Source organism: Oceanobacter antarcticus, assembly GCF_044962685.1.
In the GTDB taxonomy this organism is placed as follows: Bacteria; Pseudomonadota; Gammaproteobacteria; order Pseudomonadales; family Oceanobacteraceae; genus Oceanobacter; species Oceanobacter antarcticus.
In genome coordinates this window covers 57,672-115,342 of record NZ_JBBKTX010000016.1, presented here as the reverse complement: position 1 = coordinate 115,342, position 57,671 = coordinate 57,672, and the positions used below count along the sequence as shown (strand labels likewise).

The window sequence follows — 57,671 nt, the reverse complement described above, 5'->3', positions numbered from 1 at the left end:
GGTTCCCTTGAAATGCATCCCCCATCAGCGACTGATCATCCGGTTGCTGTGACGGCTGCTGTAGTGACGGTTGCTGTGGTTGCTGACCCCGGCTACGCACAACCAGCTGTTGAACCGCAGCCAGCATGCCACGCACCATATTGATTTCCATCTTGTCTGGCTCCGCCCGCTGATACAGGCGACGCAGTCGGGTCATCAGTTGCTTGGGTGTATTGGGGTCGAGGAAGCCAATATCAACCAGCGTTTGTTCCAGATGCAGAATCATACCGTTCAGTTCCTGATGGGTTGCCGGTGGATGATCCCATTCCACGCCCCAGCGCTGGCCCATAACAGCCTCAGTCCCGACACCCGCGACCGCAGCATCCATCGCAGCCAGACGCATTTCGTAACACAACACCTGAATCGCCTGAGCGACATTCAGCGAAGAAAACGATTCAACCGTTGGTATATGGACGTGTGCATGACAAAGATGAAGCTCTTCATTGGTCAGCCCTCGAGACTCGCGCCCAAATACCAGGGCAGCACGAGCACCTGTAGCGGCGACGTTGCACACACTGCTGGCAGCCTGGCGCGGCGTCATTAACGGCCAGGGGATATGTCGACTGCGAGCACTGGTGCCCACCACCAGACTGGCGTTGGCAACCGCTTCTTCCAGCGTCGGTACAATGCGCACCCGCTGTAAAATGTCATCGGCTCGCGACGACCGGGCCAGCGCTTCGTCATTAACGGTGGCAATCGGGTCAACCAATATCAGCTGGCCAAGCCCCATATTTTTCATCGCTCTGGCTGCTGCGCCGATATTGCCGGAGTGCGTGGTATTCACCATCACGATGTCAATGGCATCGAGCAGAGGATAATGGTCGCCTGCGTCTGAAATCACTTCACCCACCTTTACCTTTATTTATTACGTTCATCTATTTATTACGTTCATCTGTGACGCCGTCTGGAGCTGTGGCCATTGAGACATGACTCGCTGCCTGCATCCCCTTCAAGCCAACAAATGGCGCAGGAACGGCTAAAAACCGCGAAGTGTAGCGAAAACGTGCTTCGCCAACCATAGCAGTGCTGATATAATCGCCGGTTCCCTCGTTCTTTAAGAGATAGTTATCGCAATGCAGCCCATGGTGAACTTGGCGTTGCGCGCTGCGCGCAATGCGGGTCAGGATCTGGTCCGCCGACTGGACCGCTTCGATTCGTACCAAAGTACGGATCAGGAAAAAGCGAAGTTTATTGCAGACTGCACTATTGGTCTGGAAAAAAGCATCATCTTTGAACTGAAAAAATCCTACCCGGAGCACAGCTTTAACGGCCGTGAAACCGGTCTGAACTCTGGTTCCGAAAAACAACCGGTATGGCATATCTGCGTCATTGACGATATTGCCAACTTCCGGGTCGGTATTCCTGCGTTTGCCATCATTGTTGGCTGCCAGATCAATGGCAAGACGGAACACGCGGTGATTACCAATCCAATCAACGGCGATGAGTTTACGGCTTCTCGTGGACGCGGAGCCCAGTTAAACGGCCGCCGTATCCGTTGCGGCAACATCAACAGCCTGACTGACGCCATCGTGGGTTATACCCAGCCGGTGGGGGTAGGTGAAGAAGCCTACGCCCAGCGAGAGCGGATTATGAAGCTGATGAGCAAAACCTACGAGTTGCGCAACATCGGTTCCAACGCCCTGTCTATTGCCTATGTCGCTGCTGACCGCTTCCAGGCCGTAGTACTGAGTAACGTAGATGAATTCAGTCTCCTCGCCGGAGGGCTGATCGCTTCCGAAGCGGGCTGCCTGATGTCTGACATGAACGGCGAACCGCGCATACGTCAGGGAGCCAACCTGATTGTGAGTAACCCGCGACTGTTAAAAAGCCTGTTATTAAAAGACTAGCAGGCTGTCGGACTCCGGGCTGTCCTGCTGCGGAAAAGGCCGCAGGTTACGAAAAGTGCTTTCGAGACAGTGGGCGCACACCGGACTTCCCTATCTGGTCTATGCTTGAAGTGTACTCACCCAAGCAGGTCTGGAGGCGGAAAGCATGTTGCACTATTTGACCTTGTTGCTGGCATGGCTGGGGGAAGCACAATTATGCGACCAGCCCAGCCTGCATCTCTCTGAGGATCCGTCCTCGGCATAATAACCGGGACAGAATCGCCATAAAAAAAAGCGGCAAACGCCGCTTTTTTTTATGCTGCATCAGGACGGCTTATTGCACCGCTGACACGTCTTCTGCTTGCGGGCCCTTGTCGCCCCGTACCACAGTAAACTTGACCCTTTGCCCTTCAGCCAGAGAGCGATGCCCCTGACCACGGATTGAACGAAAATGCACAAAGACATCTTCGCCACTATCCCAGGTAATAAAGCCAAAACCTTTTTTGACATTAAACCATTTCACGACACCACGCTCACGACCATCCTCAACGTCTTCCTCAACAATAGTGCCCGTACTGCGACCACGAGGAGGCTGCTCAGCACCAGCCAGAGAGACAACCAGCAAACCCGCGACAAAACCGGCAACAAAGACAATCAGCGGTAGCGCCAGCGGCAACTGTACATCACCCATCAACCCCTGAAACGACAACCAAAAAGCAACTGACACAATAACAGCTGTCAGCAAAGCGAGACTTAATTTACGAACCATTGCGATACCTGTAATTAACGTTTAAAACTGTTTTATATTCTGGATCATAGCGGCAATCAGCCTCCCTGCATGAAATCCTAAATCTCTTAAAAAATCAATATGATAGCAATTGCCCCTCAACACAGTGAGCAAACCCGAATGAGTAACACCCCAAACGCCCCTGAACTGATCCACGCACTGGATCGTATCACCGAACTGGAAACCCGGCTGAGCTATATGGACGAAACGGTCGAAACACTGAATGATCAGATAACCCGCTTGTCTGCAGACTTCACTCTGGCCCATCAGGCCATGCAGCTCATGAACCGCCGTCTGGAACAATTGGCCGCCAACACAGGCGATATAAAATCCGCCCAGGATGATGCACCACCCCCCCATTATTAACCTCATCGGGCTGGCAGTATATGATCAACCCCGCATCGCTCCGATGACAGCAAACAAGGATATTACGGATGAACCGGCTTTCCCGCTGGCAGCTACGACTACTCGGCTGGCTCCAGGCACTGCTATACAGCCTGCTTAAAACCCGCCTGATAGGCCCGGCCCAGCAGCAGTCAGCGACCGGTGGAACTCTGCGGGTTTATGCCTTGCTCTACCCCTCATTGGCAGAAACCCTGGTAATTGACCGTGAGGTACAAACACTCGACTGGACCGGTCCGTTGGATGATAACAGCCCACTCAACCAGGCAGGACTGCAGCCTTTTTTTCACGTCTATCGCCGCTCTGGCAGCCCCTTCCGCAAAGCAGGCAAGCCGGTGATCTGCAAAGCGCTGAAGACACTGGCCGAGTGGCAGCTGGCTCACCCCGATCGCGATCTTGAAGTGATACCGGTACGGGTATTCTGGGGACGGGGGCCAGAAAAAGAAGGTTCTTTTCTGCGCATCTGGCTGCAAAACAGTGGCACCCTTGGCGGACGTATTTTCACCCTGATGGCCATCCTGTTTAATGGCCGCAATACCTTTGTGCACATCAGCCGCCCGGTGTCGATGCAACGACTGGCACAAGATACTCGCACACCCACACGACTGGCGCGTAAAACAGCCTTGCTGCTGCGTATCCACTTTCGACTGGTCTCCGCGACCGTCATCGGGCCAGACCTGTCCCATCGGCGCACCCTGATCAGCCAGATCCCTAACCGCCCGCTGGTACAGGCGGCGATTGAACAGGCCATGCAGGAGCGCAGCCTGACGCTGCCCCAGGCGCGTCAGAAAGCACTGAAATATGCCGACGAAATTGCCTCCAATATTTCCTATACCACCGTGCGATTTATGGATGTATTACTGAGCTGGGTGTGGAATACCCTCTACGATGGGGTTCAGGTCAGCCATATTGATCCTTTGAAAACGGCCGCCAGAGACAACGAGATTATTTATGTCCCTTGTCACCGCAGTCATATTGATTATTTGCTGCTGTCTTATGTGCTTTATCACAATGGTCTGCAAATCCCGCAAATTGCCGCCGGCATTAATCTTAACCTGCCAGTTGCCGGATCAATATTACGTCGCAGCGGCGCATTTTTTATGCGCCGATCGTTTCGCGACAACCCGCTGTATGCCGCCGTTTTTGACGAGTATTTACACAGTATTTTTACTCGTGGCTATGCCGCTGAATATTTTGTTGAAGGTGGCCGCAGCCGCACCGGCAGGACACTGCAACCCAAAGCCGGGATGCTGGCCATGACATTACGCAGCTATCTGCGCGATGCCCGCAAGCCCATCCTGTTTATGCCGGTTTACCTGGGTTACGAAAAAGTCTTTGAAGCGGGCAGTTATCAGCAGGAACTGAAGGGTAAGAAAAAGCGCAAGGAAAGCCTGCTCGGCGTGATTACCACACTGAAGTCGTTCCGGCGCAACTTTGGCAAGGTACAGGTCAACTTTGGCGAACCGATTTATCTGACCGAATTTCTCAATCAACAACAGCCGGACTGGCGTGAACAGGATTATCAGGCCAACCACTATCGCCCCGACTGGGCACGCCCGGTGGTCGACAAGCTGGCCCGCCGTATCGTCACTGGCATCAATCAGGCAACCTCGGTCAATCCGATCAACCTGGTCGCCATGGCATTACTGACAAGCCCACGAGAGGCCATGGAAGAAGCAGCACTGATTCAGCGGCTGGAAAACTGGGCAGCATTAATTGTCCAGCAGCCCTTGAGTAGCCGCACGCAAGTCACCCAGGGTAATGCCGCCGAGTGGCTTCAGCATGCCGAAACCCTCGGCAGTATTCAGCGCCAGAGCCACAGCATGGGTGACCTGATATACGCTGATGATCGCCAGGCGATCGCATTGACCTACTACCGCAACAACGTCCTGCATCTGCTGGCGATCCCCTCGGTGCTGAGCTGCTTGCTGATGCACCGCCAACCACTGCCACCAGAGCAATTACGATCACTTATCCAGACCCTCTACCCCTACCTGCAGGCAGAGCTATTTTTGCCCTGGTCAACAACCCAACTGGACACCGTTATTGACGGCTGGCTGGCAACCCTTTGCGACGCCAATTATCTGGAATGCAGCGACAATCACTACTGCGCCGTGGATGACAGAGAGGCCAGCTATACCGAACTCACGGCACTGGCCAAGCTGATGATGCCGACACTGGAACGCGACTATCTGGCGCTGGCGCTGCTCCGACAACGACGTTCCGGCACCTTGACAGCAGAGCAGCTGGAGCAACAGTGCTCACTGATTGCACAGCGGGTCAGCTTGCTGCATGGCTTGAATGCACCGGAATTTTTTGACGCCACCCTGTTTCGCACGCTGGTCTCACAGCTGTTAGATCAGGGTATATTGAGTCAGCAAGCGCATAACGTCCTGGCGTTTGATGATGCCCTGGTCGCACTGACCGAACAGCTGGAGCAAGCACTGGACGGCAGTGTGCGGCACAGTATTTTGCGTTGTATCTGAGTCCTGACCCTGCAACCCTGAACACGACAGGGCTGCAGCCACTGTCAGAGTGGTGCCACCTTGGCCAGCACATAGACATCGAAACGATTGGACTTGCCCGTCAGGGCATAAGAAGGGGGCCGATTGGCCAGAGGCTTGGCCTTGCGCCCCCGCTTCACCACTACCCGGCAGCGAGCGGTTTGCAGCGCCGCATCCAGCAGCGCGTCAGCGTCGGCGTCAGCACCCACCAGTGAACGAAACGCCTGCATATCCTTTTTAACCTGGGCCGAACCTTTGGCATCCTCACCAAACATCGGATCAAGATAAACCACATCCGGCTGACGCGATGCCTCTGTTTCAGCAACCAGCAGCTCATGACTGGAGCCAAACGACAATCGAATACGGGCAACAATCTCTCCGGCCTCGATGTCTTGCCGCCCACGTATCAGGCCATCATCCAACAGCGCCGCCACAACCGGCTGACGCTCATGGGCAACCACCTGACAGCCAAGAGTTGCCAGCACAAAGCTGTCTCGACCCAATCCTGCTGTCGCATCAATCACACTGGGTTGATAAGCACCCGAGACGCCAACAGCCCTGGCAATATCCTGTCCCATGCCACCGCCAAAACGGCGCCGATGAGCTGCAGTACCGCCGGTAAAGTCAACCCGTACAACCGCCTTGCCAGCGGCCCCTTCACGCAACGACAAACCACTGTCATCAAGACAAAGGTGAAAACCGGGATTCAGCAGTTGTTCCACTGGTGCGGGGGTCAAGCCATACCGGCAGGCCCACACAGCGGCTTCAGCCGCGCGCTGCGGGGCCAGACAAATCAACTCAGACATAGCCGATCAACATCAGACAAAAAACAGCAACAGCAGCACACCCAGCAGCAAGCGATAGATCACAAACGGCAACATGCCCAGCTTATCGACCAACTGCAGGAAGTAGTGAATTCCGGCCCAGGCACTGATGCCAGACACCGCCATCCCCAACAACAAATGGAACCAGTCAACACCCTCTGCCACCTGCAGCAATTCCACGACCTTGAGGCCAGCGGCGGCCAGAATCAGAGGAACCGATAACAGAAAGGAAAAACGCGCCGCATCCAGACGATGAAAGCCCAGAAATAGCGCCGCCGTCATGGTAATGCCTGAGCGGGATGTCCCTGGTATCAACGCCAACGCCTGAGCCATACCAATCGCCAGCGCCAGTGCCACCGTCATTTCGGTCAGGCTGCCACGATGCGGCTTGCAGCGATCAGACACACCCAGCACGATACCGAAAACAATCGTCGTGATCGCAATCACCAGGGTCGAACGCAAATTGGCTTCGATATAATCCTGACCCAGTAACCCCACGATCACAGCAGGCACCGTAGCAATGGCCACCAGCCAGGACAAACGCCCATCTTCATTAGGCGCGCTGGTAAATCCGGTCGTCACCCAACCCACGATCATGCGTTGCAGCTCATTACGGAAATACCAGACAACCGCAAGCAAGGTGCCAAAATGCACTGCGACATCAAAAGCCAACCCCTGATCTGGCCAGCCGAACACCTGTGAGGGCAAAATCAGGTGAGCGGAGCTGGAGATCGGTAAAAACTCGGTAATCCCTTGCAGAATCGCCAAGACGACTGTTTCAAAAATTCCCACGATTGGTTCCTCAGCGTTTGAGCAGGCTTGGTTGCTCGTCCAGTTTTTTCCAGGCGACAGAATCGCGCAAATATACGGGGGGGAAATCCTCGAAGCCAGCAAATTCCCCCCGCTGCCAGGCATTGGCGACCTGATCGACCGCGTAGTGACTCAAGGGTTCAATACCGTCAACGACAGACAGTGCAGGTAACCGATCTGTCGGTGTCAGCAGCGCCACACCATTACCGGCCAACACGCAGTTATAAGGATCGATTTGATGCGCCTGCAGCATGTACTGCAGACCATCTACACAACGCTGTGGGTCACTGACCTGCTCAGCGCCAACCAGCCGACAAAGCAGTCCGTCCTGCTCGTCATTCCGTTCGTAGACAGCCCAGAAGACCTCGCCCATATACGCATCCAGCACAGTCACGACCTGACCCACCGTCGTTTCGGCCAGTGCCTGTTGTGCCAGCAACTGCAAGGTCGAAAAGCCATAGACCGGCAGGTTCAACCCCAACGCAATACCCTGAATAACACTCACGGCGATACGGATACCGGTGAATGAGCCGGGGCCACGGGCAAAAGCCAGACCATCCAGAGCTGTTTTGTCCACCCCGGCCACCTGCAGCACCTCGTCGATCATCGGCAACAGCCGCTGGGCATGGCGGCGGGGTTGTCTTTCGGTAAGATCCTGGACACCGGCGGCCGAGATCAGACTGACAGAACACAACGCCGAAGAGGCATCAACAATCAGCAAATTGGCCATTCCAAACCCTGCCCTCTGTTAAAAAACGCGCAGTATAGCAGAGCAAACCCGACTCGCTGACAGAATCAGCAGACCTAAAAAAAGCTCCCGAAGGAGCTTCTTTCCAGCGATCTGGGGATTAACCCAGCGCTGCCATCACGGTATTGGTAATGTCTTGCAGCGAGCCAACACCGGGAATATGACTGTATTTCGGTGAATTGGCATCTTGTTTGGCTTCCAGCTGCTTGTAAAAAGCAACCAGTGGTTCGGTCTGTTCGTGGTAGATCGACAGGCGCTTGCGGATGGTCGCTTCCTGGTCATCATCACGCTGCACCAGATCTTCGCCTGTCTCGTCGTCTTTGCCAGCCACTTTAGGAGCATTAAAGACCACGTGGTAAACACGGCCTGAGCCAGGGTGTACACGACGACCACTCAGACGTTTGACGATTTCTTCATCGTCCACATCAATTTCAACCACATGATCGATCGTCACACCGGCTTCCAGCATGGCTTCTGCCTGCGGAATCGTACGAGGAAACCCATCAAACAGGAAACCGTTAACACAGTCGTCCTGGACAATGCGTTCCTTGACCAGGTCGATGATAATTTCATCCGATACCAGACCACCCGTTTCCATGATTTCCTTGACCTTGAGACCAAGCTCGGAACCGGCTTTGACTGCTGCACGCAGCATGTCGCCGGTCGATATTTGTGGAATTTCAAATTTTTCACAAATGAACTGAGCCTGAGTGCCTTTGCCTGCACCAGGTGCGCCCAAAAGAATTACGCGCATGCGCTTCCCCTCGTTGTTAGATTGGTTTGGATCCATCTGGTCAAAATTATGATTATTTTTTAACCAGCCAAAAAATAGCTGTAACCTTACTCTGGCACAGGTCTGATCTCAACTTATTGTGACCAAATTCCCGCCAGAGTAACGCACGACTTTGGTATACCGCTTTGATTGTTATCATTTTAACGCGGCGTACTACGACCTGAGGCATTATCCCCAGGTCGTACAAAACCCACTAACCTGGTCAAATCAGTGCTGAGTCAAAACAAGATATTACCCGTTTCACAAAGCATCTGTGTAGTACTGGTTTGACACCGGTAATTGCTTACCCGGAAGACAACAGCGACCAACGGCAAGAGAACCCGGTTAACCGGTATTCCTCATGCCTGCTGCAATCCCGGCCATTGTGACCATCAAGGCTTGTTCAACCAGCTGGCTGACAATTTCCGGATGTTGCCGTTCACGATACAACAACTCCGCTTGCAAATAGTGCAACGGATCGGTGTACGGATCACGTACAGCCATGGAATCCCGCAAGATTGGATGACTGTCAAGCAAGGCCTGTTGGCGATTAATCGCCAGCACCAAAGTCTTAACCTTATCAAGACGTTGGCGCAACTGGCTACCCAATAACTGCAGCTCTGGTTCGACCAGACGAGCTTCATAATACTGAGCAATCGCAGCATCGGCTTTGGATACCACCATTTCCAGCATGTCGATATAAGTACGGAAAAACGGCCAGTCCTGATACATCTGCTGCAAAACCGGCAAATCGCCCTGTTGTTGGCAGTCATCCAGCGCTTCGTCCGAGCCAAGCCAGGCGGGCAACATCAGCCGCATCTGGGTCCAGGCAAAAATCCAGGGAATCGCCCTCAGAGTTTCGATACCACCACCCGCCTTGCGCCTTGCCGGTCGACTGCCCAGCGCCAGTTTGCCCAGCTCCGGTTCCGGCGTCGCGCTGCGAAAATAGCGCACGAACTCAGGAGTATCTCTGACCATGGCACGGTAGGATGCAACCCCCCGTTCCGCCAGACGAGTCATTTGCTCACGCCACTCGATGCGGGCTGGCTCAGGTGGCAGTAAATTGGCTTCCAGTACCGCAGACACATAGATTTTCAGATTACGGCGGGCCACATCTGGCTGGCCAAATTTGAAGCGGATCATTTCCCCTTGCTCTGTCACCCGCAAACCACCGGCCACGGAACCCGGCGGCTGAGCCAGAATCGCCCGATGGGCCGGGCCACCGCCACGGCCGACGGTACCGCCACGGCCATGGAACAGGGTTAGGGAAATACCGGCGTCACTGGCCGTCCGGGTCAACGCTTCCTGGGCCTGATATTGCGCCCAGACAGCGGCTAACTGGCCGGCATCCTTGGAGGAGTCAGAATAACCAATCATGACCTGCTGCCGCTGCTCGCAGTAACTCCGATACCAGTCGACAGCCCACAGCTTACTCATCCGCAATGACGCCTGTTGCAGATCGCCCAATGTTTCGAACAGTGGCACCACCGGGAAATGCTCACGCACACCGGCATCCTGCAGCAACAAGGCAACGGCGAGAATATCCGAGGGTTCGCTGGCCATGGAGATAATGTAACAAGACACCCCGTCTCCGGCTTCCGTCGCCAGTACCGCAACCGTCTCCAGAACCTCACGAACTTCCGCCGACGGCTGCCAGTGCTTGGGTACCAGAGGTCGCCGGGACGCCAACTCACGGAGCAAAAACGTCTGCTTTTCGTCTTCCGTCCAACTGAGGTAATCACCCCAACCATAGTACAAACAGATTTCCTGCATCACACCAGCATGGCGCGAGGATTCCTGGCGGACATCCAGGCGCACCAGCGATACACCAAAACAGGCCACCCGGCGAATGGTATCGAGTAACTGGCCATCGGCAATGGTCTCCATGCCTTGCTCCAGTAAACTGCGATAACACAGGGTTAACGGCTCCAGCAGCTCATCATCCCGAGTCAGAGGATTACCGCTGGTCTCTTGCTGTTTGATGCAACCATTGGCCCACTGCTTGGTATCCACCAACCGTGACCTTAACGCATGCAGGCAGGCCCGATAGGGTTCGTCCGGGTCATTAGGGTAGGCCCGCCGGAGTTCTGCTGAAGCCGCCGCCATCGACAACTGATTACCCAGCGTATCAATGTCACGCAGATACAGGTCGGCTGCCATCCAGCGAGCCAGGTAAAGCACTTCTCGCGTCACCTGCGCCGTGACATTCGGATTGCCGTCACGGTCACCGCCCATCCAGGAAGCAAACCGTACCGGTGCGGCATCCAGAGGCAATACGGAACCACCACGCGCCAGTAATTGCTGATCCAGATCCCGCATCATTTGCGGCACCGCCGCCCAAAGCGAATTTTCCACCACCGCAAACCCCCAGCGGGCTTCATCTACTGCCGTCGGCCGGGTTTTGCGAATTTCGTTGGTGTGCCAGATTTCTTCAATCAGCCGCGCCAGGCGTTGATCCAGTTCACCCAGCAGGGGGTGCTCATCATGCAGATCATCCCGTTGCTGCAACAAGCGAGTGATAGCGTCGTATTTCTGAATCAGGGTTCGGCGCGTAATTTCGGTAGGATGGGCCGTCAATACCAGTTCAATATTAAGGCTGGCGATGCGCTCACTCAAACCGTCAACCGCCACACCTGCGGTATCAAGCCGTTCCAGTAAATCCGGAAACATGGTATCCAGACCCGATTGCAGTGCTTCGGCACGGCGCCAGCTGCTGCCGTGTTGCTGATCAGCAATATTGGCCAGATTGAGAAACTGGTTAAAGCCGCGTACGACAGGCAGCAAGGTTTCTTCTGGCAGGTTTTTCAGCGTTGTCAGCAGCTGCTCCCGCTCATCCGAGTCGCCGCCGCGAGCACGTTTGGCCTGTTTGCGAATGGACTCGATTGAGTCCAGTACCTCACGGCCCTGACTGGCCTGGATGGTGTTGCCCAGCATCTTGCCCAGCATTTTCACCTTGTCGCGTAATAGTGGATCCAGCTCGCTCATCGATTCGCCCTCCTGAATGATCGGTTTACGTCAAATAGTTACGTGACAGAGCTGGCAGTTGTCTTTTTTTGCCCAGGTTGTCCCGTTGTTTCCGTAAGTTTTCTGAACCTTCACTGCAATTCATACCAAAATAAAAGGACATTGTGAAAGGAGATTAATATGAAAGCGTCTGCTCTGATGGCCCATTGGGAACAGGAATATGGCGATCCGGTTTGTGACCGCAGCTATCCGATTTCACTCAACGTCAAGGATGCGGCTCGTGTAGAGGCCTTACTGGAAATGTTCCCTGGTCTGTCGCAGGAACGACTGTTGCGCGATCTGGTGCATGCGGCGTTAAACGACCTCGCCAGTGGTTTCCCCTATGTTGCAGGGGATACGGTGATCGCGCGCGACGAAGAAGGGTTTCCGGTGTACGAGGATATAGGTCCAACCCCGGAATTTCTGGAGTTGACCCGCAAACACTTGGAACAGGTGACGGCCGACAAGCATTAACAGGCCGCCAGAGAGCGCTTAACGGTCTCACGGGCACTGTTCCTGTCCCTGGCGATCTGTGATCACCAGAGCCAGGGATCGTTCAGATCAGTCCGCTTGCTAATTTTGGCGTCCTTTGTCCTGTTGCTGCTTTTCCACTTGTTTGGCGATTTGCCAGGAAATTTCCATCTCGCTGAGGCTTACCTGCTGCCAGCCACCCGCCGCCTGGGCACGGTCTTCGACTACAGCGAAGCGCTGACTAAAACGCTGGTTGGTGCCACGTACCGCCACCTCGGGATCAATATGGTAATGACGTGCAAGGTTGGCCACTGCAAACAGCAGATCACCAATTTCAGACTCCAGCCGCTGATGGTCATTCGCATCCATCTCGACAAGCACTTCATCCAACTCTTCACGGATCTTGTCGACCACCGCGTGGGGATTATTCCAGTCAAATCCGACCGTTGAGGCTTTTTTCTGCAATTTTACGGCGCGAGTCAAACCTGGCATGGTGGCTGGAACAGAATCCAGCAACCGTGACTGATGAGGCGTCGGCTTGGCGGCATTCTCTGCTTCCTTGATGGCTTCCCAATTGGCGTTGATCTCGGCTGCTTGTGGTGTTATCGATGGATCACGTTCGCTCTCCAGCGTGCCAGCCGGAAACACATGAGGGTGACGACGAATCAGCTTGGTCACCAAACGGTCGATAATACTGGCCACCGTAAAATGCTGCTGTTCGACACCCAATTGACCATAAAAAATCACCTGGAACAGCAAGTCGCCCAGCTCCTCTTCAAGATGAGGCCAGTCTTGGCGTTCGATGGCATCAGCGACTTCGTAGGCTTCCTCCAGCGTATGGGGCACGATGCTGGCGAAATCTTGCTGCAGATCCCAGGGGCAACCCGTTTTCGGGTTGCGCAACCGGGCCATCAGCGTCAGTAAATCGTCCAGTTGATACATCAGGACTGGCCCCCGCGAATACGACGAGCCGACATGATGTTGGGCAGCTGTTCGATTTTTTTCATCAACCGGCCGAGGTTTTCCAGGCTTTCGACTTCTACCGTCAACTGCATACTGGCAGTATGGTCGCCTTGGTTCGACTGGGTATTCACGCCGATTACATTAACTCGCTCATTCGCCAGTACCGCACTGACGTCACGTAACAGGCCGGTACGGTCATACGCCAGAATCGACATTTCGACCGGGTAGGTACGGGTCGGCTTGACGCCCCAGGTGACTTGCAGAACACGACTTGGCTCAATCGTCTCCAGGTGCAGCAGATTCTCACAATCGCTGCGATGCACGGTTACACCACGACCGATGGTGACATAGCCGCGAATATCGTCGCCGGGTAACGGCTGACAACATTGCGCCATTTGCGTCAACAGATTGCCCACACCTTCAATGTAAATATCGTCCTTGCCCGGCTTGACGGTTGTCTCCGCCACCTTGCGAGCCAAGGGTAATTCTTGCTGGGGCTGTCCGACATCGGCCTGACGCAGTACGGCATGGACAATTTGGCCGACACGCATATCGCCAGCGCCGACCGCAGCAAACATGTCATCGATCGACTTCATGTTCATATTCTGGGCAATATCGTGCAGGGGTTCCTGCGCCAGGTCCAGACGATCCAATTCACGCAGTACCAGCGCGCGTCCTTCATCGATGTTCTGATCCCGCGCCTGCAACTTGAACCAGTGCGCGACTTTGGCCCTGGCCCGGCTGGTATGAATATACCCGGACTCTGGATACAACCAGTCACGACTGGGGTTGGCATTGGGATGGGTCAGAATTTCAATCTGTTCACCGGTTTTGAGAATGTAGGTCAAAGGCACAATGCGGCCATTAACCTTGGCACCACGACACTTGTTGCCCACTTCGGTATGTACCCGGTAGGCAAAATCCACCGGTGTCGCACTCGGCGGCAAGTCCACCACATGACCATCCGGGGTAAAAACGTAGATACGATCCGGATTGATATCGCTGCGTAATTCCCGTGCCAGTTCCGGCAGGTCATCCAGTTCTTCGTGCCATTCCAGCACTTGTCGCAGCCAGGCAATTTTTTGTTCGTAGCCGTGATCCTTGCCGTTGGTATCGGTACCCTTGTACAGCCAGTGAGCACAAACACCCAACTCAGCGTCTTCGTGCATGGCATGGGTACGAATCTGCACTTCAAGCACCTTGCCTTCCGGGCCGATCACGGCGGTATGCAGGGAGCGGTAACCATTTTCCTTGGGATTGGCGATGTAGTCGTCGAACTCGTTGGGAATATGGCGCCAGAGCGTGTGCACGGTTCCCAGCGCGGCGTAACAATCACGCAGCTCGGGCACCAGAATGCGGACCGCACGGATGTCGTATATCTGGGAGAAGTCGAGGTTTTTGCGACTCATTTTGCGCCAGATACTGTAAATGTGCTTGGCGCGTCCATACACATCACAACGAATCCCATAACTCAGCAGTTCTTCCCGCAATGCCTGCACCACACCATTCACATAGTCCTGGCGGGCAATCCGTTTTTCATCCAGCAAGCGCGCAATCTGTTTATAGGAGTCGGGCTGCAAATAACGAAACGCCAGATCTTCCAATTCCCATTTGAGATGACCAATCCCCAAACGGTGCGCCAACGGCGCATAGATGTTAAACACCTCTTCAGCCACTTTTTTGCGGCGATCTGGCGGAGCGTCCTTCACAGCACGAATGGCCGATGTACGTTCGGCCAGCTTGATCAGCGCCACTCGGACGTCATCAATCATAGCAACCAGCATTTTACGCAGGTTGTCGACCTGGGCTTCGCGCTGCCCCAGCACGACATCATCCGACGAGTTCTGAATCGCGCTGATGGCCGCCATGCGTAGCACACCCTCGATCAATTTGGCAACGGCACCACCAAAATCACGCTCTACCCGTGCCAGCGACAGCCGCCCTTCCCGTACGGCACGGTAAAGCACGGCGGCCACCAGCGACTCGGTATCCAGCCTCAGATCCATCAGCAGCTGTGCCATTTCAATGCCCATCTGCACACTGTCAACCGACCAGTAGGTCTGATTGGCAATGGCTTCATCGGACAGCTGTTTGGCCAGCTGTAATGCTTTTAATAAAACCTCAGGATCCCGAATCTCGTAACCCTGGGTAACACTTTCTAACCAGCGTTCAGCATCCAGTGACCCGTCGTGCCAGAGGGGGAGATCATCTCTTACCTTAACCACGGCACTTGTCCCGGTAGCTGAGCAGCACCATGGTTTCAACATGATGCGTCTGGGGAAACATATCCATAATTCCTGCCTTTTCTATCTGGTAGCCAGCCGCAGCCAGCGTACTCAAGTCCCGCGCCAGTGTCGCTGCGTCACAAGACACATAAAGCACCTGCGATACCTTACGGGCGTTCAGTTCCTGCATAAGGGCTGCCGCACCTGCTCGTGGCGGATCCAGCAACACCTTGTCGGGTGCCGGCAGGTGAGCCAGCACGCCTGAATTGGATAAATCTGCTTCAATCGCATGCAAGGACAACGCCAGAGATTCAGCCTGACGCTGCAAACTGCTGACCATGTCGGCCTGAACCTCCACCGCACTGACATGCTGGCAACGTCGGGCCAGTGGCATACTGAAATTTCCATGTCCGGCAAACAGGTCCCAGATCACGTCCTCTTTTTGCGGCTGCAACCACGCCAGTGCCTGTTGCACCATGGCGCGATTGACCGGGCCATTGACCTGGAAAAAGTCACTCAGTTGCATTTTTAATGGCTGCTCATCCACAAAATGAACCAGCTCGACCGGTTGTTGCGGGAAAATGCACACCGACGGTTCGTCACGCCCCGGATTGAGCCACAGCTGCAGTGACGCGTCAGCACTCAGAGATTCAGCCAGCGAGCACAATGATTGCTGATCCGCCAGCGAGAGCGGTTTGAGAATACGGAACACCAGCGCCAGCGCATTGTCGGCCGCGACTACTTCAATCTGGGTAATACGATCACGTCCCTGCAGGGTCGAAATACCGTCGCGCCAGCGCATCCAGTCCAGTGCCGGGAACGCAGGCAAAACTGGGCAGCGATCAATATTGGTCAGATGCTCGGAAGCGGCTTCACGAAAACCGAGAAAATTACGCTGTTTGTCTTTGCTGAAGCGCACTCCCAAACGCGCCTTACGCCGATAGCCCCAAGGTTCTGCGGTTATCGGCGGTGCCCATTCCAGCACCACCAGCCCCTGACGACTGAACTCCCGTTCGACACGCTGTTGTTTAAAGTTAACCTGGGCGGGATACGCTAAATGCTGTAAATCACAACCGCCACAACGCTGATAGTGAGGGCAATCCGGTATCACCCGGTCTGCTGCCGGCTGCTCAATCGATACCAGCCGAGTCATCCAGACTTTTTTGCGGCGGCCGTCCAGGCGGACAGTGACCTGCTCACCGGGCAAAGCGCCGGGCACAAAATAGACATCACGGCCAAGGCGAGCGACTCCCTGTCCATCCGACGTCATATTATCAATATTCAGTTGCAAGGTTTTTGCCGTGACCACCCATATCTCCTGAGCAAATGCCAGCTAGATACATCTCCGCTGGCGAGTAACGGCGCACAGTATTGGTACTCTCGGCGGGATTGCAACCCTGAAGCCCGGTCACAATCAGATTAACGGGTGAGTTCGGCGATTATTCCTGCTCCGGAGCAAAAATACCTGAGGATAAATAGCGGTCGCCACGATCACACACAATAGCCACAATCGTGGCGTTCTGCAGCTGCAACGCCAGCTGCAACGCCGCATACACCGCACCACCGGATGAAACACCACAAAAGATGCCTTCTTCACGGGCCAGCTGGCGCATGGTGCTTTCCGCTTCGTGTTGGCCGATGTCGAGTATCTGATCGACGCGCTGACGCTCAAAGATAGTGGGCAGGTATTCTTCCGGCCAACGACGAATGCCCGGAATCGATGCGCCGTCCGAGGGTTGTAATCCGACAACGCAGACCGCCGGATTCTGCTCTTTAAGATAACGGGAGATGCCCATAATCGTTCCGGTGGTTCCCATGGAACTGACGAAATGGGTAATCCGCCCAGCGGTTTGTTGCCAAATTTCCGGGCCGGTGCTGACATAATGAGCCTCTGGGTTGGCCATATTGCCGAACTGGTTCAGTACCTTGCCTTGACCTTGGGATTGCATCGACAACGCCAGATCACGGGCACCTTCCATGCCGTTGCTGACCAGAATCAACTCCGCGCCATAGGCTTGCATTGCCCAGCGTCGCTCCATCGTGCTGCTGTCCGGCATAATCAGCATCATGCGGTAGCCCATCATCGCAGCGGCCATGGCCAACGCAATCCCGGTGTTGCCGCTGGTCGCTTCAATCAGCGTATCTCCAGGCTGAATTTCACCTTGCTGCTCGGCCAGGCGGATCATTGACAGTGCCGGTCGGTCTTTCACCGATCCTGCCGGGTTATTGCCTTCCAACTTCAGTAATATCTGGTTGCCGTCCGTATTGGCACCCATACGCTGCAATCGCACCAGCGGCGTGTGGCCGACGCAGTCAGCAATGGTTGGATAATCAATGTCAGGGGTCGCCAAGGTCGTCACAATAGTCACCTTACCTATTCTTTATATAACCAAATACGACACATAGTACGTGTTAATCCGACCATTCGTTAATAACAATTACTGATTTCTATATAGCTTCATAGAGCTTTTTACCACTCCTGAAGCCGCCTTTTTTATCCCTTCCCTGACCCTGGCTGAGCCCTTGCTTGCGCCACCAGCACAGGGAAATTGCTATTCCCGAACGCTTTCCGGACACTTTCCGTGCGTCTACCGGAGAACCGGCGAGTGATTGCGTGTACTGCTATTACTCAGTACTCTTCGTTTTCTATTTTCGACCTGCAAGCAGGTTGCCTGGCGAGCACCATGAAAACCTGGAATCTTCAACATCGCGTATTGTTAATGGGGCTGCTGCCAGGTCTTATTGTATCGTTGGTACTTGGCAGTTATTTTATCAGCCAGCGTTTTCGCGACCTCAACGATCTGCTCGACCAGCGCGCCCTGGCCATGGCAAAACAGCTGGCACCGGTCTGCGAATACGGCGTTACCATTGGCAACGTGGCCATTCTGCAGAACATCGCCAACAACATGTTGGAAGAACCGGACGTTCGCTCAGTCAGTATCTACAATCAGGATATGGAACTGATGGCCCATGCCGGGCCACGCATGATCAGCAACCAACTATCCGATTCAACGTTAAGGCGCGGCCAGTTACACCTGATGCATACCAGTGAATCGGTGCGGGTGCGCACACCGGTTCTGGCGCAAAACCTGGTCATTTCTGACCAGCTATCCACCCAGTTTTTTGCGGAACAAGCCGCTGAACCCAAGTTACTGGGATGGGCCGAACTGGAATTGTCGGTCAGTAATACCCGCCTGGCTCGCTATCAGCATGCCGCTTCGTCGCTGACCATGATCTTGGTAACGCTGATCAGCTGCTTTTTCCTCGCGGTACGTATCAGCCGCCAGATCTCCCGGCCAACCATCAGTATTCTGCAAGCCATTCATGCACTGGAAGATGGCAAATACGAAGCCCGGGTTCGTGTCGAAGGCGGTGGCGAATTGAGCGAAATGGCCAGCGGAATCAACAGCCTGGCAGCCGGACTGCAACAAACCAGTGTTGAACAGCAGCGCAGCATCGAGGAAGCCACCCGCGACATGCAGGAAACCATGGATGATCTGGAAATCCGTAACCGCCAGTTGCTGCTCGACCAACGCGAAGCCCAGGAAGCCAGTCGCCTCAAATCCGAGTTCCTTGCCAACGTCAGTCACGAACTGCGGACGCCGCTAACCGGTATCAAAGGCTATGTGCAGTTAATGGAACGTACTCGCCTCAGTGAACGGCAAAGCGATTATATCGACACCATGCGCAAGTCGTCCGATGACCTGATGCGCATCATTAACGACATTCTCGATCTGTCCAAACTGGAAGCCGGCAAACTGATTATTGACCACAGTGCCGTCAACCTCCGGGACGTTGCGGAAGATGTGTTAATTGCGTTAACACCGGATGCCATTAACAAGCAACTGGCACTGTCTCTAAAAATCGATACCGACGTTCCCTGTCAGTTGCAGGGTGATGAACTGCGCCTTAAACAGGTGCTGACCAATCTGGTTGGTAACGCGATCAAATTCACTGAATCAGGCTCAGTGGCTGTTTATATCAGTCTGATCAATGTCCGTAGCAACCAGGCCAGCATCAATGTTGACGTTCGGGATACCGGGATCGGGCTGTCTCTGGAACAGCAAAAGCGGCTGTTTAATGCCTTTAGTCAGGCCGATGCCAGCACTGCCCGGCAGTTTGGTGGCACCGGCCTTGGTCTGATTATCTCACGGGCCCTGGTGCAAGCAATGCACGGTGATATTCGCGTCGAGAGCCACCCGGGTGAAGGTTCGGTGTTCAGTTTTCACTTCAGCACCGATCTGGATAACAACCCTCCGGCCGCACTGGCAAGCCTGCAACCAGGCCACATTGCGATACTCGACGGACACCCGGACAGCAAACACAATCTGTGTACACTGTTGGCAGAATGGCAACTGGTCAGCACAGATTGTGTTTCAATCAAGGAGCTGGAGCAGTTGTTGCTAAGCACGACTGACAGACCGAACGCGGTCATTATCACCGTCGAAAGTGATTACCTTGGCAGCTCCTTGTGCCAGCAAATTTCCCGACAACTGGTTCCTTACGGCGTGCCAATTATTACCTTGGTAGACAGCCTCAGTCACGACCACCTGGATCAGCTGCGTCACTACGGCGCTTTTGCCTGTATGACCCGACCATTCAGCAGCCGCAAACTGCATGCACTGTTGTCAGACCTCCTGAACGGCGAATCAGTTGATGACGAACCACCTGCCCTGCTGCGGCAATTGCATCAGACACCCGGCCTTCCACCCCATATTCTCGCTGTTGATGATAATGACGCCAATCTGCGCCTGGTCGTTACCCTGTTGCGCGACCTCGGTCTGCCGACCTATGGTGCATCATCCGGTCAGGAAGCCATTAATATGATTCAGCAACAACATATCGATCTGGTGTTTATGGATATCCAGATGCCGGGAATGAATGGACTGGAAGCCACCAAACGGATTCGCACGTTACCGAACAAACAAGGAATTCCGGTAGTCGCATTAACCGCGCATGCCATGGCGGATGAAAAACAACAGCTGCTCAAGGAAGGCATGAATGACTATCAAACCAAACCTATCTCAATGGACCAACTGGCGCAGTGTATTTACCGCTGGACCGGTTTTATGCCACCAACCGAACCCATACAGGAAACGCCAGAAGCCGACTATGGCATGGATCCAGTGAATGAACAGAAAGATCAACCCGGACTGTTTTCGCTGGAGCTGGCGCTGCGCTGCGCCAGTGGCAAACCGGCACTCGCCTGCGACATGATGGATATGTTGTTAACCTCATTACCCAAGGAGCTGAATCGTATCCGGGAGCTGTGGGAAGAAGAAAATCTGGTCGACTTGCAAGCAGCGGTACATCGTCTGCACGGTGCATCACGTTACTGTGGTATTCCAGCCCTCAGACATGATCTGGAAGTGTTGGAGACAACGTTAAAGAGCAAGCAATTTGCAGCTTTGCCGGATCGGGTACGGTGTATGGTTGCGACTGCTGAAAAATTGCAACAATGGTCCACCCACTACGACTGGCGCAGCGCCATGACCAACAGCAACCAGGACTGAAACAGGTCACCCAGTCAACTAACGCGACAGCACGGCAAAGGCCAGTACCCACTGCTGTTCATCCGAGAGGCTGACCAGTGCCTGACAGCCTCCCAATTGATGCAAACGGTCAGCGGCAGCACCAAACAGTGCAACCACCGGTGCTCCCTGGGCGCTACGCAGAACCTCCAGTTGCTGAAAACCCACGCCTTGTGCTATCCCGGTTCCCAGGGCTTTTGCCAAGGCTTCCTTGGCAGCAAACTGCTTGGCCAGAAAGTTGATCGAACAACCTCGCGCCCGCCACACGTCTTGTTCAGCTGGGGTCAGAATGCGCTGTACCAGCCGTTCCCCCTTGCGACGAAAAACCGCCTCGATACGATCCACTCGGATCATATCGGTACCGACACCCATCACTGCCGGCGATAGAGCAACGGCCAGATTTGTTGCGGTCATGACGAGGCATCAGCCAGTAAGGTGCGCATCTCGGTAACCGCACGTTCCATACCCACAAACAGCGCATGGGCAACAATTGCGTGGCCAATATTCAATTCATTGATCTCGGCAATAGCCGCAATCGGCTCAACATTGTGGTAATTCAAGCCATGCCCGGCGTTCACGATCAAACCGCACTGATGCGCATACTGTGCCGCTGCCCGAATCCGTTGCAGCTCTTCCCGAACAGCCGTCGCTGCCGTTGCATCGGCATAGCGCCCGGTATGTAATTCGATCACCGGAGCACCTGTACGAACCGCAGCGTCAATCTGGGCCAGATCCGGGTCGATAAACAATGAGACAACACTGCCAACCTGCTTCAGGCGTGTCACCGCAGCAGTAATCTGGGTTTCCTGACCCATCACATCCAGACCACCTTCGGTCGTCAATTCTTCCCGTTTTTCAGGTACCAGACAGACACATTCTGGCTCAACTTCTTCGGCCAGTTGCAGCATGGCTTCGGTGACCGCCATTTCCAGATTCATGCGGGTGGTCAGGGTTTCTTTCAGTACGTAAACGTCACGGGTCTGGATGTGACGCCGATCTTCACGGGGATGAATGGTGATGCCATCAGCACCAGCCTGTTCAGCAACAAAAGCCGCTTGTACCGGGTCGGGATAACGGGTACCACGGGCCTGACGCAGCGTCGCTATATGGTCGATATTGACACCAAGAAGAACACGGCCGTCTTTGATCACAAAAATATCCTCAATCAGTTGGGTTTGAACGCTAGCAGCGATTAAAGCGGGAGTGATGCGATACTCACAGAGGGTTAAACATCAGCTGGCAGATCAAATAACCGGCGGCTGTTTAAAGGCTGCGCCAGCCATTCTGACAACGCTTGCCGCAGTATGTGCTTGGCGACCCGTAACTCAGGCAAGCGTAATTGTCCTTGATGAATCGCCAGTAACACTTGGCCGGGAAATCCCCCACTATCCCCAGTTGGCGCAAACCCGGACTGCGGATCAAAACAATAACGCTCCGACGCCCGAATCGCATCGCCTTTTGTATCCAGATGCCAGTGAAAGCCGAACCCCAGATCCGACAACAGCTGATACTCAAACATGCGTAACCAGGGTTCTTCCGCCTGTTGCCCGGTGAGAGCAGCCAGGGTGCGGATATATCGCTGATACATACCTGGCAAGGCTTCTCCCTGAGGTAACAGGCGAATCAACAGCTCATTCAGATAAGAAGCGCAAAACAGGGCATTCTCTGTCAGCACAAAGATGTGCCCAGGTTCGGCCAACACCAGTCGGGGCCAGTCTTGTTCTGCTTGCCATGCGCCACGATAGATTTGATGCAGTTGCAATGCTTGCCGTCTTGGTGCCAACAGTAGCCGATGACCATCTCGTTCACACAAGGCGTTCACCAGCCAGCCGGACTCACCCACCGGCCGCCGATGCAAAACCACCAGCGCTTGCATCAGGAACGATCGTCGTAACCCAGGCTACGCAGGGCTCGTTCGTCATCAGACCAGTTGGTTTTGACTTTGACCCATAGGTTCAGCATCACTTTGCAGTCAAACAGGATTTCCATGTCCTTGCGAGCATCCTGTCCGATTTGCTTGATACGGGAGCCGCCATCACCGATCACAATCCGTTTTTGTGACGGTCGCTCAACCAGAATCAGGGCACTGATTTCTGCCAGCCGACCGTCGTGGGTAAATTCTTCAATTTCAACCGTCATGGCGTAAGGCAATTCATCGCCCAGTTGGCGCATGATTTTTTCTCGCACCAGCTCGGCGGCCAAAAAGCGCGAACTGCGATCGGTAATCTGGTCTTCCGGGTAAAAATACTGAGCTTCTGGCAAATAACTGTTAATCAGCGATTCCAGCCGATCAACGTTACGGCCGGTCTTGGCACTCAGCGGCACGATCTGGGCAAACGCATAACGGTCAGACAAGGATTGCAGGTACGGCAACAATTCTTCGTCCTTGTCCTTGATAAAGTCGACCTTGTTGACCACCAGCACCACCGGAGCCCGCTGCTGGCTGACAGCCTGCAATACCATGTCGTCTTCATCGGTCCAGCGTGTCCGGTCAACCACCATAATGACCAGATCAACATCCTTGACTGCCATTGTGGCCGCCTTGTTCATATAGCGGTTGATGGCCTTTTCCTGACGCAGGTGCATGCCGGGTGTATCGACATAAACCACCTGAACATCATCTTCTGTCTTGATGCCTAATATCTGATGACGGGTGGTTTGCGGCTTGCGCGAGGTAATGGACAATTTCTGCCCGAGAATACGATTAAGCAATGTTGACTTGCCAACGTTGGGGCGACCCACGATGGCAACAAACCCGGTACGTTGTGTCATTTTTCTTCCTCACTGATGCCGAGTTGGGTCAGCAGCTGCATTGCAGCAGCCTGCTCTGCAGCCCGACGACTGGCACCTTCGGCGACCTCGGGTTCGGCATCCTGAATGCGAACTTCAACCTTGAATATCTGCTCGTTGGTTGGCCCGGTCAACGCCAGCACGCTGTATTTTGGCAGCGGTAAATGTTGACCTTGCTGATGTTCCTGCAAACGGGTTTTGGGATCCTTGATCGGATCTTCCAGTGACAATTCATCCAGCCGGGTTTTGTACCAGGTAAGAATACACCCGCGAGCCGCGTCCAGCCCGGCATCCAGATAGATAGCGCCGATAAGGGCTTCAACCGTATCGGCCAGAATGGATTCCCGCCGATGACCTCCACTTTTCAGCTCACCAGAACCCAGAATCAAGAAGTCTCCGAGTCCAAATTCACGGGCCAGGTCGGCCAGCGTCTTGCCCTTGACCATACGTGCACGCAAACGGCTGAGTTTGCCTTCACGAGCCAGGCCAAACCGCTGGTAGAGGTCTTCAGCGATAACAAAATTGAGAATGGAATCACCCAGAAATTCGAGGCGTTCATTGTTCGTGCCGCCTTTGCTGCGGTGGGTAAGCGCCAGGGTCACCAGTTGTTCATCATGAAAGGTGTACCCCAAACGCTGGGAAAGTTTTAACAGAGGGTCATTCACTTATTCAAATTCTTCGTGATGAGAAAATTGGCCAACGACATACAGGTTACCCATGAAATGCTCTTTGACTTCGTAATTCCAGTCCATCGTCAATACGCCCTTGCTGCGCGTCGCAACCAGGCCATCAAGGGAAATATTCAAGCTATTGGAACGAATACGGGCGGCCAACACTCCGTGCAAATCCTTGACCGAACTGGTACCGGTGACTGTTTTCGACTTGTGCATTGTTTCCAGCACCTGTTGCAGCATACGGTTGTCCCAATACATGGGAACAATGGCAATTCCTGCCTTGGCAACCACACCGACAACCAACAGGATCACCATGACAGCGTAAAACGACATACCAGATTGTTTTTTCATTAATCATCTACCTTGAGAACAGCCAGAAACGCTGATTGTGGAATTTCAACACTACCAATTTGTTTCATCCGTTTCTTGCCGTCTTTCTGCTTTTGCAACAGTTTCTTCTTGCGGCTGACATCGCCGCCATAACATTTGGCGGTGACGTTTTTGCGTAATGCCTTGATGGTTGTCCGAGCGACCACCTGATTGCCCATCGCCGCCTGAATAGCGACATCAAACATCTGGCGCGGAATCAGTTCTTTCATTTTTTCCGTCAGTGCTGCACCACGACGACGGACATTGTCGCGATGCATAATCACCGCCAAAGCATCGACCCGTTCACCGTTGACCAGTACATCCAGACGTACCAGAGGTGCTGCTTCAAAGCGGCTGAAGTTGTAATCCAGCGATGCAAAACCCCGGCTGGCAGATTTTAGCCGATCGAAGAAGTCCATCACCACTTCGCCCATGGGCAATTCGTACTTCAGAGATACCTGACTGCCCGTGTATTGCATATCAAGCTGGACACCGCGCTTATCGATACAGAGCGAGATGACGTTGCCCAGATATTCTTGCGGCACCAGAATATTGGCTTCCGCAATCGGTTCACGCATTTCAGTGATTGAGCCAATATCCGGCAACTTCGACGGGTTATCAACCTCAATAACATCACCCTTTTGGGTAACCACCTGATAAATAACCGTTGGCGCAGTCGTGATCAGATCCATGTCGTATTCACGCTCAAGCCGTTCCTGAATAATTTCCATATGCAACATGCCCAGGAAACCACAACGGAAACCAAAACCGAGAGCATCGGAGTTTTCAGGTTCGTAAAACAGCGAGGCATCGTTCAGCGAGAGTTTTTCCAGAGCGTCACGGAAGCTTTCAAAGTCATCCGAACTGACGGGAAACAACCCGGCATACACCTGTGGTTTGACCTTTTTGAAACCAGGCAACGCCCCGGTGTCCGGAAATTTGGAACTGACAATGGTATCACCCACGGGCGCACCGTGAATGTCCTTGATACCAGCCACCATATAGCCGACTTCACCAGTGCGCAGTTCTTTCTTTTCGTGACGTTTGGGCGTAAAGATACCGACGCCATCGACCAGGTGATCTCTGCCCGTGCTTTTGAGACGTATTTTATCACCCTTGCGAATAACTCCGTTTTTCACTCGAACCAGAGACACAACGCCAAGGTAGGAGTCAAACCAGGAGTCGATAATCAGTGCTTGCAATGGGCCATCAATATTTCCTTCAGGAGGCGGAATATGGGCAACCAGATCTTCCAGAACATCTTCTACATTAAGACCGCTCTTGGCACTGCAACGCACCGCTTCGGTGGCGTCCAGCCCAATAATATCTTCAATTTCCTGGGCGACTTTATCCGGATCTGCCTGAGGCAAATCCATTTTGTTTAATACCGGGCGAACTTCCAGACCTTGCTCAATTGCGGTGTAACAGTTGGCAACGGACTGAGCTTCCACCCCTTGCGCCGCGTCGACCACCAGCAATGCGCCTTCGCAAGCAGACAGGGAGCGTGACACCTCGTAGCTGAAATCAACGTGCCCGGGGGTATCAATAAAGTTCAGCTGATAGGTTTCGCCATTTCTTGCGACATAATCCAGCGTCACGCTTTGGGCCTTGATGGTGATACCGCGCTCGCGCTCAATATCCATCGAGTCGAGCACTTGCTGCTGCATTTCGCGATTGGTCAAGCCGCCGCAAATCTGAATAATCCGATCTGACAGCGTGGATTTGCCATGATCGATATGGGCAATAATGGAAAAGTTACGAATGTGGTCCAGGTGGCTCACAGAATGACATCCAGGCAGCAAAAGAAATGGGGCGGGATTTTACTTGAAAGTGGCATATATGGCTAATGAAGACTCAAACAGACCGCGCCGACAATGAATCAGACACAACAAAGGCAACCCTGAGGTTGCCCTTGTTGTGTCACAGTGAGCCTGCTATTTCGGCACGTGTAACGGGATAAAGAGCGCTGCACCACGACGAATGATGCGCATCGGCACATTACGATCATCTGGCAGCCCGGCAATGACCTGTTTAAAATCATCCAGATCGTTGATGTTTTCTCCGTGAATCATGGTGATTACATCTCCCGGCATCAAACCGGATACTGCCGCAGGGCCATCACTGACCGATTTGACCAGAACCCCGCCAGAACCCAGTTTGCGCCGCTGACTGTCGTCCAGTTCAGCCACCAGAACGCCCATTGAGTCACTGTCGAATTCACCGGGAGGGGTATTGGATGCCAGCGTTTGCGTATTCGATAACACTCCAATTTCAACATCAATGCGTTTGCGCTTGCCGTTTCTGACCAGGTCGATACGGGCACTGGTGCCGGGTTTTACCCGGCCAACCTGATGGGGTAAATCAGACGACAGATAAATGGCCTCGCCGTTAAAACGGGTAATAATATCGCCGCTTTTCAAACCCGCTTTCTCCGCCGGACTATCAGGAACCACCTGGGCTACCAGTGCGCCCGCTGCTTTATCCAGTCCAAACGACTCGGCCAGATCCTTGCTGACTTCCTGAATCACCACCCCCAGCCAGCCACGACTTACCTTGCCTTTTTCCTTCAGCTGATCAGCAACGTCCATGGCCACGTTAATCGGAATCGCAAATGAAACCCCCATAAAACCACCAGAGCGGGTATAAATTTGCGAGTTGATCCCGACCACTTTGCCATTCAGATTAAACAGCGGGCCACCTGAGTTGCCCGGATTGATCGCCACATCTGTTTGGATAAAAGGGACATAATTTTCGTTCGGCAAGCTGCGTCCTTTGGCACTGACAATCCCTGCCGTCACGGAATAGTCAAAACCGAACGGCGAGCCGATGGCAACGACCCATTCGCCAACCTCCAGCACATCGGAATCACCCAGTGCAACAATCGGCAAATCATCAGCTTCGACCTTGAGTAACGCCAGATCGGAACTCTCATCGGCACCGATCAACTTGGCTTCCAGCTCGCGCCGATCATTCAGGCGCACAACAATTTCATCGGCATCCTTGATCACGTGATTATTCGTGAGGATGTAACCGTCGTGGGAGACGATAAAACCGGAACCCAGCGATGTTTTTTCCTGCTCACCACGCGGCGAAGGCATTCGCTCGCCAAAAAAGTGCCGGAATATTTCAGGTACATCCTCAGGCAAGCCATAACGCTGTTGGTAGGAACCGGACAATCCGGCACTGACATGCTGTACCGTGCTGATATTAACAACCGCCGGAGACGCTTCTTTTACCAGATCTCGAAAATCCGGCAAGCTGGCATGCACTGCAGAAGCCAGTAGTAAGACAACGGGAAACAGTAATTTTAATATTCTGGTCATAGAGAGCCCTTAACAGCAATACCGAGATGATGATTAACACCAAGATAATGATGAACCAACGTAGCAAGTAAGTACTATAGATTCGATTTTGTGATCAGAATTCCGAACACACAGAAACAATTGCAGGAAGCCACTGGTGGCGTTTCAGATTGGCAATGTAACGAGCCAGCAGGAGTCCTCCTGCCAGACCCAGCACACCGACCAGCAAGGCAGCCACATCGCCACCGGATGCCTGTCCGGCCGCTGCGCCAAGAATCAGGCCGATCAGCGGAGTACCATAGAGTGTGGCCGCACTGGCTGCAAGACTGCCGGAGGGCAAATCCAGCACTACTTGCTGGCCGGGCTGAAGAACATACTCCGTTGCAACCCACAACCGTACCGGCTTGCCCAGACTGCTGAGCGTCGCCTGACCACATCCGGCACGGGCATTACAACTGCCGCAGGCACTTTGCTGCAGTCCTTCAACCCAAACACCACCGGCGGCGATTTCTTTCACTTCAACAACTTCATGTGGCATGGACTTATCTCCCCGACACCGGACTGTCACCAGCATGGCGAACAGACAGAGCTATCCGCTTGGCCGTCGCCATTGGCAATTCACCAACAACGGTAATGCGCATATTACGCTCACCATCACGCTGGTGGCGAACAACCGCAGCGGTCGCCCCCCAACGCCGACTCATATCAGGCATGGAATCCTGTTCTACCTGATCCACAAACAAAGTGAAGGCTGACAAGCCGTCACTGTACATCAACGCATCACGGCTCTCGATATCCCGCTCCACCGACTGGGTAAAACCGGGGGGCACCCATTGTGGATACCAGCCTTGCTGATGTTCAACAATCGTCACGGTTCCAGGGGTAGCAAGATGGGATACGTACGGATGACTGCCTGGCGGCACGTCAAATTCTGATGCTGGAATAGTCTGACCGATGGTAATTTGGGCAAACTGATAACGTTCGATCACCTTGCGCGACCGGTCAACCAGATCGGAACGTAATAACAGACCGGTTTTTTCATCCAGCCACAGGTTCTGACCAAAGCGGAAGGTATCGTTTGGAATAACCTGAATTTGCAAGGCATTACGCCCGGCGATTCTCTCTGGACGAGCTTGCCGAAGCTGGTAGTAGGAATCCAGTGCCGGCAGATGAGGATCAATCCCCGACAGCAGGTTGGCAGACTGATCATAAAGACGCAGTGCCTGATCATCAGGATGAGTGCAGCTGACGTCTTGCCCAGCCCGAATAATTTCTCTGGGGTTGCCCGTCAGATGGGAGATTTTCTCATATTCGACCCCATCCTCCATGGCGTGACTGATAGCCATGGTGTGCCAGAGCTGGTCATTGCCAAACACCAGAACGCCCTGGTAATTGGTTTCCTTGATGGCGTGAGACATACGTTCAAGCCACTGCCTGGGGTCAGTGAAACCTGCAACCCCGGCAGCCGAACCAGCGCCAGATGCCTGATCACCCGAACCTGCTGAACCGGCACTCGCAGGAGTTGCCAACACCAGTCCCAAGGTCAGAAGAAACCAGACAGACTTCACTGCTGGGCGTCTCCGCCTTGCTCAAAGCTGGTTACCCGGGCAAATGGCATTAACCCCCGACCGGTATTCAGTGCCGCATGCTCACTGTGTTGCATAACATAGTCATGCAGACGATTCTGGGCATCGCGTAACTGCTCTTCCGTCAATGTCGACTCAGCAGCACTGGTATCCGTTGATGCCAGGCCAACATTACCGCTATTAAAATTTAAGCCGGTTTCAAACGCAGCGGTCGCGGGGGCCGATACGGCAATATCCGAGCCAGCAACACGTTTGCTCTCTGCAGCTTGCACATCAGCCGATGCCACCGCATCCGCTTTCACCAAACCGACCTCATCGATTACCCGCACTCCCAGCAGCACTGCCAAAGTAACGGAAGCAGCAACAGCGCCAGACGCAATCCAGCCACTGCGCTTGCGCAGCGAGTGACCCGGCTCTGCGATAACTGAGGACTGGGCGTCATCATTATCGCTGGTTTGTCTTGCCGGTACTTCATCCATAGGTTCACCCGCGATGGCCTGCATAATCCCTTTGGACAAATCCATTGTGGTGACGGGTTCTTCACGCATCAGCGCACCCATCAACTGATAACGGCTCCAGCGCTCACGCAGCTCCTCATCTTGCTCAAACTGATTCAGAGCCCGGCGTACTTCGAGTTCATCGGCTTCACCATCGACCAGAGCCGAAAGAGATTCATTCATGCGATCATTCATTATTGTTACCTTCCAGACCGTCAAGCAGTGGCCATCAGCAATGGCTGCATTTTCTTGTCTATCGCTTCACGAGCCCGGAAAATCCGGGAGCGAACCGTACCAATTGGACAATCCATTGCTTCAGCAATTTCTTCATAGCTGAGCCCATCCATTTCCCTCAATGTAATTGCCATCCGCAAATCGTCTGGCAATGCTTCGATTGCACCGAAGACAACGTCGCGCAACTGATCTCGTTGCAGCAGCCCATCCGGCGTTTCAATATCCCGCATGGGACTATAATCACCAAAAAACTCGGCATCATCTGGATCGATGTCATGGGTCGGTGTTTTACGACCACGACTGACTAGGTGATTCTTTGCTGTATTCACAGCAATCCGGTACATCCAGGTGTAAAACGCACTGTCGCCACGAAAATTGGGTAACGCCTTATAGGCTTTTACAAACGCTTCCTGGGTCACATCCTGCGCTTCGGCAAAGTCAGAAATAAAACGCCCGACCAGTGACAGGATGCGATGTTGATATTTAAGCACCAGTAAATCGAAGGCGCGACGATCCCCTTTCTGAACCCTTGCGACCAGTTGCCGGTCCGTATTTTGATGATCTGTCATGCCTTGTTCCGACGCCTTATTGGGCTGTTTTGTCAAAATTGCTGTGCTGGTCACTGTACGGGCCTCCATTGTGGCTGTAAATGAAAGACCGACCCTCTATGGGAAAGTTCAGGAATATTTCTGCAACAAGTGTTCTGTCAGCGCTTTGACTGGCATTATAAAGCCATTCCGTTAACTGAAAGCTGGTGAAAATGAGCGAACAACTGACCTTCGATGTCCTCATCATCGGCAGCGGAGCTGCCGGTCTGACACTGGCGTTATCGCTGCCTTCACATTTGCAGGTCGCCGTTATCAGCAAGGATCAGCTTGATAGCGGATCGACACGCTGGGCACAAGGTGGTGTCGCTGGTGTACTGGATGCAACAGACAGTGTCGATGCCCATGTATCAGACACTCTGATTGCCGGTGCCGGGCTGTGTAACGAATCCGCAGTGCGCTTCACGGTAGAAAATTCCGCTTCCGCCATTCAATGGTTGATTGATACCGGCGTGCCCTTCACTCTTGACGGCATTGCCGAACAAGGTGGCGACCAACGTTTCCATTTAACTCGCGAAGGTGGCCACAGCGCCAGGCGTATCATTCATGCGGCCGATGCAACCGGACTGGCCATTTCAGACACTCTGATCGACCGCGCCAAGGAACAGCCCAATCTTCACTTGTTACACCAATACATCGCTGTCGATCTGATCACTCGAGACAAACTCGGTCTCGATGGGCAAGCCTGTATTGGCGCCTACTTCCTTGATAAGGATAACCGCAAGGTCGCTGCGATTACTGCCCGAGCAACCGTCCTGGCCACCGGCGGTGCCAGCAAGGTGTATTTATACACCACCAACCCGGATACAGCATCAGGCGATGGCATCGCCATGGCATGGCGCGCTGGCTGTCGCATTGCCAATATGGAATTTAACCAGTTTCACCCCACGTGTTTACATCATCCGCTCGCTACATCATTTTTAATCAGCGAAGCCGTGCGAGGTGAAGGTGGCAAGTTATTGCTGCCCGATGGCAGTCGTTTTATGGATCGTTTTGATGCCCGTGGCGAACTCGCCCCCAGGGACATCGTCGCCAGAGCCATTGACCACGAAATGAAACGCCTCGGGGCCAATTGCCTGTATCTGGATATCAGCCACAAACCGGCTGATTTTATTCGTCAGCATTTCCCGACCATCCTTGAGCGTTGCCTGGAACTGGGTATCGATATTCAGCGTGAGCCGATTCCCATTGTGCCCGCCTCGCACTACACCTGTGGTGGTGTTGTGACCGACCATTTTGGTCGCACGGATATCGATGGACTCTACGCGATTGGTGAAACGGCCTGCACCGGATTACACGGAGCCAACCGTCTGGCCAGCAACTCCTTGCTCGAATGCCTGGTCTACGCCCGGTCAGCAGCCACGCATATTATTGAAAGCCTGAACTCGGTACCCAACATTCCTGACGTGCCTGCCTGGGATGCCAGTCTGGTGACGGATTCTGATGAAGATGTGGTAATTGCCCACAACTGGGATGAATTGCGCCGCTTTATGTGGGACTACGTGGGGATTGTCCGAACCACCAAGCGGCTGCTGCGCGCCAAGCATCGGGTACAATTATTACGGCAGGAAATTCAGGAGTTCTACAGCCATCATCGGGTTACAGCCGATTTATTGGAACTGCGCAACTTGGTCGACGTCGCCGAAATTATCATTCGCTCCGCCCTGCTGCGACGCGAAAGCCGGGGCTTGCACTACAGCCGGGACTACCCCAATCCGTTACCAAGAGCATTTGACACTGTAACAACAGCCAAACATTTGCGTGAACTGGGAGAACTTTAACGTCAACGATTCACCCAATAACAGCACGACCGACAGTTACAACTCACTGTAAAGCACACGTTGCAGCGCCTTGAAATGCTGCACAGACTCAAAGTCACGGCAGCGTAACACCAGGCCCTGCCAGGGCCAGATCGAATACCGTAAAACCAGCAAACGACTACGCCGGACACTGCCCGGCCGCCAGCGTACCTGACGGATATTGCCACTGCGGTATATCAACCGCCACGGCGGGGAAGCGGCTGTCATGTCGCTTTCCGGTAACTTCTGCAAACAGATAACAGGGTCTTGTTTCCAGTACCAGAGCCAGTAAACCGCAACAGTCAGCAGGCTGGCAAACAATGTCAGCCACAGACCGTAACGGAACACAGACAGCATCAGGCAAAACGCCAGCAGTGCCAGCACATCCAGTACGATCTGCCAGCGCCCGGTTCGAAGCTGCCATGCCAGCTCAGGGGGTTCGTGCATGCTCCAGCACCCGCAAAACAATTTTATGGATCTCTGGATCTTCCGGAACAACCCGCTCCAGAAACCAGGCAAACAAATCGGTATCTTCATGCTCAATCAGCGCCTGATAACGTAATTGATCTTCATGCTCCAGCGTGCGGTAGACTTTTTCAACAAAAGGTATCAGCAGCACATCCAGTTCCAGCATACCGCGACGGCTGTGCCACCACAGACGTTTAACTTCAGTTTCGTCGATCACATTACTCTCCTGTTCAATGGCCTCAGTATATCAGCGCGACAACCTCCTTGAACCTGCAACATCGACTGTATTAACCCCATGTGGGTCATGCCCCAGCAGCGCAAACCGGGGTACACTGGCTTGAAGGAGGAGTCTATGAACAATATCCATACTGCACCAACCCCGTTAGATAACCAGCTGCCCTGCTTCTCACTGTTAGAAGTGACAGGCCCTGATGCTGCCCGACTGCTGCAAGGCCAACTGACCTGTGATGTTACCGGGCTGGCCGATGGCCAGTGGACATTAGGGGCTTGTTGTAATGCCAAAGGGCGAATGGTTGCCAACTTTCTGTTAGCTCGAACAGACGATCGTTTCGTCTTTCGACTGGCGGCAGATCTGGTCGAATCATTTCAGCGTCACCTCGGTAAATATGCAGTGTTTTACAAGGTAACACTAACACCACTGCAGGCCGCCATCTTCGGTTACCAGATGCCAAACCCAAAAGCGGAACACTCCGTGCTCAACATCGACGGTCAGCTGTTACTGAACTGGCCAGACGGCAGGGTTGAACAATGGGCTGATACAGCGCCAGACTCTCTGGCGGATACCGTGCCACTGAGTAGCGCAGCCTGGCAACAGCTCGATATTCAATCAGGACTGGTATGGGTCACCCAGGCGAGCGTCGAACACTGGATACCACAGCATATCGCCTGGGATAAACTGGGCGGCGTCAACTTCAAGAAAGGCTGCTACACCGGACAGGAAGTTGTCGCCCGCGTGCAATATCTTGGCAAAGCCAAGAAACAGCTGGTGGGTGCTGCCAGCACGCCCCGCTCTTCGGCTGCTTTTCAGCCTCCAAGCCTGCTAAGCAATATCGAGGCTGCAGGCAAAACCGTCGGTGAAGTAGCCAGTTGGAATGGAGACTGCGGTTTACTGGTTTTGAATGGTGAGCCACAAGGAGCACTGACGCTCGAAAACGATACCCCCATTACCATAACCCCACTGCCCTTTGCCACCAGCAGCTCGCCAGAATCGGCGTAGATTATAGATCCGCAAAAGGATGGTGTTGCCGTTCCCACGGTGATGCCATCAGCGCTTTTATCCAGTCATCAGGGACGCTGGCTGGCGTTGCATGCTGCCATCTGGGGGTCGACCCTCGCTCAATCAGCAACGCCCGGATACCTTCGACCAGATCTGGATGCCGACAGGCTTGCCAAGCCATTGCCAATTCCAGTCGTGCGGCTTCGACCAAGCTCATACGCCAGCCAGCAGCAAGCTGTTCAACCACCAGTCTGGCCGATGCCGGACAACCAGCATGATGCTGCGTTAACCCGCGCTGGATCCAGTCATCCTGATACGGGTTCGCAGCCGGTAGTGCTACCTTTCCCTGCCTGATCACAGGCTCCATCATTGTTGTGATAACGGACTGTGTACGCTGCCAGTCACTGGCTGGTGCGGTAACAGCCGATTGGGACTGCAAGCGGCTTAACAAGGTACGCACCAGCAACTGATTGTCGGGCGTGCGGCTACTCCAGCTGAGCTGGCGTAATTGCCCAATCATTGCTTCAAGATCGCCATCCGCCAGCTGATAGTCGATCAAATGCTGAGATAAGGCATCTGTCGAAGTGACAGGTACGCCGGTTAATCCCATCCAGTGACCCAGAGCCGAATCTATACGCGACAAATACCAGGTACCCAGTACATCCGGAAAAAGTCCGATACGCACCTCGGGCCAAGCCAGCTGCATCGACTCGGTACCAATACGGTGATTGGCGGTCAGAAACAACCCGAGTCCCCCACCCATTACATAACCGTGCCCCCAGGCAATAAGTGGTTTGGTAAACCGGTGCAGCTGTATATTGGTTTTGTATTCCAGCTCAAAAAACTGATCCGCTCGCTTGAGTCCGTTGGCATCAGCGCAGGCAATGCCATCGTAAAGCTGGCGAATATCACCACCACTACTGAAACAGCGCCCCTCGCCACGAATAACGACAGCAACAATACGCTTGCTCTGCTGCCAGCGTGCCAACCGGCGTCCTATCGCCTGGATCATCTCCTGGGTTAATGCATTCATCGCCCGGTCGCGGTTCAGGCTCACCAGACCAATCTTGAAGCCGCCCCTGGCGGACAGTGTCTGAAATGTAACGTCGGAAGGTGTACTCACACTTTTATTCCTTTGGGCTGGATGCTGGCCGGATCTTTCCAGCTCGGAGAAAACCTCTGAGATGGTACACTCCACTCAAATCCGAGCCAAAACGAATCTGTTATGACCATTGTCTTATCCGTGCTGATCGTGTTTTTACTGGCTGGCACCATTGGCACCCTGTTGTATCTGACCCAGGATGAAGCAGGCAAATCCCGCCGCCAACTGGCACAACAAATTGACGCGGAATATCAAGGTTACGCAGCCCTGGATCACGAACTCAGAGCCGCCGGATTTGACTTATTTCACCACAGCCAGATTCGCCACGGGCGGCACCAACTCCGTGGTCACTGGCACGGGCGAGCGTACAAGATCATGGACTACCCGGTGATTGCCGCCAGCGGCATCTCCCAACAAACGCTGATTCTGATCGAGTGCGATAGTAAACACGTTGGTAAACTGAAGGCCACACCTGCAAAAAATCATCAATCACGTCAGCTCGACCAGTTTGTAGATCCACAGCCTGATGCATTCATCCGTTTGCAGGCCTCTGAGCTGCCACCATCCCTGCGCCAATGGAAGATCGCTGCCATCAAACCCCATGCGGTACGGATAAAACTGAACGGCAATTTCAGTCATTGGCTTGAACAACATGACACCGTCAGCATCGAATTGAGCGATACTTTTTTACTGATTTACCGGCCAGACAGCCTCTTGTTGGCAGACAATATCAGCTCCGCTCTTGCCCTGGCCAAGGATCTTGCCGACATATTAGAGACATAAAAAAACCGCTACATGAGCGGTTTTTTTATGTCTGGGAGCCAGAGCCTGTCTGGCTTAGCAGGCTGTTCGACCGGCTTCTGCCTGATCAGGACGACGCAGCCATATATTCCCGGCGTTGTTCTTCGCCTTCAATATACTTGATCCACTGATCCGCCGTTTTAACAGCGGCATCATAGCTGCGGGCCTTGGCAAACGCTCCTTTGGCATCGGTCAATTGACCGAGGTTAAACAGCACCAAACCTTGCAGGATCAAGGCCGAATGTGGCTGTTGCAACCCACCTTGCTGGATTGCCAGGTTAACGTTTTTCAGTGCCAGATCCCATTCCTGACGTTCAGTATGGATCTGTGCCAGTTTGAAGTAGTCACTGCCCTCATGCGACAGGTCAGCCGCCTTGGTCATCACGCCAATCGCACGATCGTATTCCTTCGCCAGCATCCAGGCATCACCCAGCAAAGACATATTACGAGCCGTTTCCTTGATGACTCCCTTCTCCATACCCGCGACCAGAATATTGGCTGCCTTGTAGGGAATATCCTGACCCAGCAAGGCTTGTGAATAATTCACCAGTTCGCTTTCCTTGGTCAGCATGCCTTGCTCAAACGCGGTTTCCAGGGTTGCCAGTTCTTTTTTGGGCTGATTCAACTCACTGTAGACGGCCGCCAACTGCACCCAATATTGTGGCTTCGGATACAGGGTTGCCAGATCTTGCAGGCAACGAGCCAGATTATTGAAATCCTTGTTCTGATAATAGACTGCCCGTTCCAGCATCAACCAGTTTTCACGAGGAACCTTACCCGTTTCCTTGGTCATGGCAATTGCCTTCTTCACATCCGGCAATGCCTTGCTGTATTGCTCGATCTGGAAATAAATTTGGGCACGCAGCACGTAGGATTCGGCATTGGCAGACTCAACAATAGTGAACCACTTGTTCAAGGGAACCAGTGCTTTCTTGTAATTTTCCTGAATCAGATACAACTTGGCCAGGCTGTACAGCGTTGTCTGCTCCAGGCTTTCAGGGATATTGTCGACCGACAATACCTGCTCGTAAGCAGCAGACGCATCCTTGTATTTTTCCTGGTTAAAATAAACGTACGCATACATGTTGTACGTCATGGCGGTCTCATAGGAGTTACGTTTGCGCTTCTCCAGAGACTGCAGTTCTTCCAGTGCTTCCTTGTATTTTTTGGCATCGGCCAGTTCACGAGCACCATCCAGTTTTTTGTAAATAACCGGACGCATGGTCGCAGAGCGACGGACACGCTTTTTACTGGACTCAGCACTTGACTGCTCTTCAGCCTGGACGCTGGAAGCGCCCACACTCACAAAAGACAGAGTGAATACCATCAAACCAGCATTCAACAAGGCAATTGACTTTTTCATGCTACCTCCGGTTATCTGCCGTTTTTCTCAAGTTCAAAGCGAATAATATTGCGGACACCTTTTACCTCTACCGGTTTCCCATTTTCCACTTTTGGCTTGTACTTGAATTTCTTCACAGCAGACAGCGCTTCACGGTCGAAAATGTTTGGCGGAGCCGCTTCAATGACGACAGGGTCAACCACGGTTCCCAGACTCGTCACCGTAAATTCCACGACGACGTATCCTTCGATGCCTTTCTGGGCGGCGCGACGCGGATAGTTAGGAGCGACTTTAACGATTGGCAAAAAATCACCATCGCCAGAACCACCAGACAAACCGGCATCGACATTCAGTTCAGCCCCCATATCAAACCCGCCCACATCAAATCCTTCAGCGGATGCCTTGGCAACCTGGGGTTTTGGCATATCAGGCTTGGGTGGCTCTTTTGCAGCCACCGGCGGCTTTTGCGGTTTGCGTTCCTTGGTTCGAACCTCATCGTCCGGCTTGCTCATGACGAAGCTTTCGATGCGGCCAAAATCATTCTCGTTGAGTACAGAGCCACCAGTACTGATCAGGCTCTGCATCATCCAGAAAACGGCAAAGGTCGCAACCGCTGCAACGGCCAGGGCTGCACCAAAGCGTAGCAGGGTTGGGAACATAGCTAGCGCTCCTCTGTTGCCAGAGATACGTCATATACCCCAGCGGCCCGTGCAGCATCCATAACGGCGACCAACTGCTTGGTTTTAGCTTCCTCGTCTGCCTGAATCACCACCGTTCCCTGCGGGTTTTCGGCGTGCATACGTTCGATGTTGGCCCGTACCTGACTTTCATCGACATGGCGTTTGTTAATCCAGATCTCTCCAAGATCATTGATGGCAATCAGGATATTCGCACGTGGCTTGGCGGTCGAAGTACTGGCATCTGGACGATTCACTTCGATACCGGATTCCTTGACAAAGGAAGCCGTCACGATGAAAAAGATCAGCATGATAAACACTACGTCCAGCATCGGCGTAATGTCGATTTCGCCTTCTTCAGCCTGTGGGGTCAAATTTGAAAAACCGCGTCTCATAGCAATCTTCTCTTGAATTAGTGATCGAAGGTCAGCTTGTCTTCTATGCGGATCTTTTCACGCTTGATATAGCGATCCAGCAAGGACTGGGCAAACACACCGGTAATAGCACCCACCATACCAGCCATGGTCGGAATCGTAGCCTTGGAGATACCGGATGCCATGGCCTTGGGACTACCATTACCCAGGAACGCCATAACATCGAATACCTCAATCATGCCACTGACAGTACCCAGCAAGCCGAACAGCGGTGCCAGGCCGATCAACATCTTGATGGTGCTCATATTGGCAGAGAGTTCAAAAGACAGCTGACCAATCAGATCCTGACGAATCTGATGCGCTGTCCAGGAGCGACGTTCGTTACGCGCCTCCCATTCGGTCAATGCCGTCTTTACAGACGTGCGGTAAACGAACAGAAAGTAACCAACACGCTCAAGAACCAGCAACCATAGAATAAAAACCAGCCCACAGATGGCGTAGAGGACATCGCCTCCACGCTCCATGAACAGATAAACGGGTTCGTACAGTTCACCAAACATGATGATTACGCCGCTTTAGCGTGTTGTTGTTCAGACTGGCGAGCCAGAATACCCGTCGCTCGCTCTTCCAGAATCATCATCAACTCGCGACTGCGGTTGTTGGTGAGGGTGTGCAAAAACACACAAGGAATCGCAGCAACAAGACCCAGAACCGTCGTTACCAATGCCTGGGAAATACCACCAGCCATCAATTTTGGATCACCGGTACCAAACAGGGACATGGTTTCAAACACATCGATCATACCGGTTACCGTACCCAGCAAGCCCAGCAGCGGTGCAACCACCGAGATAATCTTGATCCAGCCAATGGCCCGCGTCAGCTTCGGCACTTCAGCAGAAATGGCTTCGCCCAGATGCAGTTCCAGCGTTTCAATGTCAGCGTCCTTGTTGGCCTGGAATACTGCCATCACGCGGCCCAGAGCGTTGTCTTCACGCGGCGTATCAGACGCCATCTGCTTGCGAATACGGCTACCTTCAGCGATCAGCACCAGCATGCGCCACACCGCCAGCAAGATACCAATGCTACCCAAAACAATAATGATGTAACCAACCACACCACCCTGGTCAACACGGTCACCCAGCTCAGGTGACTGACCCAGAATTTTCAGCAACTGACCACGGGAAGGGTCAATCCAGAAACTGGTCAGCGTCGTACCGGAAGCACTTTCCAGCTCTGCAGCCGGGCCGGTGTAACGCCCACCCGGTTGCTTGTCCAGCTCAACCAGACGACCTGAATCCAGATCCCAGTTCAGGTACTTGCCATCAGATACCACGTTAAAACCACCAACACGGATCACTTCTTTTTGGGTGGTTTCACCCGTCGGTACAACCACATCGGCAGTGTATTGGGAAATACGACCGCTATAAGTCATTTCACGCTGCATCTCGAACCACAACTGTTCAAGTTGTTCGATGGATGGCAACTTGGAAGAAGAACCAGCAGTGATGATCAGATCACGCAAAAACACATCACGCCCTGGCAGTTCAGAGCTGACAACAGAGCCTTCAAACACAGATTTGGTATCGCCCGCCACCTGCTGCAAGACACCAAACAGTTCTTTCAACGAACCCATACGATTAGTCAGGCGTTCTTGCGCTTCTGCCACGGTCGTTTCGTTAGTCTGGAACTTACTTTCCTTGCTTTCACTTTCCTTCAGCAGATTGTCACGCTCACGTCGAGCCTCTGCCAGCATCTTTTCCTGGGTAACCTTGTCGGAATTGAAACGCTTGAGACGTTCCTGAAATTCCTTGTTATCACGTGCCTGACCTTGCTTTACCAAGTTCAGCAGGGAATCAACAGAGACCGCCTCGGCAGCAACAGCAGTGTTAACACCCAGAGCCATAACGGCAGAGAGTACGATTGCCTTGAAATTCATTATTTGGCCTCCTGAGGTGCAGCAACAGGTACTTTGATCAGATCTGGCGCAGCTTGCTCACGCGCAATACGGATACCCGCCATCAGTTTGCTTTTCATGGCTGGCTCAAGCATTTCCCACTGTTTTGCAGCGCTGTTCCAGACACCCAGAACATTGCCATCAAGGGATTGATACATCAGCGAAATACGACCAACGCGCAAGAAATCCACTTCGCGACCATCCAGCGTGCCACGATAGGACTCGATGGTACGGCCATAGTCAATTTCAGCCTGATAGGCTTCCATGACCTTGCGGTATTTTTCCGCAACCGTTACATCAGAACGACCCATCAGCGCCTTGAGACCTTCTACGCGCTTGGAACGTTCGTCGACCAGAAAAGGCACATCAACTTTGACAAACTGATCAATGGAATCGATCATGCGCAGCATCAATGGTGTAATCTGCCGCTCGACCAGGGTTACTTTTTCAATACTGTCTTCGATACCAGCCAGCTCGTTGTCCTGAGCCGCAAGCTGCTTGTCGAGCTGTTCGACGTAGACCTTCAAACCGTCTACTTCCTTGACAACACCGCGATACTCGCGCTCCGCAGCACGAATGCTGTTATCGATAGAATCGATTTTTTGCTGAGACGCCTGTGCGCTATTAACGCGGCTGACACCCTTATCGATCGCCGTGTTCACATCGGCGGCAGTTGCGCCAAGCACAACACCGGCGCTGAGAATGGCTGCGGCCAGAATATTTCGAGTTCGCAGTTGCATTGGCATATGTATTACCCGTATAGACTCCGTGATGCCTGTTACAGAAACAGACTCCCCAATTTGAATGCGCACACTACTCAAGCAATATGACATTTCTGTTACATCGCTCACACTCTGCGGCACAACTTGCTATAGATAGTCATGATGACATCCATAAATGACAATCGCGTTAGCAATAGCAACAAAAACGGCGCCCGAAGGCGCCGTTTTTGTTTGAAAACTCACCCCTTCTTATTCAAAGGGGCTGTTCCATTTAATTACTCAGCAAAAGTCGTTTCTGGAGCATCCTGATCAGCAATGCCATCCAAAGAACCATCGATTACCCAGCCAGCCCACCATGCATCAGCAGCAGCAGTGCCAGGGGCAACCGCGCCAACATAGTTGGTGTTTTCAAAAGCGAAGCCCGAACCGTTATCAACAGGCTCCCAAGAGCTGACAGTATACTCAGTCGTATCCGTCAGAGCCGCCGCATCCGTCAGGTCAATGGCAACAGCACCAACAACCCCAACTTCAGAATCAGCAGCGCGCTTGGTGTAGAAGCCATCTGGAGCACAATCGCCGATAACGTTAACCAGAGTGACGTTGCTGTCAATAGTACCAGCATCAGTACCCGTCGCTGCGTCATCTACGCGTACACAAGATTCCCAGTTCACAACTGCAGTGTTGTAGATACGAGTCGTCAGAGCACCACGCAAACGCATACCGTATTGTCCAGCAGTCACTTTGGCACCTACCAGAGTGACGTTGGCCAGAGCGCCTTCAGTCTCAGGAACGTACTCTTCATCGGAGGAGTTGGCTTCGATACCACGTGGATCGTTAGAACCGCTAGGAGTAGTCAGATCAGGGTTTTTGCGCACGATAGCGAACTGAATGTTGCCTTTGTAGCCAGTATCAAAATCGATATCGTCGTCGTCGTTACCCGTCAATACTACGTGAGTCACGTTGACAGTACCACCGAACCACTCGATACCGTCATCCAGGTTGTTGTGAACCTGTACGTAATCGATAGTAGTACCGTGGCCAACACCCATCAGGGTCAGACCGTTCACTTCATTGTTTGGACCAGCAACTTTACCGGCTTCAGCAATACGAACGTATTTCAGCACACCGCTGTTGTCAGCTGGAATATTACCACCGTAGTAACCAACACCGTCGCCGCCTTCACCCTGTACGTTACATACGGCTGTTTCGTCATAAACGGTAGTGTCATCAGGTCCGTCAGCAAAACAAGCCCCTGTGCCACCCTGACCATACTGAGGGGCCAAACCCTGGATGATCACACCACCCCACTCTCCCAGGCCGTCGAAGTTTTCGTCAGTCAAAGAGCTGAAAGTGATCGGTGCGTCCTTGGTACCTTCAGCCATCAGCTTGTTACCACGAGTCACAATCAGAACGCCATCGTCAGCACCGCGAACGTCGGTTCCTGGCTCAATGGTCAGAGTGACACCATCAGCCTGAGCTGCAGTGACATCAGACGCTGCAGTGAAAGAGGTATTACCACGACCAACACGTACCAGACCGTCCAGAACATACTGAACATCCGCAGTCATGGTGAAGTCTTCGTTGATGGTACCAGTAACAACACACTGATCACCGGAGGTGTTACATTCCAGGAACGTTGGTGTCCCAGTCACAGGAGTGTCATCGTTGTTACTATCACTATCGCTACCACAACCAACCAGTGTCGCTGCCACAATAGCAACTGCCAGGTAATTTTTATTCAGATTCATTCTATCTTCCTCAATTTAAGAACGATTGCTTTAGAAAGTGCACAAAGTCTCGTGCACTTTCATGTCACTACGATTACAAAAATCAGAATTGATACTCGACGGAAGCATTAAAGTCGGTACCAACGTAATAGCTTTCGATTGCCGTGCCATTTCGTGAATACGTCACGGCTTCATCAGTGATGTTGGCAACCTTAGCTTTGACAGCCAAGGTTTCGCTGACATCGTAGCGATACACAATGTCAAAGGTGGTACGACCGTCTTCTATGATCGGCGCCAGCTCGCCACGACTGGTCGCATAAATGCGATCGTCAAAATAGTTAACCAGAAGAGTCAGGGATTGACCGGTCGACAGCTCGTCAATACCAAATTGCAGATTTCCGAGATATTTTGATTGCCCCTGTAATTCCCGAGACGAAGTACCTTCGAGGCGCTCTGCTTCGGAACCGGACAAATCAACATTAGAATCTACATAAGCGAAGTTGCCAGAAACAAAGCCACTCCAGAGATCCGTTTCCAGTACATTGATGCGGAAGTCCATTTCAAGGCCGGAGAGTTCTGCGCTAGGCACATTATTATAGGTGTAACCGGTTGCCGCACTGCCATCGCCATCAACCACTGAGCGCTCAATAGGGTTGGTTACATCCTTATAAAACAAGGCAACGGTGACGCTTTCTTCTTCCGAAAAATAGTATTCGCCACGCAGATCCAGGTTGGTAATATCCGAAATTTCCAGATCGGGATTACCGGTCATCGGCTTATCGGTTTCAGGATCATATTGAATAGACTCTGAACGTTCAGTAATACCTGGACGAGAGATTGTTTGGGTAATACTGGCTCGAAGTTGCGCTTCTTCCGTTGCCCGCCAGTTGGCAGACAACGCCGGTAACACATAACTTTCATCCAGCGTATTGGAGGAGTCGGCAGAGTTCGGATAGCGGAGTTCCTGAGAAATACTTTCATAACGCAGACCTGCCAGTACGGACAGGGTATCCATATCCAGCTCGCCCGAGGCATACAGCGCCACAGTGTCTTCATCCGCATTATAGCTATCGGTAGAAGCTGTCGTGCCCGTAAAAGTCACTACGCCATCATCAACATTTGCATCGCTGAAGATATCATCCAGGCTTGCTGTGGCATCAACGGCGCTACCATTGACGGTACGATTCGCATATCGCGCCAGTTCAACATCCCGGCTTTTGGTGGTGTAACTGAAACCCACTTTGGCTTTCAGCATAAGATCGTTCAGCATGATTTCACTGGTGATATCGGAACCAAGATCAACCGTTGTTTCAGTCAGATCAGAGTAACGACGTTCAACCGTTCCCTGGAAGGCAAAATCGTTATTGGTACCCGTTGCACGACCGTAGGTATAACTACGGCGATCTGGTTCATACCGAGAAGTCTGGGCAATACCTGCACGCCACTGAACCGTATCATCACCCAGTAGGTTAAAGTAATGCGTACCGGAAAATTGCTGTCCCAGATACTGGCGCTCAACCCACTGCAACAGGGTTGATTTCAGCTCCTGATCCTTGCCTTCGTCAACGATCTGGCTCACTTTGGTCGTATCGTCAGTCTTGCGCAGCAAAACGGTTTTGCTTTCAAGCAACAAGTTTGCATTCTCAATGCCGTAATAAAAGTAACCTGCCAGATCGATATTACGCTTGGTACGCTCATAAGTGCCGACTTCACTCAGGTCGTTCACTTCCGCATCGTGACGTGCAGTCCACTCATCGCCGTAGCTGAATGCACCATACATCCCGCGAGTTGCGTCATTCCCTTCAGCAACATGTCCATAGGATACAGCGAAGCCACGCTCTGGTTTCGCTTGCACCTGCTGAACGCCATATTGATGATCAAAAGACTGTGTCAACTGGATACGCTCATCCGTTGTAATAAAGGTAGGTACGTTGTAGCCACCATCGGTGAAGCTGTCGGCGTAAGACGGCTGCTCACGGGTGCCATCGTCAACACCCAGAAAATCAGTACCACCGCCTTCGTAGCTGTTAACGTCACTGAAAGTTGTACGGGAGTTCATACCCAGCTTGACACTTGCCTTGCCACCAGTGAATTCGGGCATGCCCTTAGTGGTCATGCGAATTGCACCGCCAGTTGAATCGCCAGGCAGGTCTGGTGTAAAGCTCTTCTGAATATCAATACCGCCCAATACCGAAGCCGGGAACAAGTCCAGCGGCACGTCACGACGCATTGGATCGGTACTTGGCATCAGGCTACCGTTCAATGTGGAAGAAATGTAACGACCAGCCATACCACGAATAATAGCAAACTGGCCGCCAGCAACGGCGACACCCGCAACGCGCTTGAGGGCAGATGCTGCACTTGAATCACCAAAGCGAGCCATTTGCTCTGAGCCAATGGAATCGAGCACGGCTGATGAATCACGCTCTTGAGCTGTTGCCGTCGATGGAATGTAGGAACCCACCGCAACCACTTCTTCGATCACACCGTTGCCAGACATCCCCAGCGTCAGATTAACGCCGGTGTTGACGTTGGCCATCACGCGCACACCACTGACGGTCTGCTGACCATAGTTCGGGTGGGCAATAGCGACATCGTAGTTGCCACGTGGCAGTTCAAAAGAGAAGAAACCATCTTCATCGGTGACAACCGCCAAGTCGGTGCCAACCAGCGAGATGCTTGCGCCAGTCACTGCGCCACCAGTTTCTTCCGATTGCAGATAACCGGAAATCTGCCCCAACGCCGGAGTTTCATCCTGGCCCGGCGTGTAAACGAGTACGTCTTCGAGGGCTTCGCCACCCAGCACATCTACTTGGATTTCGGCATTCTGATCGCCGCTATCGGTATTGAACTCAAAGTCACCCAGCCATTCACCATATTTGGACAATTCAACTTTGTGAGTGCCGCTGTTGATATCGAAACTGACAAAACCGGTTTTACCGATCAATTGCTTTTGACCATCAACACTGACTGCTACATCACGCATGGATGCACCGTCTTCGGTGATATAAAACACGGCTTCACCAGCCATCACTTGAGAAACGAAAAGCGTTGACGCTGCAGTAAGCAACACTCGTGTCGGTTTCATTGAGCCCCCTGAAGGATTTTGGGATATTAAGTTCGGGATAAAAGAGTGGCATTTCGCCGAGGAGCGCCGGAATTCCAGAGATTTGCCGACATTGCTTCGGTGATGAACTGCTAACAAACAATCACCCGCACCCTATTTTGAGGCTGCAGTATGTTTCCAGAATATTTCAAAAAGGTTGCTCAAATATGACACTTGTGTGACAGCGATTTTGAGACAGACAGGAAGTAAATAGAGGTGCTGTCAGACCAGAGCCGACCTGACAGCCAGTTTGATGGGATGTCAATCAGCCTTGGGAGAGCAGTTCTCGCAAGTCGGCAATGGCCGCATTGGCACGAGAAATATAAGACGCCATCACCAATGAATGATTGGCGAACAGCCCAAAACCACTGCCGTTCAGAATGACTGGTGACCAGACCGCTTCCTGAGTGCCCTCCAGTTCACGAATAATCTGGCGCAAGCTCACCAGAGCATTTTTCTTTTCCAGCACGTCGTTAAAATCAACTTCGATCGCCCGCAACAGATGGGAAAGCGCCCAGGCACTGCCTCTGGCTTCATAAAAAACATCGTCAATTTGACGCCATGGGGTTTTTACTTCTTGATCGTAGCCGCTAGGGGTCGCCTGACGAGCAGCGGTATCTCCCGACAAATCGGTATTCAAACGACGTTTGCCGACCGATGCACTGAGTCGCTGCGACAAGCTGCCAAGGCGGGTTTCAACATCCAACAGCCATTGCCGGAGGTTGTCAGAACGGGCATAAAACTGAGCCGTTGGTTCATTCGGGTCTGACAGCCGCTGCAAATAAGCTTCCAGGGCATCCAGTCCACGACCGTATTCCGACTCGGTGGAAGGCACCGCCCAGCTCTCGTTATCAAAATTCAGCTGTGGTTCTGCGATGGCCAGATCCTTGTCTTCCGTTGACTGGCTTTGAGAGCGGCTGAAGTCCTTGCGTAATGCCCGGGAAAAATCCCGCACCTGAACCAGTACGCCAAATTCCCAATTGGGAACGTTGTCGAGCCAGACACCAGGAGGAAACACATCGTTACTCAAATAGCCGCCCGGCTTGTGTAGCAGGGTATCGGTTATCGTAATCAGCGTACTGGTGGTGGTAAACCCGGTCACCGGGCTTACCCCCATGGCTTCCGCACGACTATTGGCGGATTCCCGGACGGCAAAGGCATCCGGTTCACTGCTCCAGATAAATCCCAGCACCAGCGACACCAGTAAATAGATCACCAGTAATACCAACACACCGGTACGCACCGTGCTGCCGTCCGACCACCAGTCTTGCAAGCGTGCTGTTAGCGATGAAAAGCGGGGTTCTGCTTGATCACTCATTCAACCGTTTCCTGTATAGACCAACTCCGGCTCTCTCCAACCCGAGAACCCTGTACTGCAATTTAACCATGTTCACCCATGACTTCACATGCCCATCATTCTCCGACTGGCGTTACCACAGCAGCAGAGACTGCAACAGCGCTACCGGAGCGATATACTGGCCGCTTTGCTCCGCCGGGAGCAGCATCCGCAGAGACGTCAGCCAGATATGTATTCGTTATCACCAGTGGCTATTGCCCATACTCCGTTCCGGGAAAAATTTGCTATTCCAAGACAGCCCATGCTCGCCCCAGCGGCGGTGGGAGAAATACAACTGCTGCCACCTTTTAATGATCCGCTGGCCTTTGACGGACTCGAACAGGTCAGCCACGTTTGGTTGATTTTTCTGTTTCATCAGGCCATGGCCGCACCAGGCAGCGTGCCACGCATGCGAGTACGACCGCCGCGTTTGGGAGGCAACAGTAAACTCGGCGTCTTTGCCACCCGCAGCAGTCATCGTCCCAACGCTATCGGACAATCGTTAGTTAAAATCGAACGTATCCAAACGGACACTCTGCTGGTCAGTGGTGTCGATTTGCTCGATCAAACGCCCATCATCGACATCAAACCTTACGTCCCCTACGCCGATAGCATCGACACCGCCTGGAATCATATTGCCGCCGCCGCACCCGTGCCGATCCGGGTTGACTGGGAAACAACGGCGCTGGAAGCGGCATTACAACTGCAGCAACAGACCGGCAAACCGCTGATTGCCTTAATCGAACAGTGCCTCAGCCAGGATCCCAAACCGGCTTATCAACAGCCCTCCCCAGAACGCCATTACGGCACCCGGCTGTGGGACATTGATATTGGCTGGCACTACCCGACACAAGACTGCATTTGTGTTGATCGTGTACAGAGATCATCCATTTAATTCACTGCCCGCTTTGGGCTTTTGAATGGTGTCGAATCACGAAGCCGGTTTGTACCTCTGGACATAACAATAGGAGCCATCTGTCGGCGATGATCCAGTCCGGTGCTTGGCCATTTCATCACGCACCATAATAAGAACATTTTATTTACCACAATCTTATTTTCATCAACAAAATTTTGTAACCTGATGAATAAGATGAAAAATATTTTCTGGCATACAGGATGCTTCGGATACACGGTAGCCAGCCATCAAACAACGACCATCAATAACAATACCAACACCCAAACAACCACAAGTAATGGAGAGAACATGACACCGGAACAGATTACGCTTGTACAAGACAGCTTCGCCAAGGTTGAGCCCATCGCCGACACGGCTGCCGAGCTGTTTTATAACCGCCTGTTTGAACTGGATCCGTCAGTACGGCCGATGTTCAAGGGCGACATCACGGAACAGGGTGCCAAACTGATGACCATGATTGGTGTCGCCGTGCACAGCCTCAACAATCTCGAAGCCATCCTACCGGCCGTGCAGAATCTGGGGGTTCGCCACCTTGAATACGGCGTCACCGACACGCATTACGACACGGTCGCTGCCGCCTTGCTGTGGACGCTGGAGCAGGGCCTTGGCCCGGACTTTACCCCCGCAACCAAAGACGCATGGACGGCAACCTACGTCACATTGGCGACCGTCATGAAGGATGCCGCCCACGCGGCTGAAGCCTGAAGCGGCGGAAATTGTGATCTGGCGGCTGTTGCAAACACAGCGCCGGATTTGCAAACCTGAAGCAGACGCGATGCGTCACAATCTGACGACATAACGACCCATAGCGCAATTTCCTGCAATCGAGGCCAAGTCTCAGATTAAACGGGTTTTTTACCCGCCATAGCAGTAGAATTCCTGTTTCAGACAAACAAGTAGATGGAGATACGTGTTCCCCTGGAAGGATATATTGCCGGGTATGCTGTTACGCCACCGTCCCGGCACCGCCGAGCAAATGGGTACCGAGACCAGCACCGCCACTGCCGATCAATATGGTGACAGCGGTCAGGAGCTCTCGCAAGATACCCTTGCCCGGTTACGGGCCAGGCAACTGCTCACCATCGCCCGACTGACCCCTCTTAATGCCGTCGCCAATGTTTTTAACGTCATACTGTCATCCATCGTGCTCTGGGGCATTGTCCACCCCGCGATCATTCTGATTTGGTCCACCCTGATATCGCTGCTGATGGGAACCTCAGTGATCGGCTGGTACCGTATGGTCAAACGCCCGCAACCACCGCAATATGCCCGTGAGCAAACCCTTCATCGCGCCACCTGGCATGCCGGACTCATCGCTCTGCTATGGGCACTTCCCCCCGTGTTTCTGTTCCATCAAGCCTCTGCTGAACAGCAACTGTTTCTTACTGCGATCAGTGCAGGGATGATGTGTGCAGGCGGGTTTGCGCTGTATACGCTGCCTGCTGCAGCCCAGCTATTTACCGGTATCCTCGGCGCGGCATCAGTGATCGCATTGGCTAGCTCCGATCTGGCGTCGCGCCTTTATCTGATTCTGCTGTTGCTGATGTACCTGACGATTCTCCTCGTCAGTATTGTTCACGCCGGAAGGGTATTCCGCGCTCACGTTCTGGCAGAAATGACCTCAGACAACCAGAAGCAAGTCATCAGCCTGTTGCTGAATGATTTTGAACAAAGCACCGCCGATGTGTTGTGGGAAGTCGATGCTCAGCTGACATTTCGCCGTACCAATAACAAGTTATCTGAACTGTTTGGCAATGACAGCGAAGAGCTGGGCAGCACCGATTTTTTGTCTCTGGTGCAACTCAGTCAAGCCCGGCTCACAGACCACATCCAGAAACTTGCACACTCAGCGTATACCGCGCTGAGTACCGCCTTGAAGGGAGGTAGGGCTTTCCGCGATATTGAAGTCCCGATGTGTATTAATCAGCGCACCGTCTGGTGGGCAATCACCGCCAAGCCCACCGTCAAGGGTGGCTGGCGCGGTGTCATTTCTGATATCACCGAATCCCACCAGGCACAGCAGCGCATCTGGCAACTGGCTCATGAAGACAATGTCACGGGTCTGACCAATCGCCATGGTTTTCAGACTGGCATAGAGTCAATTCTGGCACCGCTGGATCTGGCCAGGCCGAATCAGGAATTAAGGGCGTTGCTCTCCATCGACCTGGATCGTTTCAAGGCGGTAAATGACGCTTTTGGTCATGATGCCGGCGACAAGCTACTGCAGGTGGTCGCCGATCGCCTGCGCAGCCATACCCGCCCGCAGGATCTGGTCGCCCGCATTGGCGGCGATGAATTTGGCCTCATTCTGCAGCAACTCGACAATCACGAGCAGGCGCTGGAGATTGCCGAACGGCTGGTCGCCAGTATCAACCAACCCTGTCAAATCGATAACGCCAGTATTCTGGTAGGCGCCAGCATTGGTGTCGCGTTTATCCCGGAAGATGGCGCTCAGCAAGACGTTATTCTCAAACACGCCGATCTCGCACTCTATCAGGCCAAGGCCAGAGGACGTGGCAAGGTGGTACGGTTTGCCCCCACCATGGCCGCCACAGCCCAAACCCGACACCGTATCGAACAGGCACTGCGAAGCGCCTTGCAACAAGAGACACTGACACTGGCCTACCAGCCGCAACGCCATCTGATCAACGGCAAAGTCACGTGTGTTGAAGCGCTGGCGCGCTGGCATGACCAGCAGCTGGGGCAAATCGCCCCCGCCCTGTTTATCAGTGTGGCGGAGGAATCCAGCCTGATTCACACGCTGGGGCAGTTATTGCTGAATCAGGCCTGTCAGCAACTCAGTCGCTGGCCAGCCAACTTGACGGTGGCCGTTAATATCTCGCCGCTACAACTGGCCAATCCTGACATCGTTAACCAGGTCGCCGACACCCTCAAGCGCCACGACGTCGTCGCTGACCGCCTTGAGCTGGAAATCACCGAAACCGCACTACTCGACGACAGCCACAATGCGCTGGACAAACTTCATCAACTGAAAGCCCTGGGTGTCAGAATCACCCTCGACGACTTTGGCACCGGCTACTCATCGCTGGTTTACCTACGCTGTTTTCCGTTCGACAAAATCAAGATTGACCGTTCATTTGTCAGTGAAATGGCACAAGAACCCACAGCACGCACCATTGTCGGTGCCATTATCCAGATGGCCAGCGCCCTGAATATGGCCGTTGTGGCAGAAGGTGTAGAAGAGCAGCAACCTCTGGAGCTGCTACAACAATTGGGCTGCACCATAGCCCAGGGCTATCACATATGCCGCCCACTGGCACCAGAGGCTGTTGCGGCCTACCTGGAACAATACAACTGAAACCGGCTTTTTAATCACATCAGGATTTTTTGCAGTAAGCCGCAATAATCACAATACGCTGGCCATTCACACGACCTTCAATGTGCTTGGGATTATCACTTAACGAAATTCCTCGTACCGCGGTGCCGCGTTTGGCCGTCATACTGGTGCCTTTGACATCCAGATCCTTGATCAGCGTCACGTTATCTCCAGCAACCAGCACCACACCATTCACATCCAGCGTGGGTTCCGCGTCCTCAACACCAGCAGCGGCTTCTGCCCACTTGCGGGTATCATCTTCCAGATACAACATCTCCAGCAAATCCTGGGCCCAGGTCTCGCTACCCAGACGCTTCAGCATACGGAATGCCATGACCTGAACGACCGGCACCTGACTCCACATACTGTCGTTCAGACAGCGCCAGTGATTCTGATCCGGCTCGGCACCGTCTATCTGGGCCAGACAAGTACCACACAGCAGAATATGGTTATCCGACGATGCCAGCTCTTGTGGCGGTACAGCCCATGGCGACAAGTTCTCTGTCGCTCCGCACAATTCACAGCGGTGGCCACTACGTTCCAGCAAAGTGTGTTCAATGCTCACCGGATTACCCCTTCAGAAAAAGCGGGCATTATGCCCGATGAATGAGGGAATACCAGTCAGCGAACAAAACAGCACAACGAACGCCGTATATTCGGGTAAACTGACCACCGATTTTTTACAGCTGTGAACGCCGAATGACCCACCAGGATACCTTTCTGATTACCTACTCCGACCTGCTGACTGTTTGGCAGGACTGGTTAGACACCATTCCCCACCCGCCTCTCGACCGCTGGCTGAAACAACGTGCCAAATACCAGAAGCGTTATCATGGTGGTTACCGCATGGCGATCGACAACGCCATGATGGACGCCATGCGCTATCGCCAGCTGGCCGACGCGCTGGAGCACAGTTTTCAGGATCCCGGTTTCGACGATTGGGTGGGATGGGATCAATCCTGGTCCCCCAACAATAGCACCGAGGCAGCACCGCAACATTTTTGGCACTGGCTGCAATTACGCAGTGAAGCCGATTGGCGCACTCCGGAAGTCGCCCAGCAAAAAGCCCGCCGCGAACACTTTATCGAGTTTCGCCAACGGGTTGCCAATACCTCGGATAATGCTCTGTTTATGCTCTGGCATGGCCTCCGTCCAAGCTGGGAACCAGCCCTCAAGCGACGAGCTGAAAAATCCGGCTGGAACGACGATACACTGCAACACTGGATCGAGCAGCAAACCCACCGCCCACCCCTGTGGTTGCGCCAGGTGGCCAGCCAGACCAAACCGGATGACGAGTCACTGGAACGGGCACTGAAACGCGATGGTGTGATTGTGCATCAGTACCCGGTCACTCTGGGGGAGCATAGCTATACCCTTCATGCCGCCGAAGGCGGTAATGACGTCATCCGCAGCGATGCCTTCAAGGCCGGAAAGGTAGAAATTCAGGATGCCGCCAGTCAGCTGATTTGCGAAATGGTCGACGTCCAGCCAGGCCAGAAAATCTGGGATGCCTGCGCCGGAGCAGGCGGCAAGACCCTGACATTGGCGTCAGCCTTGGGTAAAAAAGGCGCCGTCATTGCGACCGACTTGCATCAGTACAAGCTGGATGAGCTAAAAAAACGCGCCAAACGCGCTGCCATCGCCAACATCCGCAACTTTGTCTGGGATGGCGAAGCACCACTGCGCCTGCCGATTGAAATTGCTCGTCAACAGGGTTTTGACCGCATTCTGGTCGATGCCCCCTGCACCAATGCCGGCACCTGGCGCCGGAACCCGGATGCGCGCTGGCGTCTGACGGCAGAGAACACCCGCGAGCTGCATCAATTGCAGTTCAACCTACTTGATCGTGCCGCCAAATCACTCAGAGCCAACGGCCGTCTGATCTACGCCACCTGTAGCTGGCAAGTCGAGGAAAATGAAAGTGTCTGTGGCCGCTTCCTCGAAGCCAACCCGGAATTTGTTCTGGTCCAACAGACCCTGCTGGGCGCTCCGCTAGTGGATAGCGACACCATGTTCTGTGCCGTATTCAGCAAGGCCTGATACTGCCTAACTCGGGTTGGTCATCTTCTGCTTGGCAATCAGGGTGTGCGGTGCGCGCACCCTGACAGCTACCATAAGCCACCAAAGACAAGCCACAGAAGACAAGCAATCTAATTACAAGCACCATCAGAGCAAGACATCGCCCGGAGCCGGGCGATGATTAATGAACAGCGGTTACCGGATAGCAGTCAAATACAGAAAGATTGCAGCGGGGGGAAACCGTTAAACTCAACCGCACTGTAGGTAGTGGTGTAGGCACCGGTTGAGAACCAGTACATACGGTCACCCATTGCCAGATTCAGTGGCAGTTCATATTTGTAGTTTTCATACAGAATATCGGCGCTGTCACAGGTTGGCCCGGCAATCACACACTCTTCTGCTTCACCCTTTTTCTCGACATACAAAGGGTACTTGATGGCTTCGTCCATGGTTTCAATAAACCCCCCGAACTTGCCGATGTCGGTGTACACCCAACGATGTAATCCAAAACGGGTCTTGCGGCTGATCAACACCACTTCACTGACCAGTACGCCGGCGTTAGCTGCCAGCGAACGGCCTGGCTCCAGAATCACTTCCGGGAACTCGTCACCAAAGTCTTCACGCAGGTAACGGGTAATTTCCTCAGCGTAGGTTTCCAGCTCGTTGGTACGACTGATGTAATTAGCCGGGAAGCCCCCCCCCAGGTTGATCATCTGCAGCTTGATGCCGTCTTCTTCTTCCAGCCGCTCAAAAATCCACTTCACCTTGGCAATAGCAGAATCCCACACGCCAATTTCACGCTGCTGGGAACCCACATGGAACGAAATACCATAAGGCACCAGCCCCAGATCACGAGCCAGAATACACAAATCCAGTGCCATATCGGTCTGACAGCCAAATTTACGAGACAACGGCCAGTCGGCGGTTTGCGCACCTTCCGTCAGAATACGAATAAACACCCGTGCACCCGGTGCTGCACGGGCGATGTTACGCAAATCGGCTTCACTGTCGGACGCAAACAGCGTGACACCCTTGTCAAAAAAGTAACGGATGTCCGCTGCTTTCTTGATGGTATTACCAAAACTCACACGGTCGCCAGAAACGCCCAGCGCCAGTACCTTGTCCAGTTCATAACGGGATGCCACATCAAAATTACAACCACGCTGCTGCAAAATAGCCAGCAGTTCAGGGGCCGGATTGGCCTTCACGGCATAATAGGTTTTGGCATATGGAAAACAGCGGATCAAAGAATCCAGTTGCCGGGCAAACAGTTGTTTGTCGACCACCAGACAAGGGGTTTCCTGCTTGTCGGCAAAGGCTTTGATACGCGCAAAGGTGTCGGCGTCGTAGTAGTCTTCTGGTTGAGTGAGCATCTGGCTCGTTGTCTCCTCGAAATGATAGCAGTCAGCGTTGGTGCTGACGGGAAGGCGCAAAGATAGGGGTATTTTCGAGAAGTAAAAGCGCTTTTTTTTTCTCTTGACGATCTTGAAACATGATCGTTACAACAGCCCCGGGACACTCTGGCAGTCAGCTTGCCGAGCCACGCTGAATACCACCGCTACCGAGCCTTGGCAGACATGAAAAACGCCCTTTCCTGTCACCACCAAGTCAGCAATACCTTGACCCAGGTCGTCTCGATACTGCCGTACTGTCACCGGAAAATGCTATAAACCCGTTCATCAATATTTCAACCTGACCCGCAAAACCAAAAGGATGCCCCATGAGCTGGAACGATCTCTATCTGGAAAAACGCCTGACCCCATCACAGGCAGCGGAGCGGCTGAGTGATTGCAGCAATCTGATTCTCGGTATGGGGGTTGCCATGCCGCCAGCCCTGATTACGGCGATTGCCGCTGCCTACAAGGCCGAGACACTGCCAGCACTGAATATCTACTACATGCACGGTTCAGCGACCTTGCAGGAACAACTGCTGACGCCCGCCATGCGCGGCAAATTTACGCCCCGTTGCCTGTTTCTGAGCAGCCACGACCGTCTGGCCCTGCATGCCAACACCGAGCATCCCTGGATCGAATTTGTGCCGTCTGCCTTTCACCAGGTCGGACGCCTGCTGACTGAAAACATCACCCCGGATTGCCTGATGGTAACCGTGTCACCCATGGACAAACACGGCTACTTCAGCCTTGGTACCAACGCCGATTACAGTGCCACAGTGATCCACAAGGCACGCAAGGTCATTGTCGAAGTGAACCGCCACATGCCACGCACCTTTGGCGAGTGCTCGGTGCATATTTCAGAAATTGAAGCTCTGATTGAAGCCGATGTGCCACTCAGTGAAGTGCCCAACGTTGAGGCTTCAGATATCGACTGGGCCATTGCCCGACAGGTAGCCGAACGGATTGAAAACGGCGACACCCTGCAAATGGGCGTGGGGGGCGTTCCTAATGCGGTATTGTCCATGCTGGAACACCACCAGAATCTCGGCCTGCACTCCGAGCTGTTTTCCCCGGCCATGGTCAACCTGATTCAGAAAGGTGCCCTGAACGGACGGGTGAAGCGGGTCATGCAGCACAAGCACGTCTTCACCCTGGCTCTGGGCGATCGCGCCATGTTTGATTTTATGGACGACAACCCCTCAATCGTGGGTTTCCCGGCCTCCTGGGTCAATAATCCCAGCGTCATTCGCCAGAACCCCAACATGGTGTCGGTCAACTCCGCCATCGAGGTTGATATTACCGGCCAGATCAATGCCGAGCAGATTCTCGGCAACCCGTTTTCCGGTACCGGAGGCCAGCTGGATTTTGTTCGTGGGGCTTACGGCTCGAAAGGTGGGCGTTCTTTTATCGCCCTGCACTCAACCGCCAAGGGCGACAGCCTGAGTCGTATCGTGCCGCAATTAACCGGCGGCACCGTGACCGATACCCGCATGGATGCACACTACGTCGTGACCGAATACGGCAATGTTTGCCTGAAAGGGCTGTCGATACCGCAACGGGTTAACGCCCTGATTGGTATTGCCCATCCCAAATTCCGTGATGAATTGACGCAGCACGCTTTCCGGTTGGGATTGTGCCACTGAGTCCAGGTGACGTCAGCGAAGGCCAGATGCGCTCGATTTGATGAAAAATCCGGGGCCAGCAGGCCCCGGCAAAACAGCCACCCGGTGATGGATCCCGGTGGCTGAAGTCGAAGACAGTTACTCGCTGTCAGCGGTGTGGGATACCGAATACTTGATCGCAACGTTACGGGTCTGCTGGAAATCCTCCAACGACATGCCACGGAAGTTGGCGTACAACTCTGGATTGGATACGCCGCGCACCGCTGCGGTTTTTTCAATCAGGAAGAAAATCACCCCGTAATGGATCATTTCGATCCACTGGTTATGGCGCAACATATCACGCTCTTCCTCCGTCAACCCATACTGCTCATACAGCGTTTCTGGATCCTCAAGGAAGGCCTGGCGATGCTGAGGGACAATCAATTCATGCAGAAACTCGTTCATGCGCCATGCCTTGCGGCTGGTTTCGTAGCTGAACGGATAGGTGCCCTCAAGCTCCTCGGAGCCAGACAACTGGTGTGTCATCTTGGCTCGTACCGCCTGTTGCTGCGGTTCCGGCATATCTTCACCCAGGTCTTCCAGTACCAGCGTGGCAATGTTAGTCATGGACGGCAAATAGGTCGCACGATGGACTCGTTTTACCTGATCAGACAGCGCGCCCCGCATGATCAGCCACATAATGACTTCGGCACCTTCCCAGCCTCCCCGTTTGGCGTATTCACCAATCGTCAGCTCGGTCAGTTGCTCAGGATCACTCTCGAGTAAATCAAGAAACT

At 53.3% G+C, this 57,671-nt stretch carries 51 protein-coding genes (2 of these 51 cut by a window edge); 13 read left to right on the top strand and 38 right to left on the bottom strand.

The window, feature by feature from the left end:
• On the bottom strand, positions 1-880 hold the 5' portion of the coding sequence (locus tag WG929_RS13770) for an RNA methyltransferase (protein WP_416206504.1). The gene continues 14 nt to the left of window position 1, outside the view; the window shows 880 of its 894 coding nt (coding positions 1-880); the start codon lies at positions 878-880; its stop codon lies beyond the left edge, outside the window.
• Between the two features lie 232 nt (positions 881-1,112).
• On the opposite strand from WG929_RS13770, the gene WG929_RS13765 reads away from it, so the two are divergent.
• A complete protein-coding gene (locus tag WG929_RS13765) occupies positions 1,113-1,886 on the top strand; it encodes an inositol monophosphatase family protein (RefSeq protein ID WP_416206503.1) in 774 nt (257 codons plus the stop codon).
• A gap of 313 nt (positions 1,887-2,199) precedes the next feature.
• Here the strand turns inward: WG929_RS13765 and WG929_RS13760 are convergent, their stop codons facing one another.
• Positions 2,200-2,592 (bottom strand): cold-shock protein, encoded by a 393-nt coding sequence (locus WG929_RS13760; RefSeq protein WP_416206502.1) that lies wholly within the window; start codon positions 2,590-2,592, stop codon positions 2,200-2,202.
• 180 nt (positions 2,593-2,772) lie between these two features.
• Between WG929_RS13760 and WG929_RS13755 the strand changes: the two genes are divergently transcribed.
• The gene (locus WG929_RS13755; RefSeq protein WP_369857450.1) at positions 2,773-3,018 is read left to right on the top strand and encodes a SlyX family protein; all 246 of its coding nucleotides are present in this window, start codon (positions 2,773-2,775) and stop codon (positions 3,016-3,018) included.
• A gap of 68 nt (positions 3,019-3,086) precedes the next feature.
• The gene (plsB, locus tag WG929_RS13750) at positions 3,087-5,540 is read left to right on the top strand and encodes a glycerol-3-phosphate 1-O-acyltransferase PlsB (RefSeq protein WP_416206501.1); all 2,454 of its coding nucleotides are present in this window, start codon (positions 3,087-3,089) and stop codon (positions 5,538-5,540) included.
• A gap of 44 nt (positions 5,541-5,584) precedes the next feature.
• Here the strand turns inward: plsB and WG929_RS13745 are convergent, their stop codons facing one another.
• The 5 genes from WG929_RS13745 to ppc all read right to left on the bottom strand — a co-directional run bounded on the left by WG929_RS13745 (position 5,585) and on the right by ppc (position 11,697).
• Complete coding sequence (locus WG929_RS13745) at positions 5,585-6,364, bottom strand: class I SAM-dependent methyltransferase (protein ID WP_416206500.1); 780 nt, start codon at positions 6,362-6,364, stop codon at positions 5,585-5,587.
• Between the two features lie 12 nt (positions 6,365-6,376).
• Positions 6,377-7,174: an undecaprenyl-diphosphate phosphatase gene (locus WG929_RS13740; RefSeq protein WP_416206499.1), complete on the bottom strand. Its 798-nt coding sequence runs from the start codon at positions 7,172-7,174 to the stop codon at positions 6,377-6,379.
• A 10-nt stretch (positions 7,175-7,184) separates the two neighbouring features.
• A complete protein-coding gene (tsaB, locus tag WG929_RS13735) occupies positions 7,185-7,922 on the bottom strand; it encodes a tRNA (adenosine(37)-N6)-threonylcarbamoyltransferase complex dimerization subunit type 1 TsaB (protein ID WP_416206498.1) in 738 nt (245 codons plus the stop codon).
• Positions 7,923-8,040: 118 nt separating this feature from the next.
• Positions 8,041-8,694: an adenylate kinase gene (gene adk / locus WG929_RS13730; RefSeq protein WP_416206497.1), complete on the bottom strand. Its 654-nt coding sequence runs from the start codon at positions 8,692-8,694 to the stop codon at positions 8,041-8,043.
• Between the two features lie 363 nt (positions 8,695-9,057).
• A complete protein-coding gene (gene ppc, locus WG929_RS13725) occupies positions 9,058-11,697 on the bottom strand; it encodes a phosphoenolpyruvate carboxylase (protein WP_416206496.1) in 2,640 nt (879 codons plus the stop codon).
• 159 nt (positions 11,698-11,856) lie between these two features.
• On the opposite strand from ppc, the gene WG929_RS13720 reads away from it, so the two are divergent.
• Positions 11,857-12,189, top strand: coding sequence for a type 1 pili tip component (locus tag WG929_RS13720; RefSeq protein WP_416206495.1), 333 nt, complete (start codon positions 11,857-11,859; stop codon positions 12,187-12,189).
• Between the two features lie 99 nt (positions 12,190-12,288).
• Here WG929_RS13720 and mazG read toward each other — a convergent pair whose 3' ends face one another.
• The 4 genes from mazG to cysM all read right to left on the bottom strand — a co-directional run bounded on the left by mazG (position 12,289) and on the right by cysM (position 17,710).
• On the bottom strand, positions 12,289-13,128 hold the full coding sequence (gene mazG, locus WG929_RS13715; protein ID WP_416206494.1) for a nucleoside triphosphate pyrophosphohydrolase: 840 nt from the start codon (positions 13,126-13,128) through the stop codon (positions 12,289-12,291).
• Positions 13,128-15,374 (bottom strand): GTP diphosphokinase, encoded by a 2,247-nt coding sequence (gene relA, locus WG929_RS13710; RefSeq protein ID WP_416206493.1) that lies wholly within the window; start codon positions 15,372-15,374, stop codon positions 13,128-13,130. The genes mazG and relA overlap by 1 nt, the downstream gene beginning before the upstream one ends.
• Positions 15,367-16,683 (bottom strand): 23S rRNA (uracil(1939)-C(5))-methyltransferase RlmD, encoded by a 1,317-nt coding sequence (gene rlmD / locus WG929_RS13705; RefSeq protein ID WP_416206492.1) that lies wholly within the window; start codon positions 16,681-16,683, stop codon positions 15,367-15,369. Before rlmD ends, relA begins: the two co-directional genes overlap by 8 nt.
• 130 nt (positions 16,684-16,813) lie before the next feature.
• Positions 16,814-17,710, bottom strand: coding sequence for a cysteine synthase CysM (gene cysM, locus WG929_RS13700; RefSeq protein WP_416206517.1), 897 nt, complete (start codon positions 17,708-17,710; stop codon positions 16,814-16,816).
• A 270-nt stretch (positions 17,711-17,980) separates the two neighbouring features.
• On the opposite strand from cysM, the gene WG929_RS13695 reads away from it, so the two are divergent.
• Complete coding sequence (locus tag WG929_RS13695) at positions 17,981-20,887, top strand: response regulator (RefSeq protein WP_416206491.1); 2,907 nt, start codon at positions 17,981-17,983, stop codon at positions 20,885-20,887.
• An 18-nt stretch (positions 20,888-20,905) separates the two neighbouring features.
• Here WG929_RS13695 and acpS read toward each other — a convergent pair whose 3' ends face one another.
• From acpS to rpoE, 12 genes are all read right to left on the bottom strand, one after another.
• Complete coding sequence (gene acpS, locus WG929_RS13690; RefSeq protein ID WP_416206490.1) at positions 20,906-21,319, bottom strand: holo-ACP synthase; 414 nt, start codon at positions 21,317-21,319, stop codon at positions 20,906-20,908.
• On the bottom strand, positions 21,316-22,056 hold the full coding sequence (gene pdxJ / locus WG929_RS13685; protein WP_416206489.1) for a pyridoxine 5'-phosphate synthase: 741 nt from the start codon (positions 22,054-22,056) through the stop codon (positions 21,316-21,318). The genes acpS and pdxJ overlap by 4 nt, the downstream gene beginning before the upstream one ends.
• Positions 22,057-22,130: 74 nt before the next feature.
• Positions 22,131-22,781 carry a DNA repair protein RecO gene (recO, locus tag WG929_RS13680; protein ID WP_416206488.1) on the bottom strand — a complete coding sequence of 217 codons (651 nt, stop codon included), beginning with the start codon at positions 22,779-22,781 and terminating at the stop codon, positions 22,131-22,133.
• On the bottom strand, positions 22,781-23,677 hold the full coding sequence (era, locus tag WG929_RS13675) for a GTPase Era (protein WP_416206487.1): 897 nt from the start codon (positions 23,675-23,677) through the stop codon (positions 22,781-22,783). The genes recO and era overlap by 1 nt, the downstream gene beginning before the upstream one ends.
• Positions 23,674-24,360, bottom strand: a complete 687-nt coding sequence (gene rnc / locus WG929_RS13670; protein ID WP_416206486.1) for a ribonuclease III — start codon at positions 24,358-24,360, stop codon at positions 23,674-23,676. The genes era and rnc overlap by 4 nt, the downstream gene beginning before the upstream one ends.
• A complete protein-coding gene (locus WG929_RS13665; RefSeq protein ID WP_416206485.1) occupies positions 24,361-24,720 on the bottom strand; it encodes a DUF4845 domain-containing protein in 360 nt (119 codons plus the stop codon).
• On the bottom strand, positions 24,720-26,519 hold the full coding sequence (lepA, locus tag WG929_RS13660) for a translation elongation factor 4 (RefSeq protein ID WP_416206484.1): 1,800 nt from the start codon (positions 26,517-26,519) through the stop codon (positions 24,720-24,722). Before lepA ends, WG929_RS13665 begins: the two co-directional genes overlap by 1 nt.
• A 153-nt stretch (positions 26,520-26,672) precedes the next feature.
• Positions 26,673-28,061, bottom strand: a complete 1,389-nt coding sequence (locus WG929_RS13655) for a DegQ family serine endoprotease (RefSeq protein ID WP_416206483.1) — start codon at positions 28,059-28,061, stop codon at positions 26,673-26,675.
• 94 nt (positions 28,062-28,155) lie between these two features.
• On the bottom strand, positions 28,156-28,578 hold the full coding sequence (locus WG929_RS13650; RefSeq protein WP_416206482.1) for a SoxR reducing system RseC family protein: 423 nt from the start codon (positions 28,576-28,578) through the stop codon (positions 28,156-28,158).
• 4 nt (positions 28,579-28,582) lie between these two features.
• A complete protein-coding gene (locus WG929_RS13645; RefSeq protein ID WP_416206481.1) occupies positions 28,583-29,608 on the bottom strand; it encodes a MucB/RseB C-terminal domain-containing protein in 1,026 nt (341 codons plus the stop codon).
• Positions 29,605-30,306, bottom strand: a complete 702-nt coding sequence (locus tag WG929_RS13640) for a sigma-E factor negative regulatory protein (RefSeq protein ID WP_416206480.1) — start codon at positions 30,304-30,306, stop codon at positions 29,605-29,607. The genes WG929_RS13645 and WG929_RS13640 overlap by 4 nt, the downstream gene beginning before the upstream one ends.
• 32 nt (positions 30,307-30,338) lie before the next feature.
• The gene (gene rpoE / locus WG929_RS13635; protein ID WP_416206479.1) at positions 30,339-30,926 is read right to left on the bottom strand and encodes an RNA polymerase sigma factor RpoE; all 588 of its coding nucleotides are present in this window, start codon (positions 30,924-30,926) and stop codon (positions 30,339-30,341) included.
• Positions 30,927-31,117: 191 nt separating this feature from the next.
• Here rpoE and nadB point away from each other — a divergent pair, with 191 nt between their 5' ends.
• Positions 31,118-32,743 carry an L-aspartate oxidase gene (gene nadB / locus WG929_RS13630; RefSeq protein WP_416206478.1) on the top strand — a complete coding sequence of 542 codons (1,626 nt, stop codon included), beginning with the start codon at positions 31,118-31,120 and terminating at the stop codon, positions 32,741-32,743.
• Between the two features lie 36 nt (positions 32,744-32,779).
• On the opposite strand, the gene WG929_RS13625 is transcribed toward nadB, so the two are convergent.
• Both WG929_RS13625 and WG929_RS13620 read right to left on the bottom strand, forming a co-directional pair.
• Positions 32,780-33,208, bottom strand: coding sequence for a hypothetical protein (locus tag WG929_RS13625; RefSeq protein WP_416206477.1), 429 nt, complete (start codon positions 33,206-33,208; stop codon positions 32,780-32,782).
• Positions 33,192-33,446 carry an FAD assembly factor SdhE gene (locus WG929_RS13620; RefSeq protein ID WP_416206476.1) on the bottom strand — a complete coding sequence of 85 codons (255 nt, stop codon included), beginning with the start codon at positions 33,444-33,446 and terminating at the stop codon, positions 33,192-33,194. The genes WG929_RS13625 and WG929_RS13620 overlap by 17 nt, the downstream gene beginning before the upstream one ends.
• Positions 33,447-33,581: 135 nt before the next feature.
• Here WG929_RS13620 and ygfZ point away from each other — a divergent pair, with 135 nt between their 5' ends.
• Entirely contained in the window at positions 33,582-34,466 is an 885-nt protein-coding gene (gene ygfZ, locus WG929_RS13615; RefSeq protein WP_416206475.1) for a CAF17-like 4Fe-4S cluster assembly/insertion protein YgfZ, read from the top strand.
• Position 34,467: 1 nt separating this feature from the next.
• On the opposite strand, the gene WG929_RS13610 is transcribed toward ygfZ, so the two are convergent.
• Positions 34,468-35,589, bottom strand: coding sequence for an enoyl-CoA hydratase/isomerase family protein (locus WG929_RS13610; protein ID WP_416206474.1), 1,122 nt, complete (start codon positions 35,587-35,589; stop codon positions 34,468-34,470).
• Between the two features lie 102 nt (positions 35,590-35,691).
• On the opposite strand from WG929_RS13610, the gene WG929_RS13605 reads away from it, so the two are divergent.
• Complete coding sequence (locus tag WG929_RS13605) at positions 35,692-36,351, top strand: hypothetical protein (protein WP_416206473.1); 660 nt, start codon at positions 35,692-35,694, stop codon at positions 36,349-36,351.
• A gap of 85 nt (positions 36,352-36,436) precedes the next feature.
• Here the strand turns inward: WG929_RS13605 and WG929_RS13600 are convergent, their stop codons facing one another.
• The 9 genes from WG929_RS13600 to WG929_RS13560 all read right to left on the bottom strand — a co-directional run bounded on the left by WG929_RS13600 (position 36,437) and on the right by WG929_RS13560 (position 47,589).
• The gene (locus WG929_RS13600; protein ID WP_416206472.1) at positions 36,437-37,732 is read right to left on the bottom strand and encodes a tetratricopeptide repeat protein; all 1,296 of its coding nucleotides are present in this window, start codon (positions 37,730-37,732) and stop codon (positions 36,437-36,439) included.
• An 11-nt stretch (positions 37,733-37,743) separates the two neighbouring features.
• On the bottom strand, positions 37,744-38,370 hold the full coding sequence (locus tag WG929_RS13595; protein ID WP_369857419.1) for an energy transducer TonB: 627 nt from the start codon (positions 38,368-38,370) through the stop codon (positions 37,744-37,746).
• Between the two features lie 2 nt (positions 38,371-38,372).
• Positions 38,373-38,783: an ExbD/TolR family protein gene (locus WG929_RS13590; RefSeq protein WP_369857418.1), complete on the bottom strand. Its 411-nt coding sequence runs from the start codon at positions 38,781-38,783 to the stop codon at positions 38,373-38,375.
• Positions 38,784-38,800: 17 nt separating this feature from the next.
• Positions 38,801-39,322, bottom strand: coding sequence for a MotA/TolQ/ExbB proton channel family protein (locus WG929_RS13585; protein ID WP_369857417.1), 522 nt, complete (start codon positions 39,320-39,322; stop codon positions 38,801-38,803).
• A 5-nt stretch (positions 39,323-39,327) separates the two neighbouring features.
• Positions 39,328-40,698 carry a MotA/TolQ/ExbB proton channel family protein gene (locus WG929_RS13580; protein WP_416206471.1) on the bottom strand — a complete coding sequence of 457 codons (1,371 nt, stop codon included), beginning with the start codon at positions 40,696-40,698 and terminating at the stop codon, positions 39,328-39,330.
• Positions 40,698-41,462: a DUF3450 domain-containing protein gene (locus WG929_RS13575; RefSeq protein ID WP_416206470.1), complete on the bottom strand. Its 765-nt coding sequence runs from the start codon at positions 41,460-41,462 to the stop codon at positions 40,698-40,700. The genes WG929_RS13580 and WG929_RS13575 overlap by 1 nt, the downstream gene beginning before the upstream one ends.
• Before the next feature lie 251 nt (positions 41,463-41,713).
• Positions 41,714-43,186, bottom strand: a complete 1,473-nt coding sequence (locus tag WG929_RS13570) for a beta-helix domain-containing protein (RefSeq protein WP_416206469.1) — start codon at positions 43,184-43,186, stop codon at positions 41,714-41,716.
• An 82-nt stretch (positions 43,187-43,268) separates the two neighbouring features.
• Positions 43,269-46,253 carry a TonB-dependent receptor gene (locus WG929_RS13565; protein ID WP_416206468.1) on the bottom strand — a complete coding sequence of 995 codons (2,985 nt, stop codon included), beginning with the start codon at positions 46,251-46,253 and terminating at the stop codon, positions 43,269-43,271.
• Between the two features lie 283 nt (positions 46,254-46,536).
• Positions 46,537-47,589 (bottom strand): DUF2333 family protein, encoded by a 1,053-nt coding sequence (locus WG929_RS13560; RefSeq protein ID WP_416206467.1) that lies wholly within the window; start codon positions 47,587-47,589, stop codon positions 46,537-46,539.
• A gap of 88 nt (positions 47,590-47,677) precedes the next feature.
• Here WG929_RS13560 and tsaA point away from each other — a divergent pair, with 88 nt between their 5' ends.
• The 3 genes from tsaA to WG929_RS13545 all read left to right on the top strand — a co-directional run bounded on the left by tsaA (position 47,678) and on the right by WG929_RS13545 (position 51,842).
• On the top strand, positions 47,678-48,502 hold the full coding sequence (tsaA, locus tag WG929_RS13555) for a tRNA (N6-threonylcarbamoyladenosine(37)-N6)-methyltransferase TrmO (protein WP_416206466.1): 825 nt from the start codon (positions 47,678-47,680) through the stop codon (positions 48,500-48,502).
• Between the two features lie 309 nt (positions 48,503-48,811).
• Positions 48,812-49,228: a globin family protein gene (locus WG929_RS13550; RefSeq protein ID WP_416206465.1), complete on the top strand. Its 417-nt coding sequence runs from the start codon at positions 48,812-48,814 to the stop codon at positions 49,226-49,228.
• A 235-nt stretch (positions 49,229-49,463) separates the two neighbouring features.
• Positions 49,464-51,842, top strand: a complete 2,379-nt coding sequence (locus WG929_RS13545; RefSeq protein ID WP_416206464.1) for a putative bifunctional diguanylate cyclase/phosphodiesterase — start codon at positions 49,464-49,466, stop codon at positions 51,840-51,842.
• 19 nt (positions 51,843-51,861) lie between these two features.
• Here WG929_RS13545 and WG929_RS13540 read toward each other — a convergent pair whose 3' ends face one another.
• Entirely contained in the window at positions 51,862-52,425 is a 564-nt protein-coding gene (locus WG929_RS13540; protein ID WP_416206463.1) for a PhnA domain-containing protein, read from the bottom strand.
• Positions 52,426-52,559: 134 nt separating this feature from the next.
• Here WG929_RS13540 and WG929_RS13535 point away from each other — a divergent pair, with 134 nt between their 5' ends.
• Positions 52,560-53,900, top strand: a complete 1,341-nt coding sequence (locus WG929_RS13535; protein ID WP_416206462.1) for an RsmB/NOP family class I SAM-dependent RNA methyltransferase — start codon at positions 52,560-52,562, stop codon at positions 53,898-53,900.
• A 188-nt stretch (positions 53,901-54,088) separates the two neighbouring features.
• Here the strand turns inward: WG929_RS13535 and WG929_RS13530 are convergent, their stop codons facing one another.
• Positions 54,089-55,252, bottom strand: coding sequence for a type III PLP-dependent enzyme (locus WG929_RS13530; RefSeq protein WP_416206461.1), 1,164 nt, complete (start codon positions 55,250-55,252; stop codon positions 54,089-54,091).
• 347 nt (positions 55,253-55,599) lie between these two features.
• Between WG929_RS13530 and WG929_RS13525 the strand changes: the two genes are divergently transcribed.
• Positions 55,600-56,916, top strand: coding sequence for an acetyl-CoA hydrolase/transferase family protein (locus WG929_RS13525; RefSeq protein WP_416206460.1), 1,317 nt, complete (start codon positions 55,600-55,602; stop codon positions 56,914-56,916).
• Positions 56,917-57,033: 117 nt separating this feature from the next.
• Here WG929_RS13525 and WG929_RS13520 read toward each other — a convergent pair whose 3' ends face one another.
• Positions 57,034-57,671 carry the 3' portion of a gallate dioxygenase gene (locus tag WG929_RS13520; RefSeq protein ID WP_416206459.1) on the bottom strand. 628 nt of this gene lie beyond the right edge of the window, so 638 of the gene's 1,266 nt are visible here — the last part of the coding sequence; its start codon lies beyond the right edge, outside the window; its stop codon occupies positions 57,034-57,036.

What these genes read in the sequence shown, in the direction of transcription:
- acpS (WP_416206490.1), bottom strand. Translation starts at nt 21,319, where the DNA reads ATGACCGCAACAAATCTGGCCGTTGCTCTATCGCCGGCAGTGATGGGT.
- nadB (WP_416206478.1), top strand. Translation starts at nt 31,118, where the DNA reads ATGAGCGAACAACTGACCTTCGATGTCCTCATCATCGGCAGCGGAGCT.
- WG929_RS13655 (WP_416206483.1), bottom strand. Translation starts at nt 28,061, where the DNA reads ATGACCAGAATATTAAAATTACTGTTTCCCGTTGTCTTACTACTGGCT.
- mazG (WP_416206494.1), bottom strand. Translation starts at nt 13,128, where the DNA reads ATGTATCAACTGGACGATTTACTGACGCTGATGGCCCGGTTGCGCAAC.
- WG929_RS13600 (WP_416206472.1), bottom strand. Translation starts at nt 37,732, where the DNA reads ATGAAAAAGTCAATTGCCTTGTTGAATGCTGGTTTGATGGTATTCACT.
- WG929_RS13720 (WP_416206495.1), top strand. Translation starts at nt 11,857, where the DNA reads ATGAAAGCGTCTGCTCTGATGGCCCATTGGGAACAGGAATATGGCGAT.
- WG929_RS13650 (WP_416206482.1), bottom strand. Translation starts at nt 28,578, where the DNA reads ATGCCACATGAAGTTGTTGAAGTGAAAGAAATCGCCGCCGGTGGTGTT.
- WG929_RS13765 (WP_416206503.1), top strand. Translation starts at nt 1,113, where the DNA reads ATGCAGCCCATGGTGAACTTGGCGTTGCGCGCTGCGCGCAATGCGGGT.
- WG929_RS13575 (WP_416206470.1), bottom strand. Translation starts at nt 41,462, where the DNA reads ATGCCAATGCAACTGCGAACTCGAAATATTCTGGCCGCAGCCATTCTC.
- WG929_RS13640 (WP_416206480.1), bottom strand. Translation starts at nt 30,306, where the DNA reads ATGAATGAATCTCTTTCGGCTCTGGTCGATGGTGAAGCCGATGAACTC.
- WG929_RS13545 (WP_416206464.1), top strand. Translation starts at nt 49,464, where the DNA reads ATGCTGTTACGCCACCGTCCCGGCACCGCCGAGCAAATGGGTACCGAG.
- WG929_RS13560 (WP_416206467.1), bottom strand. Translation starts at nt 47,589, where the DNA reads ATGAGTGATCAAGCAGAACCCCGCTTTTCATCGCTAACAGCACGCTTG.
- WG929_RS13665 (WP_416206485.1), bottom strand. Translation starts at nt 24,720, where the DNA reads ATGAAAAAACAATCTGGTATGTCGTTTTACGCTGTCATGGTGATCCTG.
- WG929_RS13580 (WP_416206471.1), bottom strand. Translation starts at nt 40,698, where the DNA reads ATGAATTTCAAGGCAATCGTACTCTCTGCCGTTATGGCTCTGGGTGTT.
- recO (WP_416206488.1), bottom strand. Translation starts at nt 22,781, where the DNA reads ATGCAAGCGCTGGTGGTTTTGCATCGGCGGCCGGTGGGTGAGTCCGGC.
- ygfZ (WP_416206475.1), top strand. Translation starts at nt 33,582, where the DNA reads ATGAACAATATCCATACTGCACCAACCCCGTTAGATAACCAGCTGCCC.
- WG929_RS13625 (WP_416206477.1), bottom strand. Translation starts at nt 33,208, where the DNA reads ATGCACGAACCCCCTGAGCTGGCATGGCAGCTTCGAACCGGGCGCTGG.
- WG929_RS13605 (WP_416206473.1), top strand. Translation starts at nt 35,692, where the DNA reads ATGACCATTGTCTTATCCGTGCTGATCGTGTTTTTACTGGCTGGCACC.
- WG929_RS13565 (WP_416206468.1), bottom strand. Translation starts at nt 46,253, where the DNA reads ATGAAACCGACACGAGTGTTGCTTACTGCAGCGTCAACGCTTTTCGTT.
- WG929_RS13550 (WP_416206465.1), top strand. Translation starts at nt 48,812, where the DNA reads ATGACACCGGAACAGATTACGCTTGTACAAGACAGCTTCGCCAAGGTT.
- WG929_RS13595 (WP_369857419.1), bottom strand. Translation starts at nt 38,370, where the DNA reads ATGTTCCCAACCCTGCTACGCTTTGGTGCAGCCCTGGCCGTTGCAGCG.
- tsaA (WP_416206466.1), top strand. Translation starts at nt 47,678, where the DNA reads ATGCCCATCATTCTCCGACTGGCGTTACCACAGCAGCAGAGACTGCAA.
- rpoE (WP_416206479.1), bottom strand. Translation starts at nt 30,926, where the DNA reads ATGACAGATCATCAAAATACGGACCGGCAACTGGTCGCAAGGGTTCAG.
- ppc (WP_416206496.1), bottom strand. Translation starts at nt 11,697, where the DNA reads ATGAGCGAGCTGGATCCACTATTACGCGACAAGGTGAAAATGCTGGGC.
- WG929_RS13525 (WP_416206460.1), top strand. Translation starts at nt 55,600, where the DNA reads ATGAGCTGGAACGATCTCTATCTGGAAAAACGCCTGACCCCATCACAG.
- era (WP_416206487.1), bottom strand. Translation starts at nt 23,677, where the DNA reads ATGACACAACGTACCGGGTTTGTTGCCATCGTGGGTCGCCCCAACGTT.
- plsB (WP_416206501.1), top strand. Translation starts at nt 3,087, where the DNA reads ATGAACCGGCTTTCCCGCTGGCAGCTACGACTACTCGGCTGGCTCCAG.
- tsaB (WP_416206498.1), bottom strand. Translation starts at nt 7,922, where the DNA reads ATGGCCAATTTGCTGATTGTTGATGCCTCTTCGGCGTTGTGTTCTGTC.
- WG929_RS13535 (WP_416206462.1), top strand. Translation starts at nt 52,560, where the DNA reads ATGACCCACCAGGATACCTTTCTGATTACCTACTCCGACCTGCTGACT.
- WG929_RS13530 (WP_416206461.1), bottom strand. Translation starts at nt 55,252, where the DNA reads ATGCTCACTCAACCAGAAGACTACTACGACGCCGACACCTTTGCGCGT.
- WG929_RS13745 (WP_416206500.1), bottom strand. Translation starts at nt 6,364, where the DNA reads ATGTCTGAGTTGATTTGTCTGGCCCCGCAGCGCGCGGCTGAAGCCGCT.
- WG929_RS13570 (WP_416206469.1), bottom strand. Translation starts at nt 43,186, where the DNA reads ATGAATCTGAATAAAAATTACCTGGCAGTTGCTATTGTGGCAGCGACA.
- WG929_RS13755 (WP_369857450.1), top strand. Translation starts at nt 2,773, where the DNA reads ATGAGTAACACCCCAAACGCCCCTGAACTGATCCACGCACTGGATCGT.
- WG929_RS13590 (WP_369857418.1), bottom strand. Translation starts at nt 38,783, where the DNA reads ATGAGACGCGGTTTTTCAAATTTGACCCCACAGGCTGAAGAAGGCGAA.
- WG929_RS13585 (WP_369857417.1), bottom strand. Translation starts at nt 39,322, where the DNA reads ATGTTTGGTGAACTGTACGAACCCGTTTATCTGTTCATGGAGCGTGGA.
- adk (WP_416206497.1), bottom strand. Translation starts at nt 8,694, where the DNA reads ATGCGCGTAATTCTTTTGGGCGCACCTGGTGCAGGCAAAGGCACTCAG.